This is a genomic window from Streptomyces sp. NPDC006365, from assembly GCF_042870755.1.
Taxonomy (GTDB): Bacteria; Actinomycetota; Actinomycetes; order Streptomycetales; family Streptomycetaceae; genus Streptomyces; species Streptomyces xiangluensis.
The window spans coordinates 57672-114897 of sequence record NZ_JBIAHS010000019.1; the positions used below are offsets into that span (position 1 = coordinate 57672).

Genomic DNA, 57226 nt, shown 5'->3' on the forward strand with positions numbered 1-57226 from the left:
CCACGGAGAACGGCGAGTACGCCGAGCGCACTGAGAACGCCGCGAACGCCGAACTCCCCGTGACACGCTCGTCCTTGATCGGTATCGCGCACGCCCTGCGAACGTCCCGCATCGTGGCGGCAGCCCGGGCAGCCGCCGCTGCGGCCACCCCCGCCGCAGACGACGAAAGAACCCCCATTCGGTGAGCAGCGGCATAGTTTTCTACATCCCCGGCTTCCTTCTCCTGCTGGCCGCCGTGCTGAAGCTCTCGGCCGGAAGGCCGCTGTGGCGTGACCCTCTGGTGGCGTCGACCGGTCTGATCCTGCTGATCGGCTCGCTCGTCTGCATCCTGTCCGCCCCGCCCACCATCCGCTTCGTCAACGACGTCACCGGCGTCGCCAACTTCAGCGCTCCACTGGTGTACGCGGGCCTGACCGCACTGAGCGCGGGCTACCTGGTCCTGATGATCAACTGGGAGGGCGGATCACCGGAGCGGAGGCGGCGTGCCTCCCTGCTCGTGATGGGCGTCTACGGGCTGGTCGTCGCGGGCATCTGGGTCCTGTTCGCCCTGGCCGACGTTCCCGTGGAACGCGCCCGTGACCTCGACACGTACTACGCCAACACGCCCTACATGCGCGAGATGATCGTCCTGTATCTCGTCGCGCACACGGCTGCCACCGTCGCCCTCATGGTCATGAGCGTGCGATGGCTGCGGGAGGTAAGCGGCATGATCCGCCGCGGGCTGACGCTGATCATCGTCGGCCTGTTCTTCGACGGGTGCTATCAGTCCGTGAAGTACGCGGCGATGGCTGCCCGTTGGCTGGGGAGGGACTGGGATGTCCTGTCCACCGTGGTCTCGCCTCCGCTGGTCATGCTGGCCGGCATCACCTGTGCCTGCGGCTTCGCCCTGCCCCGGATCGGGCCTCCGCTGGTGAACAACGCCCGCGCCTGGAGGCGCTACCGGCAGCTGTTGCCCCTGTCTGCGGAACTGCGCACGCTGCGTGCGCCGGCCACGGGGGTCATCCGCTGGTGGGATCCCCCGGTGAGGCGCCTGGCACGCCAGGAGATCTCCATCTGGGACGGCGTCCTCGCCTGCTCGCCCTACCTCGACGACCAGGTGCGGGCGGCGGCGTACGACAGAGCCCTCGCGACTCTCGCCGTCGATCAGGCCGAGGTGGTGGCCGAAGCGGCGATGCTCGCGGCGGCCCGTGTGCAGGCGTTGCGCAAGGGCAGCGCGGGCATGCCATCGAACGTGGGAACGCTGCGGTCGATATCGACACCCCATCAGATGGTGGGCCTCGCACAGGCGTTGGCATCGTCCCCGATCGTGGCGGAAGCCCGACGGCAGTCCACCCAGCGGGCGAACGCCGACCATGGCTGACTTCGGGAGCAGCACGTATCAACAGGTATTGGAGCTACAGAAGGAGTGGCCGACCATGTCTGACAGAACTGCCCCTCGTCGCACCGCAGTTGTGGTCGGAGGGGGAATGACGGGCATGCTCGCCGCCGCCGTACTCGCCGAGCACGCCGACGTCACCATCGTCGAACGCGACCTGTTGCCGGACGGCCCTCAGCCGCGCAAGGGGCTGCCGCAGGCCCGCCATGCCCATTTGTTCTGGTCCGGCGGTGTCAAGGCACTCGAGGAGATCCTGCCGGGCGTCAGCGGTCGACTCGTCGAGCGCGGCGCCCGCAGAGCCCGCGTCATGACCGACCTGGTGTCCCGGGTTCCGTCGGGCCAGTGGTTCCGGCGGTTCACCCATGCCCGGCACAGCTTCCTCGTGGGCACCCGTGACCTGCTCGATGCCGTGATCCGTGCCGACGTGCTGCCGGACCGGCGGATCACCCTGCTGCAACAGGCCGAACTGCTGGGCCTGGAAGGCAGCGCGGACCGTGTGACAGGAGTGCGCATACGCGAGGCGGACTCGGAGCGCACCCTGCCCGCCGACCTGGTCATCGACGCGAGCGGGCGCGCCAGCCGCGCTCCCCACTGGCTGGGGGACCTGGGTCTGCCGCCCGTCCATGAGCGCACGGTCGATGCCGGAATCGGCTACGCCAGCCGGATCTACCGCCCGCCGGCCGGCGCCGTCGACTATCCGATCGTCAACGTCCAGGCCGAGTCCCAAGCCAACCCGGCGCGGGGCGGCGTCATCGTCCCGGTCGAAGGCGGCCGATGGCTGGTGACCCTGTCCGGCAGCCGCGGCGGCCGACCCACCAGCGACAACGACGAGTTCGTGCCCTTCGCCCTGAAGCTGGCCCACCCCATCATCGGCGAACTCCTCACCAGGGCCGAACCCGAGACCGACGTCGTCACCACGCGCAGCACCGCCAACAAGCGCCGTTACTACGAGAAGGCCGCCCGCTGGCCCGATGGCTTCGCCGTCCTCGGTGACGCCGTCGCCGGCTACAACCCCGTCTACGGGCACGGAATGAGCGCGTCGGCCCAGAGCGTCCTCGCTCTGCGCGGCGTCCTGCGCGAGCAGGAACTCACCGCACCCGGCACGGCACGACGCATCCAGAAGGCCGCGGCCCGGCCCGTCGACAACGCGTGGAGCCTGGCCGTGGGCCAGGACGTGTTCCGGCCGGGCGCCAGCGAGCAGCCGCCCACCCGGCTGGAGAAGACCCTCGCCGCCTTCGTCGACAAAGCCGCCGACGCCGGCTCGCGCAATCCCCACGCCATGCAGATCCTGCTGGACGTGATGAGCATGGAAAAGGACCCGACCCGGCTGTTCCGGCCCGACATGCTCGCCCTGGTCTATCTCGGCCGGAAGAAGCCCCGGTTGAGCGGACCTCCGCTGACCGAGAAGGAAGCGGCGGTCGCGACGACGGGGGACTGACGCAGGGCCAGGGACATCCGCACCAGGTCGCGGGGTGCTTCGGCGGACGCGGGTGGCGTGTCGTCCGCTGTCGCCGAGGTGATGACCCTGCCCTCCGGGTCGGCGGCCCTCGCTCGTACCGCCGCCGTCACCATCGCCGCGTCGGCCTCCGCCCGCGCCTGGACGGGATCGGAGCCCGCGGCCACGGCAGCTTCGTAGGCGCCCGCCCGGATCTCCGCGTCGAAGTACGGGTACAGGGCGAGCATGCCGTCATGGATGTCGGACTCCCGCTGGGTCACTTGGAGTTCGGCGGGCGACCACCACGAGATCCGTACGGCACGGTCCTTGGGCGGCGCGAGGGGCCTCAACTCGCGCCACAGCGGCCCGAGTCGGCGATAGGTGGACCAAGTGCTCCAGAGGTCCCCGATGCGCTGGCCGGCCGGCGGAAGGCAGAAGCCGAGCGCGTTGAGCTGCATCCCGGCGGAGGCCATCGCGGGCGCCACGTAGGTGCTCAGGTCGTCCAGGTCCTGGCCGTTCCACCGGGCGACCACCGCGATGAACTTGGTGACGGCGTAGGGCATGTTGAACAGGAAGCCGAGCGCGATCACCAGCAGCCCGGCCCGCAGCCAGCCGCGTACCTGAAGGGCCCAGCGCCAGCACATGACGTCCATCGCGACGCCCGCGACGGTGAGGGACACGAGGTAGAGCACGATCATCTCGCGGATGAACGGCGTGTTGGCGTAGTACGTGTCGAAGTCCCGCAGCCGTTCATCCGGAGCGCCCCCGAGGACGAACAGCACGACGAGCGCCACGATCACCACGCCGTACCCGGTGATCCAGCGGCGGGTGGCCCGCCGGGTCGCCTCCGGCGGACCGCCGCGCCAGTTGATGATCACTACCAGACAGGCGGCGCTGAGGGCGCTCAGCAGACCGTAGACGAGCGGCGCCGAGACGTTCGAGATGCCGGTGAGGCGGTTGACCTCGGCGATCGTCGGCGGGGCGGCGAAGAAGAACACCAGGCCCGACAGGGCGATCAACGTGCACACGGAACGCTGCAGCGGATCGTGCCAGGAGCGCAGCAACGCGGGTGTCTTGATGGCGAGCGCGATCGCCATCGCGAGAGCCGGTATGTAGTAGCCGGAGTCATCCATGGCGCGGCGGCTCAGCCCCGCGGCCCGCGGTACCCGAGGGACGCCCCGATCCGGCCCGCGACCCCGTCCCGTGACACGGGCCAGCGCTGCGCCGAACCGGCAAGCCACGCACGGCACTTGCTGGCCAGCAGCAGCCCGAAGCCCTCCGCGTCCTGCTCGTCCGCGAGGTCGAACCGGGTCCGGGCGGCCACCTTCAGGACCGTCGCCTGCAGATCGGCGTCGTCGGACAGCAGACGGGCGGCGACGGCCGCGCCCTCCACGTGGTGGGCGCAGTGTCCGGCCTTCATGTGCCACAGCTCATGGCCGAGGATCACCAACTGGTGGTCGGGCGCGGTGCGTTCCTCGATGACCACGAGGTCCTGGTCCGCCATGTCGAGCCAGAGCCCACTGGCGGTGCCGGGTGGGAAGGCGGCCATACGGAACTGCACCGGACGGCCGCGGCGTCTGCTCATGGCGCCGCACAGCGCGGCGTAGAGGTCGGCGGGCTCCGCCGGTGCCGGGAGTGAGATCTCGCCGACCAGCTCGCCGCACAGGCGGCGCATGTCCTTTCCGATGCCCACTGTTCTCCCCCGGGTCACGACTCGGGCCGGTTGACGCTCTCCAGGAGCATGTCCAGCCATTCCGCGACCTTGTCCCGGTGCTGATCCGTCGGCAGCTGTGCGGCGCGCCAGGCGATGCCGCGCACGCCGTGGTCCTGGAGCAGCTGCTCGAAGGGGTCGTCCGAGCGCGAGGCCGCCGCCGCGGCTCTCTCACGGTCGGCGAGCTGCTGGAGCAGCTCCTGCTCGGTGCGCTGGAGGGCGCCGGCCAGCGCCTCGGGGTCCTCGGCCGTCAGGAACCCGGCGTGCACTCTGAAGAAGCGCTGAATGGCGTCGCAGTGCTCCATCGTGGGGCGCCGGTCCCCGTTGATCAGCGCTCCCGCCTGCTGGCGTGACATACCCGCGCCGTCGGCGATCTCCTGCTGGGTGTACCGACGGCCGTTCGGCTTCAGGCGTGTACGGCGCAGCAGGTCGAGGCGTTGCAGGAAGCGGGTCTGCAGATCCGGCTCACCGGCGGGCCGGCCGCTCAGCAGCGACTGGACGACGACCTCCGGCACACCGGACGCGACGGACAGCCGCCGGACGTCGAACACCTGGCCGTGCGGCACACCGAGCCGGTCGGAGAGGGCGGCGACACGCGCCACGACGGCCGGCAGCAGACCCGTCGCCGTGGCGCCCGGAACCTCGAAGCCATCCGTCACCGACAGATCTCCCACGTTCTCTCGACCGGCCGTGAGCTGCGCAGTAGACGCGCAGTCCACGATGAACTGCCCGGAGGTTAGCCCCTGCCTCGAACTCGCATCCACCTCTCGCCACAACTGTGGCGCGATTCGTTCGTCAACGGGCGGCAAATGCCACGATAGTTGACGCCACGGAGTCGGGGATAGCAGGATCGCGACGCCGCGTGTAAGGCCGCAATGGCAAGAGGGGTGACCTCCCGATGGAGTACCAGGCAGGAGGGCAGCGGTCGCGGCCGCGACCCGCCCCCGAGAGTCTCAGGGCCCAGGCGTATTTGCAGGACTACACCGCATTCCTCGAGGCCGTTCCCTTTCCGTCCGTCGTCTTCGACCACCGCTGGGACGTCGTCCTCACCAACGACGCGTTCGAGACACTTTTCCGCGGTGTCGGCCCGCATCCCACGGCCATGCCGGGGGACAACTTCCTCCGGTTCGTCCTGTTTCATCCGGACGCGAGCACGGTCCTGGCCGAGCACGAGTCGAGCTGGTGCCTGCCGATGCTGGCCCACTTCGCCGCCGCGATCGAGCGGCACGGGCAGGACCCGGTGCTGCGGTCCATTCTCCGGGAGATCGCCCAGGACCCGATCATGGACGCCGCGTACCGGCACGGACTGCCGCACTGGATCCGCTCGGTGGGTCCCGACGCCCTCGAACACGACGGCGCCGTACGGGCGTTGTGGCACCCGGACCCACGGTGGGGCCGTACCGACTGCCGGATCGTCGGTGAGACCCCCAAGACCCTCAAGGACATGGGCTATACGCGCATGACCCTGGTCCTGCGCGACGCTCGTCGCTCGACGGGCGTGGCACGCACGACGGCGCGGGTGCGGCGCGCGACGAGTCACCTCAGCGTGGTCCCGGCCGCCGAGGCGTAGGCGCTCCGCTGGGGGGCGGTCATGAAACCTGCGGGTCCGTTGTGGCTGGTCGCTTCCCCAAGTTCTCGGCTTCGCTCGAACCCGGGGCCCCCATCGCGGCGGAGACGCAAATCGACACAGCCCCGCGCCCCTGACGGGGCGCGGTACAGCAGCGCACTTCCCCGAAACCGCTCAGGGCCCGCAGGAATCAGTGAGCCGGCGGCGTGTCCGCCTTCACGGCTTGCTTGTCCTGCGCATCCTCCACGTCCTGCGCCCTGCCGCGCTTGGCCGCCTGGATCTGCTCGTACACATGCGTCCTCAGCTCGGCGAAGCGCGGGGCCACCCGGGTGTGCAACTGGTCACGCTCGGCGGGCAGATCGACCTTCAGCTGCTCCTGGACGACGGTCGGGGAGGCGGAGAGGATCAGCACCCGCTCGCCGAGATACACCGCCTCGTCGATGTCGTGGGTCACGAAGAGGATGGTGATGCCCCGCTGTTGCCAGAGCCCGCGCACCAGATCCTCCAGATCGGCGCGCGTCTGGGCGTCCACTGCCGCGAACGGCTCGTCCATGAGCAGCACATCCGGCTCGTACGCCAGCGCGCGGGCGATCGCCACCCGCTGCTGCATACCGCCCGACAGCTGCCACGGGTAGGCGCCCGCGGCGTCGGAGAGGCCGACCGACTCCAGAGAGTCGGCGACCAGCTCACGCCGCCTGGAGGGGGTCAACTTCTTCTGTTTCAGGGGAAGTTCGACGTTGTCCCGGACCCGCATCCAGGGGAAGAGGCTGCGCCCGTACTCCTGGAAGACGAACGCCATCCCGGGCGGCGGCCCGCTCACCGGGCGCCCGTCCAGCACGACTTCGCCCGACGTGGGCGTCATCAGTCCGCCCATGCACTTCAGCAGCGTCGTCTTGCCGCAGCCCGACGGCCCGACGAGACAGACGAGTTCGCCCGCGTCGACGGTGAACGTGAGGTCGCGTACCGCTTCCACACGGCGACCGGAACCCTCGTAGACCTTCTGGAGGCCTCGTACGTCCAGCATGGACTGCCCTTTCGCAAGCGTCACGACGACCGCCGGGAGGTGTCGCGGAGACCGTGGTACCAGCCGAGCGCCTGTCGCTCGGCCAGTCGGAAGAGGACGGACAGGACGAAGCCGAGGAGGCCGAGCAGCAGGATGCCGGTCCACATGTCGGGGATGGCGAAGTTGCGCTGGAACTGGACGATGGTGAAGCCGAGCCCGTTGCTGGCGGCGAACATCTCGCTGATGACCATCAGGATGATGCCGATGGACAGGGCCTGCCGCAGACCCGCGAAGATCTGCGGGCTCGCCGACCGCAGGACCACGTGACGTAGGCGCGCCGGGCCCGTGATGCCGTACGACCGGGCCGTCTCCGTCATCACCGAGTCCACCGCCCGCACGCCCTCGACGGTGTTGAGCAGGATCGGCCACACGCAGCCGCTCGCGATCACCGCGATCTTCATCGTGTCGCCGATACCCGCGAACAGCATGATGACCGGCACGAGCACGGGCGGCGGCACCGCCCGCAGAAACTCCAGGACCGGTTCGCACACGGCCCGTACGCGGCGGTACGAACCGATGACCGTCCCCAGCGCGACACCGACGACGGCCGCCGCCGCGAAACCGGCCAGCAGCCGCAGCAGACTGGCCAGGACGTCGGCGCGCAGCCGCTCGCCCGTCCACACGTCCGGGAACGTGGTGAGGATGGTGCGCAGCGGGGGCCAGTACACGTCAGTGCTGCCGTCGGAGGCGAACCACCAGGCGATCAAGAGCAGCAGGGGCAGCGCGAGGACGAAGAACGCCCGCAGGGCCAGGGTTTTCACACCGCCACCTCCCCGCGCACCGACTGGTGCCAGGCCAGCGCGCGACGCTCAACCCTGCGCGCGCCCACGTTGATCAGCAGCCCGAGCACGCCGGTGACCACCACCAGCGCGTACATCTCCGGCACCGCCTGCGAGCTCTGGGCGACGGCGATGCGCCGGCCCAACCCCGGGGCGCCGATGACCAGTTCGGCGGTCACCGCCAGGATCAGCGCCACTGCCGCGGCCAGGCGGACGCCCGTCATGACGTACGGCAGGGCCGTGGGCCACAGGACATGGCGCACCCGGGCCCAGGTGCCGAGGCCGTAACTGCGGGCCGTCTCGTCGGCGACCGGGTCGACGTCCTGGACGCCGTACAGCGTCTGGATCAGCACCTGCCAGAACGAGGCGTACACCACCAGCAGGAGCACCGACTGCAGCTCCGTGCCGTAGAGCAGCACCGCGAGCGGGATCAGCGCGACCGACGGGATCGGGCGCAGGAACTCGATCGTGGAGGCGGTCGCCTCGCGCAGGTGCGGCGTGACCGCGATCAGTACGCCCGTGAGAATTCCCGCGGTGACCGCGATCGCAAGCCCCAGCGCCCAGCCGGTCAGCGTGTCACCGAGCGCGGTCCAGAAGGCCTGGTCGCCGAGCTCGGTGACCAGCGCGTCGGCGATGCGGGTGACCGGGGGAAAGTAGTCCTCGGAGACGATGCCGATCCGCGGGACCGCCTCGCACACTGCGAGGAAGCCCGCGAATCCGGCCGTGCCCAGCAGGGCGTTCTCGGCTTTCACGGCAGCAGCGCGTCCAGGTCCGGGGACTCCTTCAACTGACCGTTCTGCTTGGCCAGTTCGGCCAGCCTCTCGATGGAGGCGCGGTTCGGCTCGGCCGGCCAGTTGGGGAGGGTCAGCTTCTCCAGCAGCGTCTGGGGGATCTTCGTGTATGTGGCGACGATCTCGCGGACCTCGTCCGGGTGGCTGTCGGCGTACTCCAGGGACTCGGCGGTCGCCTCCTGGAACTTCTTCACCAGTTCCGGGTTCTGCTTGGCGTACTGCTGGGAGGTGAAGTACATGGCCACGGTGAGGTTCGGATCCACGTCGTAGAAGCTCGACGCGATGGACGTGCCTCCTGCTGCCTTGACGGTGGAGAGTGCGGGCTCCGGCGTACAGGCTCCGTCAACCTGTCCGTTCTCGAGCGCGGCGGCCATCTGGTCGAAGGGCATCTCGACGAACTGGAGCTTCGAGGGGTCGCCGCCGTCCTTGCGGACCGACTCCTTGATCGAGGTGTCACAGATGTTGTTGAGCGAGTTGACCGCGACCTTCTTGCCCTCCAACTGCTTGGGGGACTTGATCGGGCTGCCCTTCTTCACCGTGGTGCCCATGAAGTCGGCACCCTCCTCGGCGGTTGAGGCGACGCCGTTCGCCACGACCTTGACGGGCACCTTCTTGGACTGGGCGACCAGCAGGGACGTCGTGTTGCTGAAACCGAACTGGAACTGGTTGTTGAGGACACCCGGCACGATCGCGGCGCCGCCCTGGGCGGGCGTCAGCTCCAGCTTGAGACCGCGCTTGGAGTAGAAGCCCTTCTTCTGGCCCAGGTAGACGGGGGCGACGTCCAGGATGGGAATGATTCCGACCTTGACGGTGGTGGTGCCGTCGGACGCTTTGTCCCCGGCCGAATCTGTGGAGTTGGACGAACCACAGGCCGACGCGGTGACGAACACCGCCGAGACCGTCAGGCCGATGATCAGACGACGCATGACTCCCCCTAATGGGACAGTGCCTGGAGGGCGGGCTGTGCGCAGACCGCACAGTAGTGCTCAGCGGGAACGTAGAACGAGGTTGTGAGGATGGTCAATGCCCATGACGCGCAAGTCGTTGACAGTTGCCGAAGCGTGCTCCTAGCGTGCGCAGAGCGCACCCTCGTGCGTACAGAGCGCACGTCCGTGCGTCCTCGTGGAGGCGACAATGCCCGCTGAAGCCCGCGCACCGCACTTCGTGCAGTCCTTCGAGCGGGGCCTCGCGGTCATCCGCGCCTTCGACGCCGACCATCCGGAACTGACACTGAGCGACGTGGCGCGCTCCTGCGAACTGACGCGCGCCGCCGCCCGCCGCTTCCTGCTCACCCTCGTCGACCTGGGATACGTCCACACGGACGGGCGGATGTTCCGGCTCACCCCGCGCGTCCTGGAACTCGGCTACTCGTACCTGTCCAGCTTCACCCTGCCCGAGATCGCCGAGCCCCATCTGGAACAACTCGTCGCGCAGATACGGGAGTCGTCGTCCCTGTGCGTCCTCGACGGCGACGACATCGTGTACGTGGCGCGCGTGCCCACGCGTCGCATCATGACCGCGACGATCACCGTCGGCACCCGCTTCCCGGCACACGTCACGTCGGTGGGCCGGGTGATCCTCGCGCATCTGCCGGACGAGGAGGTCGACGCCCGGCTGGCCCGCGCCGATCTGCGCCCCCTGACCTCCCGCACGATCGCCTCAGCCGGAGCGCTGCGCGCCGAACTGCGCCGCGTACGCCGTCAGGGGTACGCGATCGTCGACCAGGAACTGGAGGAGGGGCTGCGCTCGGTCGCCGTCCCGGTGCGGGACCGGGACGGCGAGGTGGTTGCGGCGGTCAACGTTCCCGTGCACGCCGCCCGCAACTCGGTCGAGTCCGTACGCCGTGATCTGCTGCCCCCTCTGCTGGCCACGGTCGCCCGGATCGAGGCCGACCTGCGGGTCACCGGTCTCACAGGTCCAGCACGAGGCGCTTCCCGCGACACCGGGACACACAGATGAGCATGGTCTCCCCGGCTTCCCGTTCCTCGTCGGTGAGGACGGAGTCACGGTGGTCAGGGGTGCCCTCGAGGACGTCGGTCTCACACGTGCCGCAGGTTCCCTCCGTGCAGGAGTAGAGCACCTCCACGCCGGCGGCTCGTACGGTGTCGAGCACGGAGACGTCCGCGGGGACAGTCAGGGTGTGGCCAGACCGCTCGAGCACGACCTCGAACTCGGTGTTCTCGCCCGTCTCCTGGGCCTTCGGCTCGAAGCGCTCGACATGCAGCGCCCCCTTCGGCCACACCGCGCACCGTTCCTCGACCGCGTCCAGCAGCGGGCCGGGTCCACAGCAGTAGACGAGCGTGTCCCCGTCCGGGTCGGCGAGAGCCGTGTCGAGGTCCAGCAGTCCCGTCTCGTCCTGCGGAGCGATCCGTACCCTGTCGCCGTACCGCGCCAACTCCTCGGTGAACGCCATGGAGTTGCGGGTACGCCCGCCGTACAGCAGCGTCCACTCGGCCCCCGCTGCCTCGGCCACGGCCAGCATCGGCAGGATCGGGGTGATGCCGATGCCGCCCGCGACGAAGCGGTAGCGGGGGGCGGCCGCCAGGGCGAAGTGGTTGCGCGGGCCGCGCACGCGGACCTTTTCGCCCGCCTCCAACTGCCCGTGTACATAGGCGGATCCGCCGCGCCCATCGGGCTCACGGAGGACCGCGATCCGCCACACGTGCCGGTCGGCCGGGTCGCCGCACAGTGAGTACTGCCGCTCCAGGTCCGGTCCGAGCAGCACATCGATGTGCGCGCCCGGCTCCCAGGCGGGGAGTTCCTCGCCCAGCGGATGGCGGAGGACGAGGGCGAGTACGCCGTCGGCCGCCAAGTCCCGGCGGTCGACGACGAGTTCCGCTTCGTACGCGTTCATGAGCCGTTTCCTTGCGAGCCGTTTCCTTGCGAGGCGTTGCCTCGGGAGGCCTTGCCCTGAGGGGCGTGGCCTTCGGGGTGACCGAGCATCCAGTCCCACATCGCGATCGGGTCCTGGGCGGTCTGCTCGGCGCCGCAGTGGCAGGTGCCGTGCAGGAAGTCGGTGCCCGGGAGCCAGTCGATGCGGTAGATCTCGCCGGTGGGACTGCTCACTGAACCTTCTCCATGGGCTTGTCGCCCTCCTCGACCAGACGGGCGAGGATACGGCGGGCGGCCAGACCGCCGGTGTCGATGTTGATGCTCAACTCCTGGTAGCCGTGGCGCTCGGTACCGAGGGTCTTCTGCAGCAGGTTGAGCGCGGTCACGTCCTGCATCACGACCGTGCGGTTGTTGCCCGCCAGGAACTCGGTGACCTCGTCGTTGTCGATCGCCCAGTCGCGCGAGACCGCCCAGAAGTCGTACACCTTGCCGTCGCCGGACGGCGTGATGCAGTACGTGATCTCGGTGTGGAAGCCGCCCGGGTCACTGCCGTCCGCCTCGGGAAGCACGCCGACCGGGGCGACCCGGCTGTGCAGCAGGTACAGGCACGGCGCGTGGTACTCGATGTCCTGCCAGCGGTTGATACGGCCGGTGATGCCGGTCGACTTGGCGTAGAACGGCGGGCATTCGGCGTCGTCCATGTGCCGGCTCACCCGCACGATGCCCGCACCCTCGTCGACCTCGGTGGTGATCGGCGTCTCGGCGACCTCAGGGGTGCCGATGTATCCGCCGTGCAGATAGGTCTCGTGGGAGAGGTCGAGGAGGTTGTCGATGAGGAGCCCGTAGTCGGCGTCGATCGGTTCCATGCCGCGGACGGTCGTCCAGCCGGGGGAGTCGAGATGCTTCGCCCGCGGGATGATCTGCGGGTCGGCGAGGGCCGGATCGCCGATCCACACCCAGATCAGCGAGTCCTGCTCGACGACCGGGTACGAGGCGACGCGCGCGGTACGCGGCACCCGCTTCTGCCCGGGCACGTACACACAGGTGCCGGTGGTGTCGTACGTGAAGCCGTGGTAGCCGCACACGATCTTGTCGCCGTCGAGCCGGGTCGGGGCCTCGGACAACGGGTAGCGGCGGTGCACACACCGGTCGTGCAGGACGACGGGCGTCCCGTCCTCCTCGGTGCGGTAGAAGACGAGCGGTTCACCGAGGATCGTCCGGCCGAGCAATTCGCGCCCGACCTCCTCGGAGTAGGCGGCGACGTACCACTGGTTCCTGGCGAAAGCGGTCATATGAGGCATGGGCGGTCCCGTCCCTGTCGGCGGGGCGCCGTCGCCCCGCGTGCCGTGGTTGGACCCAGGGTCGTGAGGCTCGCGGTCGCTCGGCAAGGCGGCTTCTGTCAGGCGGAAGTGCTTCCGCAAGCAAGCTGGTCAGAGCCTTGGTTTGGCGGCCGGTGGTCACCAGCGCGGACGAGGGAGCGGCGCACCGCGCCCACGGGTTCGTGCTGACCGGCGATCCGTTCATGGCGGTGGGCGTCGTCAGCACGACGCCCACCGCTCGGTACTCGGACTCAGCTGCACTTACGTCCGGTGTTGATGCACTGGACCGCCTTGTTCATCAGCTTCGCGTCGAAGACGTTGATGAAGTCACCGTGGTCGGTGACCGGCTTGTGCTGCTGTTCGGGGAAGCTGTCCAACGAGAAGAACGGACGGGTCTTGCCGTTGTCCTTGACGCTGGGCGCGTCCACGTCGTACACGAGACGCTGCACCAACTGCGGAACGGCCTTGAAGCCGGTCGGGCAGTTGCCGCCTGCGTCAGCGAAGGCCACGTGCGTACGGTGGTTGGCGCTGTCGATGTTCCGGCCGTCCCAGCAGCTCTGGAACTTGGAGGTGCGCACCACGTCGCTGCCTGACGGGCAGAGGGGGTACTTGTCCTTCAACTGCACCTTGTTCTCGAAGCCGGTGCAGCTCCAGGAGGCGTTGGCGTTGGCCGTGCCGTTGACGAACGCCTTGGCGTCACCGGTGATGATGCGCAGGAACTTGGGCATCGCCACCACCTTGCCGCGGGGGCTGCCCACGAAGTTCAAGGTGGCCTTCTTGGCCGTCAGAATCCGGCCTGTGTTGCCTTCGGCGCCGCCGCCCTGCTTGTCGGCGTCGAATTCCTTGGTGCCGTCCTGCAGGCGCAGCACCGGCCAGTAGTAGGACGACTTGTCGCCCCTGTTCTGGCAACTGGTCCCTGCCTTGGCGAAGTCCTGGTCGCTCGAGAAGGCGTCGTTGTCCTGGTTGCCGACGTAATCGTGCACGTGGTGTGCGCCGTTGGTGACACCGGGCGCGACGATGATGTTGTCACTGTTGTACAGCTTGTTGGCGTTCACCCCGCACTTGCTGACGAAGACACCCTTCGAAGCCTTCGCCGACTTGGCCGGCGTGCGCACATTGGACTTCACCTTGGTGATGTCCACGAAGTCGGCCGCGACGGGGCCGTTGCCGGTCCCTCCGGCATTGGTGTTGTTGCCGCCCTGACCGGCGGTGGGCTGGTTGCCGGAGGCGCGCAGCGTGCAGGCCGCCAAAGCGTCAAGGCCCTGCGGCTTGGCTGCCACACGGCCGATGGCGATGGCGATCCTGTCGATCGTCGCCTTCCGCTTGTCCTTCAGTGGACCCACGATCGCGTTCTGGGCGAAGTTGGGGTCCTGCTGAATCGCCTTCTGGGAGGTGGAAAGGCGCTGGTATGCCTCGGATATCTGCTTGTCGAGGAGTGCCAGTTCCTTGTCGACCTGGGCCTTCGCCTTGGCGGGCACTGAGGTCAACTGCTGGCCGACGTCGGGGCAGTCAATGGTGGAGGTTCCAGCCGCGAGCGCCTGGTTCTGGGTAGAGCCCTTCGACGCGCCGGTTTCGCCGGCCGAGGCGTAGAGGTTGACTGTCACCAGTCCACCGGCCCCTATGGCCAGTGCGGCCGCCGCGCCTACCGCCCGGCGGGCAGTCTTCGATCTTTTTCGCGTGTTGCGTCTCATCGGGCCTCTCAAGGACATCTCCGGAGCCGGCAGGACTTCCGGCATGGGTGGAGCGCGTCCTCAGATACGTATGTGCGCGCCGAATGCTCAGCGAAATCTCAAGTTCGTAGGTTTCTCCATCCGTAAACGGGGCATGAGCGCCCAATCGGCCCGGGTCGACTTCCTGTTGATGGTCGTGACCAGTTCACTGGCTGCCTTCGCCACGCCCGTGGCGAGGCGCCTTCAGCGAACAGCAGACCGTCGCCTACGGCGCACGGGGAAGTTTCGTGTACAAGTCGTCCCGCGGGTTTGGAACCGTGTCCTGTCGAGCTGACAGCGCCCAGCCACTGCCTCGCCCCTCACGCGACCGGCGGCGCACTGCTCTCCCGTACCACCAGTTCCGTAGCCACTTCCACCCGTGTCGTCTCCGGCTGTTCCCCGGCGAGCAGCCGCAGCACCATCCGGGCCGCGAGCGCGGTCATATCGGCCAGCGGGGTGCGGACCGTCGTCAGCCGGGGGGTCACCCAGTCCGCGAACGGCAGGTCGTCGAAGCCGACGACGCTCACGTCGGCCGGGATACGCAGGCCGAGTTCCGCTGCGGCTCGGTACGTGCCCAGGGCCTGATGGTCGCTGCCCGCGAAGATCGCCGTCGGGCGGTCGGGCAACGCCAGGAGTTCCAGGGCGTGTTGGTGAGCGAGACCATGCGTGAAGTCGCCGTAGCGCACCAGCGCCGGGTCGAAGGGGAGTCCGGCCTCCGCCAGTGCCGAGCGGTAGCCGTCGACGCGGGCCCGTGAGGTGAGCCGGCGTTCCGGGCCGCTGATGATCGCGATCCGGCGGTGGCCCAGTTCGACGAGGTGACGGGTGGCGGCGAGGCCGCCGGGCCAGTTGGTCGCGCCCACCCACGGCGTTCCGGGCGAGGGCTCGTCGATCGGCGCCACCAGTGCGTACGGGATGCCGAGCCGGCCCAGCTCCTCGTGCTGCTCCGGCGTCAGTTCGGGAACGACGAGGATCGCGCCGCGCGTGGAGCGGGTGGCCAGCGAGTCGAGCCACTGCCGGGCGCGTCGGGTCCGGCCGTGCGTGGCCGAGACCACCAGCCCCATGTTCGCGTCGTGCAGCACGTCCTCCGCGCCCCGGATCAGCTCCACGGCCCAGGGGCTGTCCAGTTCGTTGATGACGAAGTCGATCAGTCCGCCGGGCGGGGCCGCTGTGGCCGCCGGACGGTTCTTCGCCAGATAGCCGTGCTGCTCGAGCAGGCGTTGCACCTTCGCCCGAGTCTCGGCCGATACATCGGATCTATCGTGCAGGACCTTGGAGACGGTGGACACCGATACACCTGCCAGCTCGGCGATTTCGGCCAGAGTGCGCCGCCTTCTCAAGCCTGATCCTGCCCGAACCGTTGACGTCATCGGATGAATCTCCTACGTTTCCGTCGCGATCACAAGTTGCGAAAACTGTCGCAACCATGGTGCTGGGCGGGAGCCGCTCCGAATATCCCACCTCACGGAGGCAGTTCATGAGAACCGTGCTCAGACAGCTGTCCCTGCTCGCCGCCGTCGCGGTGCTGCTCGTGCTGCCGTCGCCGATGGCTGTCGCGGAGGGGGCCGGACGCGCGTACCACGTCGCTCCCGCGGGCGCCGACACCGCGAGCGGTACCGCGGCGCAGCCGCTGCGTACGATCGGTGCCTGCCTCTCCCGCGTCCGCCCCGGCGACACCTGCCTCGTCCACCGCGGTACCTACCGGGAACAGGTCACACCTCCATCAGGCACCAAGGACGCTCCGATCACCATCGCCGCGTACGGCGACGGCCCGGTGACCGTCGACGGCACCGAGCCCGTCACCGGTTGGCAGGACGCCGGCGGCGGACTGGTCGCCGCCGACACCGATCTTCCGCCCGACCCCGACTTCAACGCGGTGTTCCTGGACAACGAACGGGCCGCCGAAGGCCGTTGGCCCAACTCCGGAGCCGACCCGCTGAACATCACCTGGGCCGAGGCGGACGCCACCTCCACCGACCAGCACATCGACGACACCGACCTGCCCGACGCCGACTGGACCGGCGCGACCGTGCACCTGTGGGCGGGATCCAATCCCTGGGCCCAGCAGACCGGCACCGTCACCACCACCGCACCCGGCAAGCTGGACTTCAAGGGCGGCAACTACCGTTGCCCGCCGCTGTGCATGGGCAACCAGAACTACCGCAACTACTACCTCGTGGGCTCGAAGGCCGCCCTGGACCAGCCGGGGGAGTGGTACTACGACGAGTCCGCGCACCGGCTCTACTTGGTGCCCCCGAAGGGCGGTATGGCCGGGCACAGGGTGACCGCCAAGCACCGGCTCTGGGGCGTCGACCTGAGCGACAGTTCGTACGTCACCGTGCGCGGCCTGAATCTCTTCGGTACCTCCCTGCGAACAGGCAACGTCAGTACGGGAGTTACTGTCGACCGCCTGCGCGCCGCGTACATCTCCGAGTTCTCCACGCTCCCCATGCCGCCCGACAGCGATCTCGCGGTGCCGCCCTTCGAAGGCCATATCGTCGCCTCCCGGATCCTGGACTCGGGCGTGCAGCTCCTCGGCACCGGCAACACCCTCAAGAACAGCGAGATCTCGCAGTCGGCGGGAGACGGAGTCCTGGTGCGGGGCACCGGCAACACCGTGACCAACAACTACATTCACGACGTCGGTTGGATGGGCAGCTACACACCCGGTATCGAGGTCAACGGCAACGGCCACACCATCACGCGCAACACGATCCGCCGCACCGGACGGGCCGCCATCGACACCGCCTGGCAGCTCAACGGCACCGAGTACCACGACAACCGCATCGCCTACAACGACATGTCCGAAGCGATGCGCACCTCCCGCGACGGCTCCCCCTTCTACGTCTGCTGCAGCCTGAACGGCTCCGGCAGCTCCATCGACCACAACACCTCGCACGACGCGGACGGCCAGGTCGGCTTCTACGTCGACAACTACTCCGGCCGCTTCCTGCTGCACCACAACGTCGCCTGGAACACCGGCGCCCGGGGCACCTTCTTCAACGGCCACACCGGCCCGAGCATCGCCAACCGCGACCACAACTCCAGCTATGGCGTGGGTATCGACGGCAACTCGGTGCGGCTGAGCGGCGCGACGGATGCCTCCGGTACGTACATCAGCAACATCATCGGGCCGATGCCGATCAGCGTCAGCCAGACCGGTGACCCGCTGCCGGTGGTCCGTTCCAATCTGATCAGCGACAAACCCGGATACACGGACGCCGTCAACGGCGAGCTGTGGCTGAGGCGGGGCTCGCCCGCCATCGACGCGGGCGAGACGGTCGACGGCGTCACGACCGACGTCCGGGGCGCGGCTCCCGACCAGGGCGCGTACGAGTACGGCGAGCCGATCTGGTCCACGGGCTGCAATCTGCCGGGCTGCCGGCAGAGGGTGCGGCACGGCACCTGGACCGCGACCGCGAGCGACGGCACCGACGCCTCCGCGGTCACCGATGGGGACATCAACACCCGCTGGAAGGCCGCCACTTCACAGGTACCGGGCCAGTACCTGACCGTGGACCTCGGCGAGGCCAAGACCTTCGGCCGCCTCTCGCTCGACGCGGGCCGCGACACCAGCGGTCAGCCGTACGGCTTCTCCGTCTCGGTCAGCCGCGACGGCAAGCACTGGGGTGAGCCGCTCGCACGGGTCTCCGGCCGCTCGTTCACCCAGGACGCCGTTTTCCCGCGCCAGACCACCGCCCGCTACGTCAAGATCACGCTCACCGAGAGCGGACCGGTCCCCTGGGTCGCCAACGACATCCGGCTGTACGGCGACGGACCCGACGCCTCCTCGACGCTGCAGGCCGAACAGGCCACGGCGGTACGAGGGGTGGAGCGCGGCACTGCTGCCACCCGGGTGCTCGGCTCCGGAGACTGGGTGGGCTACCGCGAGGTGAACACCGACGGCGGACAGCTCACCGTGCGCCGCGCGTCCTCCTGCGAGCGGACCTGCTCGCTCGAGCTGCGCCTGGATGCTCCGGACGGTCCGCTCGCCGCAGTGCTGCCCATCGGAGGCACCGGTGACTGGCAGGAACAGTCGGTGCCGTTGAAGCGCAAGGTCACGGGCACGCACGACCTGTACCTCGTGGCACAGGGAGACCGGAAGGTCGTCGCACTGGACTGGCTGACGATCAGACCCTGACCTCCGCGAACGTGGGGCCGGGCGGCGGGATGCGGGGCCCGCCGCCCGGCCCGGCGTGTTCGCAACGTGTACCGCCTCCGACGCCGACAGCTCCTTCCTGCGGCGCTTCGCCGGACGTGTCGAGAACGGGAAGCCGGGGGTGAGCGACCCGGCGCTCGGTGCGCACGGCGGAACGTGATCGGGGGGGCATCGCTCGCTGTCAAGACTCCGTGAACGCGTGAGATGTTGGCGGTCGGCGCCGCTTTCGGCGTTCGGCAGCCTCGGAAAGGCAGCGTGGGACGGAAGTTGTGCCGTACGTGCTCTTGACGCGGGACTCTCCCGCTGCGTAAAAACATGACCGCGCGGTCAGTGACCGCGCGGTCATACAGTTGACCTCCGTCGATACGGGCCCATGGTCTTCAGGAGCTCTCATGGCACGAGTGGTGGGGCGGGGCCCCGGTGCGCCCGCACCGCGCAGCGCGGACGTGGCCCGGCTGGCCGGGGTGTCGCGCAAGACGGTGTCGCGGGTCCTCAACGACGAGCCATACGTCTCCGACGACGTCCGCCGACGCGTCCTCGAAGCCGCCGACGAACTGGGCTACCGACTGAACCACGCGGCCCGGGCGCTCGCCTCGGGGCGGAATCGCTCCATCGGTGTCGTGGCCCTGGGGACAGCCGGGTACGGAACGGCCTCACTCCTCGTGGGTATCGAGAAAGCCGTACGGGACGCCGGTTACGCGTTGCGTGTGGTCAACACGGTGGACGGTGACCCCAAGGGGATCGCCGGCGCCGTGACGTCACTCATGGAACAGGGAGTTGACGGTGTAGTCGTCTCCGAGCCCATCGTGGAAGGAGAGGTCTCCGTACGGGTCGACGTGCCGGTCCTCTTCGTAGGCGCACCGCCGGCCTTCACCGCCGGCCGGACCCTTACCGTGAGCGTCGGTGCCTACGCATTGGCGCGGGCGGCCACCGAGCACCTGCTGGAGCTGGGACACGCGACCGTTCACCACCTCGCCGGTCCCCAAGGGTGGTACGCCACCAAGGATCGTGTCGAGGGCTGGCGGGCGGCGCTGGCCGCACGGGGCGTGCACGAACCACCTGTCGTCGAGGGTGACTGGTCACCCGCCTCCGGGTACGCAGCGGGCCGCGAGCTGGCCTCGGACCCCTCTATGACCGCCGTGTTCGCGGCGGGTGACGAGATGGCCATCGGCCTGATCCACGCTCTTCGGGAAGCCGGGCGCCGTGTGCCGGAGGACGTCAGTGTGGTCGGGTTCGACGGCACTCCGGTCTTCGCCTACGTCACGCCGCCACTGACCACCGTGCGTCAGCCCTTCGACGCCGCGGCACGGGAAGGAATCAGGCTGCTCGTGCACGCCATCGAAAAGCCGGAGACCGAACTGCCTGCGGCGAGCGAGCCACCGGTCGAACTCGTCGTCCGCGGCTCTACCGCACCCCCGCCGTCCCACCAGGGCCAGCCGGCACTGCGTACGACCTGAGCACGCACCGCCTGAGCACGCACCGCCTGAGCACGCACTGTCTGAGCACCTGTCCCGGTCGCGGTCAGGGCGTAGGGACACACGCCCGACCACCACCTCTGTCGTCCGACGGCCCATCCGACCGTGAGGCCCGTACTCGTCGTCGGCTTCACGAAGGGGCCCCTGTCATCCCGGGATCGCGATGCGAACCGAGGGCCAGGGGCCCGGGTGGTCGGCCGCACATCGATACGTCGCTCAGAGCGGCGTGAGGTGCGCTGGCGCGGGTTGCCGGGGGATCAACACCGGTTCGTACGAGGCCGATTGGGGGTTCAGCGCCAGTACGGCGGCGACCGGGTGCTCCTCCTCGGACAGCTCCGCGGCGATCGGGTGTTCCTCCGGCTCCTTCGTGGGCAGCTGCGCGGGCTCCGGAACCGGGCGAGAGAGCGTCACCACGCCCCGGGCCGCGACCGTCGCCCCTGCGAGCGCGAGCAGCAGGCCCGCCGCCCCGCCCCGCAGGCCTTCGCCGAGCAGTGCGAGGCCGATGATCGCGGCGGCCACCGGGTTGGCCAGTGTCACCACCGCGAGGGGTGCGCCGAGGCCGCCCCGGTAGGCGGTCTGCGCCAGCAGCAGCCCGCCCGCCGCGAAGGCCGCGACCAGCAGGGCCACCCCGATCACCTGTGCGCTGAGCAGCGGACCCGAGCGGTCGGTCGCGGCAACCGTCACGGTCTGGGTGAGCGCGGAGGCGACACCCGAGGCGAGGCCGGACGCGGTCGCGTGCCGCAGTCCGGGGCGGGTGCCCGGCCGGGACAGTGCGCCGATCACGGCCGCGGTGATGCCTGCGACGGCGAGGGCTTCCGGCACGCTCAGCACGTCGTCGGGCGCCGGACCGGACGCCGTGACGAGCAGCGCGGCGAGTCCGGCCAGTGTGAGCGCCGTACCGCGCCACTCGACGGCACTGACCCGCCGCCCCGCGACCCGCGCTCCCAACGGCACCGCGGCGACCAGCGTGAGCGCGCCAAGTGGCTGGACCAGGGTGAGCGGACCGTATTTGAGGGCGGCCACGTGCAGCAGCGCGGCGGATCCGTTGAGCGTGACCGACCACCACCACGCGCCGCTGCCGAGGAGGCGCACCACACCGGAGTCGGAGGTCCGGGAGGCCAGCCGCTCCTGGGCCACGGCTGCCGCGGCGTACGCGACGGCGGAGAAGAGGGACAGGACGACGGCGACGAGGGTGGCGTTCATCGGACGGCTCCCACGAGTTCCGGTGCCTTCGCCGCTGCCACGGGCTTCGAGGGGCCGCTCGCGGTCGTCGTCCGGTGCGGCAGACGAACCACCGCGAGTACGCCGCCCAGCAGCGCCGCCGCCACGGCCGCGTCGAGCCAGTAGTGATTGGCCGTACCGACGATCACCAGCAGGGTGAGCAGTGGATGCAGCAGCCACAGCCGGCGCCATCGCGACCGTGTCGCGACGATCAGGCCGATCGCCACCATCAGCGCCCACCCGAAGTGCAGCGACGGCATCGCCGCGAACTGGTTCGACAGCGAGTCCGCCTCCGGCGACGCCCCGTACACCGTCGGCCCGTACACCTGCCCCGTGTCCACCAGGTCCGCCATGCCGAGCATCCGAGGCGGGGCGAGCGGGAACGTGAGGTGCACCACCAGGGCGGCGGCGGTGATCGCGGCCAGGGCACGGCGGGCCCAGACGTAGTGCGTGGGGCGGCGCAGATACAGCCAGACCAGGAAGGCCGCGGTGGCCGGGAAGTGCACGGTCGCGTAATAGGTGTTCGCGAGGTGTACGAGGCTGTCGCCGTGCAGCAGTGCGGACTGTACGGCGCCCTCGCCGGGCAGGTGCAGGGCCCGCTCCAGGTCCCAGACGTGCTGCGCGTTGCGGAAGGCCTCGCCGGTGTGGCCCGTCACCAGCAGCCGGCCGAGCTTGTAGACGAGGAAGAGCCCCGCCACGAGCAGGAGCTCACGGGCGAGGGGCGGCCGCTGTATTGCGGTGGCCCCGTCTCTTGCAGGCTCGTTTCGCGCTGCCATCCCGGCCCCTTTGCTGTCCAAGGCTCATCGATACGCCACAGTACCGATACGACGCCGTACCGATACGCCACTGTACCGAAACGCTTCTGTTTCGGTACAGTGGCGTATCGATGGACCTACGTCACACTGGAAGCAGGCCACGGAAGCAGGCCCCGGGCCCCGGACACGAGCGAGGAGACGAGCCCATGACGCCGCAGGCAGCGGAGGAACCGGAGACGGTCGTCGTCGCGCGCCGCTCCAAGCTCACGCCCGAGCGAGAGCGGGAGTTCTTCGACGCCGCGATCGACCAGATCCGCGAGTGCGGCTATGACGCGCTGAGCATGGAGGGCATCGCCGCCAGCACCAAGTGCAGCAAGTCCACGCTCTACCGGCAGTGGAAGACGAAGCCCCAGTTCGTGGCGGCGGCGCTGCGCGCCAACCACTGTCCGCGGCTCGCGGGCATCGACACCGGCTCACTCGCCGGTGATCTGCGCGCCGCGGCGCGGGCCGCGGGAGAGCGGTCCGACGACGACACCAAGCTGGTGCAGGCGCTGGGGCATGCCGCCATGCAGGACCCGGAACTGCAGTGCGCGCTGCGCGACGCGCTCATCGAACCCGAACGCGCGGCACTCAAGGAGATGCTCCAGCGGGCGGTCGACCGCGGCGAGATCGCCGCCGACCATCCGGCCCTGGAGTTCGTGCCCGCGCAACTGCTCGGCATGATCCGCGTCCGTCCGGTCCTGGAGGGGCGGTACGCGGACGCCGACTATCTCGTCCGTTACGTGGACGCCGCCCTGATCCCCGCCCTCGGACTGCCGGAGGTCACCTGAGGCTCAGGCCGTCGGTTCCGTGGGACGACCGGACGACGGCCTGTTCGCGCCGCACCGTGGGGACGGGGGCGGCGCGCACCCCGGCCGGGTGGGAGGCTTCTTGAGCGGAGAGGCACCCCATCCGGCCGGATCCATGTCAGACCCGTTCCCCGTTGCCGCCACCGCCCGCCGCCTCCTTGATGCCCTTGGTCATCTCGTCGATCACGGAAAGCTTCGGGGCCTTCTCGTTCTCGTCGAAACCGAAGCGGACGATCACGAGCATCTTCGGGTTGGCGGGGGAGGGGAAGGCGAGCGACTCGACATAGCCGTCGTCGCCTTTGCTGGTGACGACCTTCCAGCGGACCGCGTAGCCCTTCTCGCCCGCCACGGTCACCGCCTTGGAGGAAAGTTCGTCGTGCGAGGTGATCTTGCCGTAGGTCGGGCCGCCGTACGATTCCTCGGCGTTCTTGGAGATGTCCTCCTTGGCCGCTGCCTCGGCGGTGGTCGCCTTGATCTCCAGGGCGGCGGCGGGCGCGGAGTTGGCCCCGCCGCGTACGCACTCCTTGGAGGTATCGCCGGGACAGGGGTACGTCCCGGTCGACACCGAGGCGCCACCGACCTTCCCGGACTCGCCGGTCCAGCCGTCGGGCACGGGAAGGCTGATGCCGCTCAGCGCGTCGGTGGCGTAACCCTCCTCGGTCTGCGGCCGTTCGGGCTGCCCCGGAGCCTCGCTCTCGCCGCCGTCCGGTCCGCCCTGACCGCCGCCGTCCTCCCCCTGAGGTCCGGGCCGGGTGGGTGCCGGGCGGGCGTTGCTCGAGCTGTCGCCGCCCGAATCGTCGCCCGCGGTCAGCGCGTACACCCCGCCGCCTATGCCCGCGAGAACCGCCACCGCCGTGGCGATCGCGATGCCCATCCGCAGTCCGCGGCGCGGAGCGGCGGGCGGCACGCCCGGATACGCCCCGGGGAACGCCGCGTACGCCGGCGGCCCCCATCCGGCCGCCGCATCGGCGGGACGGGTCTGGTCCGTCCACGCCTCTCCGTTCCACCATCGCTGTGTGGCGGGGCCGTTACTTGTCTGCCCGGGGTCGGGGTACCAGCCGGGAGGAGTCACGTGGGTCATGGGGACACGGTATGTGGCTCGTGTGAAAACGGGATGAGAGGGTCCGGCCCGAATGCCCGGTATTCCGGCGACACCCCCGGCCATTCCACCGACTCCCGTGAACATCCCGGAAGTTGACGGCCGATTAGGTTCGCCGGGCCAGGTGAGCGGCCCTGTCCGTCGCCTCTCGTCCATGGCTGTCACCCGTGACGGCAACAGGTGGCCCGACCAGGCGCCATGACGGCTCGGGGAGGACTAGGCTCATGGCCTGTACGTCATTTGGGCGACCTCAGGAGGTAGCGGGATGACGGAGGCTCCCCTCTGGGAGCGCGACGCGGAACTCTCCGCGATCGCGGCGGCCGTCGACGCGCTGTGCGGTGGTTCGGGAGCGGGCAGCGTGCTGGTGTTGAGCGGCGAGGCGGGCATCGGGAAGACCGCGCTGCTCACCGAGGCCCGCCGGATGGCGCTGGACCGCCGCTGCACGGTGTGGTCGGCGCGCGGCGGCGAGACCCTGACGTCCGTTCCCTTCAATGTCGTACGGCAGTTGCTGCAGCCCGCGCTCGTATCACTGATGCCGGACGAGGCGCGCGAGTACTTCGGCGACTGGTACGACATCGCCGGACCCGCCCTCGGCATAGCCGAAGCGGGCGACCGCCAGCCCGATCCGCAGTACGTGTGCGACGGACTGGTCGCGGCGGTGCGCAGGCTCGCCCGGCGCGAGTGGCCGCTGGTTCTGCTCGTGGACGACGCGCACTGGGCCGACGAGGAGACCCTGCACTGGCTGGCCGCGTTCACCAACCGCCTCGACGACCTGCCCGTCCTCGTAGTGGTCGCCCGCCGCCCCACGGGAGTCAGCGGCGAGAGCGCCCGCCATCTCGACGCGATCGGCGCCAAGTCCCTGCCGACCGCCGCCCTGCGCGCGCTGACACCGGATGCCACGGCCGGACTCACCCGCGCCACGCTCGGCGAACACGCCGACACCCCGTTCTGCCGCGAGGTGTGGGCGGTCACCGGCGGCAACCCGTACGAGACCGTGGAACTCCTCGCCAAGGTCCAGGACAGCGCTCTGGAACCGGTCGAGGGCTCGGCCGCCGAACTGCGCGGACTCAACCAGTCGGCGCGCGGCAAGGGCCTGGTCGACCGCCTCGAAGGGCTCGGCGTCGATGCCACCCGCTTCGCCTGGGCCGCCGCGATCCTCGGCACCCGGATCACCCTCGACCTCACAGCCGAACTCGCCGGGATGCCACTGGACGAGGCAGAGCGCTGCGCGGGGCTGCTGGGCGCTGCCCGGATCCTCACCGGCGCCGACCGGACGACCGGCGAAGTGGCCGACGGTGAGCTGGAGTTCGTCCATCCCCTGATCGCCGGCGCCGTCTACCGGTCGATCCCGGACGGTCTGCGCACGGCGATGCACGGCGTGGCCGCCTCGGTCGTCACCGCCTCGGGCCTCGGTGCCGCGGCTGCCTCCCGCCATCTCCTGGAAGTGCACCCGGACGACGACCCCGAGCTCGTCGAGCAGATGCGCGAGGCCGCCCGCGAGCACCTCGCCGTCGGCGCCCCCGAGGCGGCCCGCCGCTGTCTCGAGCGTGCCCTGCTCGAACCCCCGCTGCCCGAGGTCCACGCGCGCGTGCTCTACGAGTTGGGCTGCGCCACCCTCCTCACCTCACCGGCCACCACGATCCAGCACCTGCGCGAAGCGCTCACCCTGCACGGTCTCGAGCGCGAACTGCGTGTCGACGCCGTCTGCCGTCTCGCCCAGGCGCTCGTCCACAACGACCAGCTGGAGGAGGCCGTCCGTACGATCGACGAGGAGGTCACCCGGCTGCAGTCGGGCCCCGAGCGGATGCGCCTGCAGGCCGTGCACTACATGTGGGAGGGCCTCCACGCCGGCGAGCAGGACGCGCCCGGCCGCTCCCGCCGTCTCGCCGAGCTCGTCAAGCCGCTCACCGGCCGCGACAACTCCGAGCGCGCCCTGCTCATCCTGCGCGCCTTCGACGCGACGACCCGCGGGGAGAACGCCGAGGAGGTCGTCGAACTGTGCGACCGCGCCCTCGTCAACGGCCGCCTCGCGCCCGGACTCGGCTGGACCGACACCGAGTGGACCTTCGAGCTCCTGATGATGCTCGGCGTCTCGTACACGTTCGCGGACCGCCTCGACCGCGCCGAGAGTCTCTTCGCCGACGCCCGGCGGTCGTACGAGATGGCCGGCTGGAGCGGCGGCCATCTCGCCCTCGCGCACGCCTACGGCGGCTATGTGCACCGCAGACGGGGCCGCCTCCGCGACGCGGAGGACTTCCTGCGCGAGTCACTGCGGCTCGTCGACCGTGTGGGCCGGCGCCTGCCCATGCACTGGTCGGTGGTCTGCATGCTCATCGACACGCTGCTCGCCCGCGGCCACGTCGGCGAGGCCGAGGAGATCGCCGAGCGGTACGCCTTCGAGCCGCCCCACCCGTCCACGAACGTCACTCCCGACACACACTGCGTCCGCGGCCGCCTCCTGATCGCCACCGGCCGCCTCGAAGAGGGCCTGAACGAACTGGAGGTAGCCGCGAAGATGGCCGCCTCCCGCGGCGGCCACAACACCGTGATGGCGCCCTGGGCCGGCGAACTGGCCCGCGCACTCGCAGCCTCGGACCCGAGACGCGCCGCGGAGATATCGGCCGACCTCCGCGCCCAGGCCGAACGCTTCGGCACCGACACGGCCATAGGAGAGGCCCTCCACTGCGCCGCCACCCTGGAAACCGGCAACCGCGCGGTGGACCTCTACGCCCGGGCCGTCACCTACCTGGAAGCATCCCCCTCCGCCTACGAACACGCCCTGGCCCGCGTCGACTACGGCATCGCGTCCCGCTCCGCGTCGGAACTCGACCACGGCCTGACACTGGCCCGGTCTTGCGGCGCGGACGGCTTGGTGACGAGGGCGCGGGAGGCGCTGGAGAGGCTGCGCTGACCGTTTTGCCGACCCGGCCCTCCGGTCCGTCCACCGGGTTGATCGCCCCCGCCGCCCTTACCCATCCCATCCCTGGGGCTTCGCCCCAGGGCCCCACCAGAGGCTGCGCCCCTGGAGCCCGCTCGGGGCTCCGCCCCGGACCCCGTTTCGGGGGTCAGCCCCCGAACCTCCGCTCCTCAAACGCCGGACGGGCTGATTCCAGCCCGTCCGGCGTTTGAGGACGAGGCCGTTCAGGCCGATGGGGGTCCGGGGGCGCAGCCCCCTGCGGGGTCCGGGGCCGGCCCCGGTATGGGACGGGTAGGGGCGGCGGGGGCGAAACCCACCCGGCTCACACCACCCCGTCCTCCTCGGACAGCACCCGCTGCGCCACCGCGAACGCCGAGTTCGCCGCCGGAACCCCGCAGTACACCGCCGTCTGCAAGAGCACCGCGCCGATCTCCTCGGGCGTGAGCCCGTTGCGGCGGGCCGCGCGGACGTGCATGGCCAGTTCGTCGTAGTGGCCGTGGGCGACCAGCGCGGTCAGCGTGATCAGGCTGCGATCGCGGCGCGACAGCGTGTCGTCCGTCCAGATCTCCCCCCACGCGTAACGCGAGATGAAGTCCTGGAACCGGGCCGTGAACGGAGACTGCCGTGCCTGCGCGCGGTCCACGTGCGCGTCACCGAGCACCTGTCGGCGTACCTCCATCCCCCGCTTCGCCCCACCGTCGAAGTGCCCGCGCAAAGCGGTGAGTACGGCCTCCGGCTGCTCGGCGGGGGCCAGGTGCGAGGCGCCCGGGATCTCTGTGAGCGCGGCACCGGGCACGGCGTCGGCGATGTCCCGCAGATGTGCGGGCGGCGTCGCCGGGTCCTCGCGGCCGGCGATGAGCAGAGTCGGCGCGCTGATCCGCGGCAGCCGGTCACGGATGTCGAAGGCCGCGAGCGCGTCACAGCAGGCGGCATACGCATCTGGGTCCGCCGTACGGTGGTCCTCGACGAGCTCCGGAACGGTGAAGCCCTGCGTGAACCAACGCGAGTCGGCGTTTGCCGCAAGCTCGCCCAGCCCCTCCGCGCGGACGAGCGCGGCCCGCTCCTCCCACGGCTTGGACCCGTTGAAGTGGGCCGAGGAGCAGATCACGGCCAGCCGCTCGATCCGCTCCGGGTGGTGCGCCGCGAGCTGCAGCCCCACCGCGCCGCCGAGCGAGACCCCCGCGTACGAGAAGCGGTCGATGCCGAGCGAGTCCGCGAGGGAGAGGACCAGCGAGGCCAGGTCGGCGACGGTCGCGCCGGGCGCGATCAGGTCGGCGGGCGAGCTGCCGTGGCCGGGCAGGTCCCAGCGTACGACCCGGTGGGTGATGGAGAGTTCGGGCGCGACCTTGTCCCACAGGGCCGTCGACGTGCCGAGGGACGGGCCGAGGAGCAGCGGGGGAGCGGTGGCGGATCCCTCGGCGCGGTGGTGTAGCTGCTTACCAGTCAACGTCGCTCCAGAGCACGGTCGGTGAGGGCTCCTGCGGAGCCGGTGTACTGGGTCGGATCGGTGCGGGCCGCGAGGTCGAGTTCCTTCAACTCGGGCTCCCCGGCGAGGAGTTCGACGAGCGGCCGGTCCTCCGCGGTAGCCCGCTCCGCCGCCCGGGTGAGCAGCTCCTTCGCGCGGGCCCGCCCGAGCACCGGCGCGAGTTCGGCGGACAGCCGCTCGGAGACGATCAGGCCGTGCGTGAGGTCCAGATGAGCGCGCATCGCGTCCGCGTGCACCCGAAGGCCTTCGGCCAGCTCGGCCGCATCGCGCGCCGCGCCGCCGGCCAGGCGGAGCAGCTCGCGCAGCGGCTCCCACTCGGCATGCCAGGCGCCGGCGGGGCGTTCGTCCTCGGCTGCCAGGGAGCCGTACAGCGTCGCGGCGAGCTGCGGCGCACGCCTGGCGGCGGCGGCGATCAGCGTGGCGCGCACGGGGTTCGCCTTGTGCGGCATCGCGGAGGAACCGCCGCCGGAGCCCTCGCTCAGCTCGCGGATCTCCGTACGGCTGAGCGTGAGCACGTCCGCCGCCGCCTTGCCGAGGGCGCCCGCCGTGAACGCGAGGGCGCCCGCGAGATCGGCCACCGGAGTACGCAAGGCGTGCCAGGGCAACACCGGTGCGGCGAGGCCGACTTCACGGGCGTACGCCTCGACGAGCGCGCCGGTGTCAGCAGCCCCGTATGCGGTGAAGGCCGCCAACGTGCCCGCTGCACCCCCGAGTTGGGCCGGGAGAGAGTCGCGTGTCGTCTGCAGGCGCTCCCGTGCGTCCAGCACCAGGGACCGCCATCCCGCCGCCTTGAGGCCGAAGGTCGTCGGCACCGCGTGCTGCGTCAGCGTCCGCCCCGGCATGGCGGTGTCCCGGTGCTCCCGAGCGTGCCGGGCCAGCGCACGCTCCGTACGGGTCAGGTCCGCCAGCAGGAGATCAAGGGTCCGCGCGGCCACCAGCATCATCGCCGTGTCCATGATGTCCTGGCTGGTCGCGCCCCGGTGGACATACCGGGCGTACTCCTCATCCACCGCGCCGACCGCCGCGGTCAGATCCGCGACCAGCGGGATCACCGGATTGCCGCCGCCCCGCGCGCGCAGCGCGAGGTCATGGACGTCGAAGCGCGCCGCATCGGCCGTGGCGTCCACCGCCGCGGCGGCCTCCGAAGGCGCGAGGCCGAGTGAGGCCTGCGCGCGGGTGAGCGCCGCCTCTGCGTCCAGCAGCGCCTGGAGAAAGGCGGTGTCGCCGGTCGCGGACGCGGCGGGGGAGCCTGCCCACCCGGGGGCGAGCAGGCCGTCGGTGTCGCCGAGGGTCACGGGAACTCCAGGAAGACCGTTTCGCCTTCGCCCTGAAGGCGGATGTCGAAACGGTACGTGCGCCGCTCGCCGGGTTCTGCGACCAGCGTGGCCCGGCGCCCGTCCGGCAGCGAGTCGAGCAACGGATCGGCACCGTCGGCCAGATACGCCCGCGTGTACAGATGGTGCAGCAGGCCGCGCGCGAACACGCACACGCTGATGTACGGCAGCCCGGCGTTGCCCGGCGGCAGCGTGTAGAGCGCGTAGTGCCCGTCGGCGTCCGTGGCGACCCGCCCGAAACCGGTGAAGTCCGTGCCGTTGCGGCCGAGATAGCCGCCGGTCACCGGGTTGCGGCGCAGCGAACCGGGGGCGCCCTTGAGAGAGCCGTCCGGAGCCGCCTGCCAGAACTCCAGGACGGCGTCCGGGATCGGCTTGCCCTCGCCGTCCAGGACGTACCCGTGCAGCGTGATCTGGTCGGGGTGCCCCTTCGGAGCGACCTGCTCGCCCTCGGGGAAGGGCAGCGCGTACCCGTAGAAGGGGCCGACGGTCTGGGAGGGCGTGGGCAGGACGTGCCCCGTGGTGTTCTCGGTCATGCTCAGCGACCTTCCTCGATCCAGGTGGCGGAGGGACCGTCGAGAACGATGTCCCACTCGTACCCGAGCGAGAACTCGGGCTGCGAAAGGTCGTGTTGGTACTGCGCGACCAGGCGAGCGCGGGCCGACTCGTCGGTCACCGAGCGCAGGATCGGGTCGTACGCGAAGAGCGGGTCGTTCGGGAAGTACATCTGCGTCACCAGCCGCTGCGTGAACGCCGTGCCGAAGACGGAGAAGTGGATGTGCGCGGGGCGCCAGGCGTTGGTGTGATTGCGCCATGGGTACGCGCCCGGCTTGATCGTCCGGAAGAAGTACCTGCCCTGATCATCCGTCAGCGCCCGTCCCACGCCGGTGAAGTTGGGATCGAGCGGCGCCGGGTGCTGGTCCCGCAGATGCGCGTACCTGCCCGAGGCGTTGGCCTGCCACAGCTCGATGAGCTGGCCCCGCACCGGGCGCCCTTCGCGGTCGAGCAGCCGCCCGGAGACGGTGATGCGCTCGCCGAGCGGCTCGCCCTGGTGCTGCACGGTGAGGTCGTTGTCGATCTCGGTGATGTCGGTCGGACCGAACACCGGACCGGACAGCTCGACCGTCTCCGGATCGCCGCCGTTCACCGCGACCAACGGCTGCTTGGGGTACCGCAGTACCGAGCTGCGGTACGGGGTGTAGTCGCGCGGCGGGTGGTGCTGGACCGGGGCGCCGCCGGCGACGGCCTTGTCGTACGCGTTCTGGATGTCGTTGATCTCGACGTCGATGTCCGACTGGGTGAGCGTCATGAGGATTCCGATTCCTGCGGGTCCTGGGAAGGTCTTAGCGTTCGAGGACGAGGGCCAGCCCTTGGCCGACGCCGATACAGAGGGTGGCCACGCCAACTCCCGAGCCCTTGCGGGCGAGTTGGTGGGCGACGCTCCCGGCGAGCCGCGCACCGGAGGCGCCCAGCGGGTGGCCGAGGGCGATCGCACCGCCCTGCGGGTTGAGGACCGCCGGGTCGAACTCGGGCCACTCGGCAACACAGCCGAGGACCTGGGCGGCGAAAGCCTCGTTGAGTTCGAGAGTCGACAGCTCGTCAAATCCCTTGCCGGCCTTGGCGAGTGCGCGATTGACCGCCTCCACGGGGGCGAGCCCGAAGTAGTGCGGGTCGATCGCGGAGACACCGGACGCGGAGACCCGGGCGAGCGGCTCGCGGCCGGTGGCCTTCAGGCCCTCCTCGTCCACGAGCAGCAGAGCCGCGGCCCCGTCGTTGAGCGGGGACGCATTGCCCGCCGTCACTGTGCCGTTGTCCTTGCGGAACGACGGCTTGAGCTTGGCCATGGCGGTCAGGGACGCATCAGGTCGTACGCATTCGTCGGCGCCGAAGACGACGGGGTCGCCCTTGCGCTGTGGGATGGACACGGGAGCGAGCTCGGCGTCGAACAAGCCATCGGCGTGGGCCTGAGCGGCCTTCTGGTGCGAGGCCAGCGCGAACTCGTCCTGCTGCTCCCGGCCGATCTTGTGCTTCTCGGCGATCAACTCCGCGCTCTCGCCCAGCGGGACGGTCCACTGCGGGTCCATCTTCGGGTTGACCATGCGCCAGCCGAGCGTCGTCGAGTACAGCTCGGTGTGCCCGGCCGGGAAGGGTCTGTCGCTCTTCGGCAGCACGTACGGAGCGCGGGTCATCGACTCGACACCGCCGGCCAGGGCGATGGAGGCGTCGCCGAGCGCGATGGCCCGCGCGGCCTGGATGACGGCCTCGAGCCCGGAGGCGCACAGCCGGTTGACGGTCACGCCCGGCACGGACGTGGGCAGGCCCGCGAGGAGTGCGGCCATACGGCCCACGTTGCGGTTCTCCTCGCCCGCGCCGTTCGCGTTGCCGAAGTACACATCCGCGATCCGGGACGGATCCAAGTCGGGCGTACGCGCGAGGAGTTCGCGGATGGCGTGCGCGCCGAGGTCGTCCGGTCGTACGCCTGCCAGTGAGCCGTTGTACCTGCCGAACGGGGTGCGGACGGCATCGACGATATAGACGTCCCTCATACGATCTCCTCCGGTGTGCGAACCTTCGCGGCGGTCTTCGCGACGATCTCCTCGGTCTCGACACCCGGCGCCGTTTCCACCAGGACCAGGCCCTCGTCCGTCACGTCCAGCACGCCCAGATCCGTGATGATCCGGTTGACGCACGCCTTGCCGGTCAGCGGCAGCGCGCAGTCCTGAAGGATCTTCGGCGCGCCGTCCTTCGCGGTGTGCGTCATCACGACGATCACCTTGCGGGCGCCGTGCACCAGATCCATGGCGCCGCCGATTCCGGTGATCAGCTTGCCGGGGATGGCCCAGTTGGCGAGGTCCCCGTTGGCGGACACCTGCATGGCGCCGAGTACGGCGACATCGATATGGCCGCCGCGGATCATCCCGAAGGAGAGGGCGGAGTCGAAGTACGAGGCCCCGGGCAGGACCGTGACGGTTTCCTTGCCGGCGTTGATGAGGTCCGGGTCGACCTGGTCCTCGGTCGGGTACGGGCCGGTGCCGAGGATGCCGTTCTCGGACTCCAGGATCACCTCGACGCCGGGCGGAAGGTAGTTGGGGATCAGCGTCGGCAGTCCGATGCCGAGGTTCACGTACTGGCCGTCCTCCAGCTCGCGCGCGGCGCGGGCGGCCATCTCTTCACGCGTCCAGGCCATCAGGCACTCACCGTCCGCTGCTCGATCTTCTTGTCTGCCGCCTGCTCGGGGGTCAGGGCGATCAACCGCTGGACGAAGATCCCCGGCAGATGCACCGCGTCCGCGTCGATCTCGCCGGGCTCCACGAGCTCCTCGACCTCGGCGATCGTCACCCGGCCCGCCATCGCGGCGAGTGGGTTGAAGTTGCGGGACGACTTGCTGAAGACCAGGTTCCCGTACCGGTCGCCCTTCGCGGCTCGGACGAGGGCGAAGTCGGTGCGGATGCCGTGCTCCAGCACGTACTCCGTGCCGTCGAACTCCCGCACCTCCTTCGGCGGCGAGGCGAGCGCGACGCCGCCCTCACCGTCGTACCGCCAGGGCAGTCCGCCGTCGGCGACCTGGGTTCCGACGCCGGCCGGGGTGTAGAAGGCGGGGATGCCGGCGCCGCCGGCCCGCAGCCGCTCGGCCAGCGTGCCCTGCGGGATCATCTCGACCTCGATCTCACCGGCCAGGTACTGCCGGGCGAACTCCTTGTTCCCCCCGATGTACGACCCGGTGACGCGGGTGATGCGGCCCGCCGCGAGGAGTATCGCGAGCCCCGACTCCATCGCCCCGCAGTTGTTGGAGACCACGCTCAGACCGGAGACCTCACGCTCGTACAGAGCCTGGATCAGCACGTTCGGCACACCGCTCAGCCCGAATCCACCCACCGCGAGCGATGCGCCGTCCGGCACATCGGCCACCGCCTCGGCGGCGGTGGCGACCACCTTGTCCATCCGTGAAGCCCCATCTCTTCGAGCGGTCAGCGCTCTATTACTCAGGGCACTGACTATTTATGCGAGGTTGCCCTCACGCTGCCATCCGTGGGTTCGGTCGTCAAGAGTTCATACGTACTGGCTGGTGAAGCGTGGGTCTCTCCGTGCAGACAATGGTATGTGGCGAGCGGTATTGTTCAGTGCACCGACGAACCCGAGGAGCGCACATGGCGGCGGTGGACCTCACCACCCACCCCGGGCATCTGGCCCGGCGGCTGCAGCAGGCGCACTACCTGCTGTGGAACACGATGGTCTCCGAGGAGATCACCTCGCCGCAGTTCGCGGTGCTGAACGCACTTGTCGCCGAACCGGGGCTGGATCAGCGGAGCGTGGGGGAGCGGGTGGGTCTCGACCGGTCCACGATCGCCGAGGTGATCAGCCGGCTCGGACGCCGGGGCCTGCTCGACAAGGTGCGCGACCCGCAGGACGGGCGGCGCTTTCTGCTTCGCCTCACGGACGAGGGGGCGCGTACGCATCGGAAGCTGGCGCTGCGGACGGCTCGGATGAACCAGGTGTTCCTGGCGCCCTTGTCCGTGGAGGAGCAGGCCGTGTTCTTCGAACTGCTGCAGCGCGTATCGGATGCGGCGGAGGGCCTGCGCAATCCGGGGGAGCCGCTGGGTGCGGTTCGCTAGCTGCGGGTTCGGTGGGGTTGCTCGCGCCGTTCCTCGAGTGAGTGGAGGCGCAGGCTCTTGCTTTTGGGGGCGCGGGGAACTGCGCGACGAGCCCCGACGCACCCGCAGCCGCGACACGCCGTGTCACCCCCCACCCCCCTGGCGGGGGGCCTGGGGCGCAGCCCCAGTTCGGGAAGGGGTGGGTTCGGGGCAAGAAGCCCCCACACGCACCCACGTCACGCCTTCGCGTACACGACCCAGACCTGGCCGCGAGCGAACGGCAGCGGCTCGCCGTCCTGGGTCGTGAACTGGGTGCCGTCCTCGGCCGACGGACGCTTCCAGTCGGCGTCGAAGGCGCGGCCGTCGCGCAGGACCTTCGCCGTGCCCGAGCCCACGGTCTCCGTGTACGGCGTGTTGTTGCCCAGGAAGTCCTTGAACTGGGACTTGCGGATCTTCACGTACTGCACGACCACCGTCGCGGCGGCCATCTGCGGCCCGTCGGTCGTCGCGCTCGGCCTGCCATCCATCGACACCAGCCAGCGGTCCCGGCTCTCGGACCAGGTGAAGGTGAAGCGGGCCGCGGGGAAGCGCACGGTGTGCGAGGTCTCGGCCTTGCCGCCCGCGGGGGGCGCACCGTACTCGAAGCCGGTGGTCAGGGAGTCAGCACCGGGAGCGGACTTCAGCAGCCGCTCGGGGCGCAGATACAGGTTGTGCGGGGCGGGTTTGTCGGTGCCCCGGTAGTACGCCTTCGGGTTCTTCTCCGGCGGCGCCGCGTGCAGTGGGGCCTTGTCGATCAGCGGCAGCAACTTGCCCTGCGCTCCCGAGAAGGCGAGCGTCGGCTCGTCGAACTGGCGCAGTAGCTCCAGGTCGGACTCGCGCGCGCTGCGCACCGGCCCGATCGCCTTCGGGATCTTGGTCGCGTACACCGCCATCAGCCGGCTGAGACCGCCCTCCACCTGCTCGGCGTACACGATGTCCGCGGCGTCGATGCCCGTGTGCGGCCGTGCCCGGCTCGCGTTGTCGATCTTCACGGCGAGTACGGAACCGGCGCCCGGAGTGCCGTCGCCGGGCGCGCGGCCGTCGTCGGTCTCTTCCGGTGTGCAGCCCGCCATGACGGAGCCTGCCAATAGGGCGGCCAGGAGCGCTGCCACAGGTCGGGTGCGCCTCGTGCGGCCCCTCAGCCCCGTCCGTCTCGTACCTTCGGTGTCCACTGTGCCCCGTTTCGCCGCTTTTCTGATTTGGGATTCAATCAGGTCCTACCCAATCGGCCAAGGTCGAAGGCGGTTCACTCGGCCGTGCAGGTAACGGCGATCAGGGGAGGGCGGGCGGTCTTGCCAGTCGTACGGCTCAGTTCTACAGCCCCAGGATCTCCGCGAGGTTGTAGCGCACCGGCTCCTCCAGCTGGGCGTACGTGCAGCTCTCGGGTGTCCGGTCGGGGCGCCAGCGGCGGAAGCGGGCCGTGTGCCTGAAGCGCTGACCGTTCTCCATGTGGTCGTACGCCACCTCGCACACCCGCTCCGGCCTGACCGGTACCCAGGACAGGTCCTTCTTGCCCGACCAGCGGCTGGGCGCACCGGGCAGCCGTGCCGTTTCGTGCGCCGCCTCCTCCGCCCACGCCGCCCATGGATGCCCCACAGCCGACTCCATACGCAGCGGCTCCAGCTCCCCGACCAGCTCCTCGCGACGCTTCATCGAGAACGCGGCGCTCACCCCCACGTGCTGCAGGGCGCCTTGGGCGTCGTACAGCCCGAGCAGCAGCGAACCCACGACGGGCCCGCTCTTGTGGAGCCGGTAGCCCGCGACGATCACGTCCGCCGTGCGCTCGTGCTTGACCTTGAACATCAGGCGTTCGTCCTGCCGGTAGCGCAGTGTGAGCGGCTTGGCGATCACCCCGTCGAGGCCCGCGCCTTCGTACTGCTCGAACCACCGCTGCGCCACCTCGATGTCGGTGGTTGCCGGCGCCACATGGACGGGAGCCGTGACGTTGGCCAACGCCCTCTCCAGCAGCTCCCGTCGGTCGCCCAGGGATACGTCCACCAGCGACTCTTCGGCGAGCGCGAGAAGATCGAAGGCCACGAACGAGGCCGGCGTCCGCTCGGCGAGCAGCCGCACCCGTGACTCTGCCGGGTGGATCCGCTCCGTGAGCGCGTCGAAATCCAGCCGTCCCTCCCGCGCGATCACGATCTCCCCGTCCAGCACGCACCGCTCGGGCACCCGCTCCCGGACCGCCTCCACCAGTTCGGGAAAGTACCTGGTCAGTGGTTTACCGGTACGGCTGCCGAACTCCACCTCGTCCCCGTCGCGGAACACGATCGCCCGGAACCCGTCCCACTTCGCCTCGTAGTGCATGCCGGGTGGAATCGCCGCCACCGGCTTGGCGAGCATCGGCTTCACGGGTGGCATCACAGGGAGATCCATGCTTTGACTCTAGGAGCCGTCCTGGGCGCCCGCTCGTTGAGTGCCGGGCCCGTAAAGTCCAGGTCAGGGGAGTGGTGCCGAGAAGTCGGACGTGAGCGAGGGCTGATCCGGCGCGGCGGGCCCCGGCCCTGCTCTCGGGTCCGAGCAGTACCGGGGCCCGCCGCGTGCTCAGGAAATCCGGTGGACAAGCTGGCTGGTCAGTTCGTATCGCGCGCCGACTATGACCAGGTCACCCGTGGCCACCTTGGCGGCGAGATCGGGCTCCGCCGCGAGCCGGGAGCGGACGAGTCCGACGTTGGCATCGATCGTCGCGTCGATGCGGGCGTCGCCCTCCTTGCTGTGGTCGATGGCCGGGCTGATCTGATCGGCCAGGTACTGGATGTGGGCGGGCAGTTCCTCGCCGGACTCGTCCGCCTGGACCGCCGCCTTCACAGCGCCGCACGACTGGTGCCCGAGCACCATGACCAGCGGTATGCCCAGTTCGAGCACCCCGTACGCGACGCTGCCGAGCACGGCCTCGTCCAGGACCTCACCCGCCGAGCGCACCGTCATCAGGTCGCCGAGGCCCTGGTCGAAAACCAGCTCCGGCGGTACGCGGGAGTCGATGCATCCGAGCACGACTGCGAAGGGGTGCTGACCCGACGTCAGCGCCAGCCGGACGGTCGGCGACTCGTCGGGGTGTCGTTCGCGGTACGTGCGCCAGCGGAGGTTGCCCGCCGCCAGTTCCCGCAGGGCTTCCTGCGCGGTGGTCGGCCGGCGGCGCGTGCTGCCGGTGGGAGTGGTGGCGGCGGAGGACGGGGCCCCGGCGGCGGAGGGGGCGCCGGCGGCGAGGCCGACACCGAGGACAGCGGTGCCCGTCAGCGCGGCGCGGAGCAGAGAGCGCCGGGCGGGAGTGACCCTGTCGGCGGATGCGGTCGACGCGAGGCCGACAGCTCTGTGGGGTGGGATGTCAGATTTCACAGGGAGGAACGTATGTCTGAATCTGGCCGAAGATCGTTCACGTGACCGGTTCTTGACGCCCCATGGACGAACCTTGGGTCAATCCATCCCGGATCCTTGTCGGGCCTTGTGACAACCAAGGAGATCGCTTCCAGCCATGTAGTCCTGCGGGACCGTCCGCGCGCCGTGGAGCCCGAGTAACGGATGGCTGCCGTCGCCGTCCGTCAAAGCGTGTCGATCTCGTCCGTCGTGCGCCCCAGACAGGTGACCGGCCCGGGGTCCGGCACCTCGATCTCGTGGAAGCCCAGACGGTCGTAGAAGGCCCTGGCCGGAGTGTTGGCCGTCGCCATGGTCAGATGGACGGCCTGCACGCCACTGCCCCGCAGAGCCCGCAGGAAGCTCCGCATCAGTGCACGTCCGTGGCCGCGGCCCTGCCACTCGGGGAGCAGGTCGATGTGCAGATGAGCCGGATACGCGGCGAGTTCCGGGACGACCATCCGCTCGGGGTGGTGCAACAGCCGAACCATCGCCTCGTCGGGTGTGCTCTGCGGGCCAATGGGTTCCGGAAAGCGGTCCGCGACCAAGGGCAGCCACTGCGTGCGGAAGGCTTCGGCGAACCGGGGAGTGTCCGCGGTGCCGAGGACGTAGCCGACCGCCTGTCCCTGCCCGTTGTCCAGCACGAAGGCCAGCTCCGGCTCCAGATGGACATACGGAGCCGCGAAGATCGTCGGAAAGATCGCGGGATTCGCGTAGACAGGCCGACTGTCCTGGCCGTTGTGCGCGGTGCGGACGCAGATGTCGTCGAGGGACTCTCGGTCCTCGGGGCGGTATGGGCGCACTGTGGGAATCGGAGTCACCGCAGCATCCTTCCTCGTCCGGAGCGCTCCGACAGTCGTCCGCCCGCATGCGAGGCAAGCCCGGCACGCCTACCGTGGCTCGCATGGGTGAAGCGGTGGAGCTGGAGGTGGGCGGGCGGACCGTGCGGTTGTCCAGCCCGGGGAAGGTCTTCTTCCCGGAGCGTGGCCTGACGAAGCTCGATGTCGCCCAGTACTACGTCGCTGTCGGCCCCGGCATCCTGCGTGCCCTGCGCAACCGGCCCACCACCCTGGAGCGCTACCCGGAGGGCGTGACCGGCGAGTCGTTCTTCCAGAAGCGGGCGCCCAAGAACATGCCCGAGTGGATCCCGACCGCCCACATCACCTTTCCCAGCGGCCGCAGCGCAGATGAGATGTGCCCCACCGAGGTCGGCGCCGTCGTGTGGGCCGCGCAGTTCGGCACGCTCACCTTTCACCCGTGGCCGGTGCGCCGCGACGATGTCGACCATCCCGACGAACTCCGTCTCGACCTCGACCCGCAGCCCGGCACGGAGTACGCCGACGCCGTCCGCGCCGCCCACGAACTCCGCGCCGTACTCCACGAGTTCGGCGGACTGCGCGGCTGGCCCAAGACCTCCGGCGGCCGGGGACTGCACGTCTTCGTGCCCATCGAGCCGCGCTGGACCTTCGCCCAGGTACGCCGCGCCGCGATCGCCGCCGGACGCGAACTGGAGCGGCGGATGCCCGACCACGTGACCATTGCCTGGTGGAAGGAGGAGCGCGGCGCGAAGATCTTCGTCGACTACAACCAGACGGCTCGCGACCGCACCATCGCCTCCGCCTATTCCGTACGCCCCCGTCCGCAGGCCCCCGTGTCCGCGCCCCTGCGCTGGGAGGAGGTGGGTGTCGCCGTGCCCCGGGACTTCGACGTCACGACCATGCCCGCGCGCTTCGCCGAACTCGGCGACGTGCACGCGGACATGGACGATCACGCCTTCTCCCTCGAGGCCCTGCTGGAACTGGCCCGCCGCGACGAACACGACCACGGTCTCGCGGACCTGCCGTACCCGCCCGAGTATCCGAAGATGCCGGGGGAACCCAAGCGGGTACAGCCGAGCCGCGCGAAGAAGCCACGCCCTGCCGAAGGGCCTACAACTCCTTGATCCTGATGTCCCGGTACGAGATCACATCCGTCGTGCCGTGCACCTGGAGCCCGATGTAGCCGGAGGCGAACCGTCGCCCGTCCGTGCCCGGGTCGTCCGAGCGGGGCGGGGTGAAGTCCTGGCCGCCGATGTTGTCGAACTCGTTGATCAGCACGCCGTTGCGGTACACCGAGTAGTGCTGGTCGACCACACGGATCTCGTAGTCGTTCCAGGTGCCCTTCTGGGTGACGCCCGCTCCGGCCAGGCCCACGCGGTCGAAGCCGTAGACCGAGCCGGACTTGTACATGTCGCCGTCCGGGCGGTCGTTGATCTGCAGCTCGTGCCCGTACTTGATGGCGACCCACTCCGGACGCGACTCCTCCGGGTGGTCATGGACCCACGGGAAGCGGGCGAACACACCCGCGTTGGCGTTGCCGGTGCCCGGCGCGTCGTCACGCCACTGGAGCTTCAGCGAGAAGTCGCCGTACTTGCGCTCCGGGAACCACAGCATGCCCATGCCCGCCACCGTGGTGCTGCTGGTCATCGAACCGTCCGCGTTCACCGCGAACCTGCCGCCGCCGACCTGCTGCCACTTCGAGAACGACTCCTCGGAGCCGTCGAAGATCGTGCGGTAGCCCTCGGTCTGGCCCGGCTTGCCGATGCCCGACTGCTTGGCGGCCTTGTTGATCAGGTTGTACTCGCGCTGGACGATGACGCCTTCCTTGAGGAGTCCGTCCAGGACGGTCTTCACGTGCTTCAGGAACAGCGCGTGGGACGTCCACTCCTTCTCGTCCTCGATCAACTCGTTGATGCGGCACCGGCTGTTGGTGACCCGGTTCGGCACACCGGTGTCCACCGTGCCGACGATGACGGTCAGCCTCTCGTCGTACTCGGCGCAGGCGGGCGCCGGCACCCCGCCGCCCGAAGCGACCGTGAAGCTCACGGTCCGGGCGTCGGAGGTGTTGCCCGCCTTGTCGCTCGCCCGGTACGCCACCCTGTGCGCGCCCGCGCGATCGACCACGACGGGTGCGGTGTACGCGAGATACGGTCCGCCGTCCAGCGAGTACTCGATGGTGGCGACCCCGGAACCATGGTGCTCGTCCGTGGCCGTCACCGTCACTTTGGCGCTGTTGATGTAGGCCCCGGAGGAGTTCTTCGTGCCCTCGACACTCACGCCGGTCACCGGAGGAGTCTTGTCCTCGGCGGGCGGCGCGACCACCGTGAACGAGACGGACTTCTCCGCGGCCACGTTGCCCGCCTTGTCCGTGGCCCGGTACCGCACCTTGTGCGTGCCCACCTCGTGGACCATCACCGGAGCCGTGTACGGCTGCCAGGCACCGGAGTCACCGAGCGCGTACTCGATGGTGTTGACGCCGGAACCGGTGTCGGAGGCCGTCACGGTGACGGTCGCCATGGACAGGTACGCACCCTCCGGGTTCTGCTCACCGGTCACCGAAGCCGACGTCTCCGGAGCCGTCGTGTCGTCCGTCGACGGCGGCGCCACCGTGAACTCCTCCGCCTTCTCGGCGGCCACGTTCCCGGCCTTGTCGACCGCTCTGTAGCGGACCTTGTGGTCGCCCACCTGGTCGATCACCAGGGGTGTGGTGTACGGCCGCCAGGCGCCCGCGTCACCGATCGCGTACTCGATCCGGTCCACGCCCGAGCCGTCGTCCGTCGCGCTCAACGCCACGGTCGCCGAGCCCACGTAGGCGCCGTCCGCGTTCTGCGTACCGGTCACGTCCGCCTTGGTCTCCGGCGCGGTCGTGTCCTCGCCGCCGCCCTCCGTGACCACGAGGATGCCCTGCATCTGCCCGTGGCCCGGGATGGTGCAGTAGTAGCGGTACCGGCCGGGCGTCAGTGTCACCTCGGCCGTGTACTTGCCGCCCTGGTCGTCGTTCGGACTGGCCAGGATGTTGAGCGGGACGTCGTTGTTGTACTCCGGGTCGGACACGTCGAAGGTCAACGTGTGTGGCATACCTGTGGTGTTGCCGGTCGCCACACTGTTCTCGAAGATGATCGTCGTCGTGCCCGCGACCGCGGTGGCGGGCGCCGACGTGTACTTGGTGATGTCGTTGCCGGCCGTCCACGTAAGCGTTTGCGCGGCAGCGTCGGCGGCTGCCGAAGGGGCGCCGGCTCCGTCGGTCTGCCCCGAAGCCGACGTTGACGTCAGCCCCAGCACCATCAGCAGCGACGCCAGAAGCGCCGTCCACAGGCGTGCGGTTCTTCGCCGTCGTATGTGTACGCCCGTCACAGTGCCTCCCTGGCCAGTTGATCGGCGGCCGGCGTCGGAGCGCCGCCCTTGTAAGTGACCTGCCACAGCGCCGACTTGGCGTCCGAGGTGAAGAAGCCGCGGCCGTAGTCGAGGGCGTACAGCGTGCCGTCGGGACCGAACTTCCAATCCATGAGGTTCTTGATGCCGTCATTGCCCACGGGGATGATCTTCTTCAGGGACTCGGCGTGCACCGGAATCCCGCCCTGGCCCGCCGTCTTGGGGTCGAGCATCACCGCGTGCCGCGGCTGGTCGCCGTCGTAGAAGTCGCCGACGAACCACTTGCCGTCCCAGTACGACGGCCACGCCCCCGCACCTGCGGACGCCGCGTCATAGCGGTATACGGGTCCGTTCATCGCCGCCTGACCGCCGCCCTTCAGCCACGGCAGCAGGAACTTCTGCTCCTCCGCCTTGTACGACGGGATGCCGTTCGCGTCGCGCGGGAAGTCGGGCCCGCCGCCCTGAGGGGAGTACCAGATGGTGTTCCCGGTGACCGGCGGCAGGTTGACGAGACCGTCGTTGTTCGGCGACTCGTTCTTCGGGGCGTCGCAGTCGTACCAGCCCAGCGGCTTTGTCGGGTCCGGCAGATTGCGGTCGCGATAGGGCTGCTTGTTGCCCATGCAGTACGGCCAGCCGTGATTGCCCGGCTTGGTGATCGCGGCGAACGTGTCGTACTTCGCCGGGCCCCAAGTGGTCGACGGCGCCGAGGCGTCCGGGCCGACCCAGCCCGCGTACAGCGTGTCCGTCTTCTTGTCGACGGAGATGCGCGCGGGGTTCCTGACGCCCATCACATAGATCTCGCCGCGCGTCTTGCCGCCGCCCTCATCGGTCTCCTTGCCGGTGAAGAGATTCCCCTGGGGCAGGGTGTAGGTGCCGTCCGGCTCCGGGTGGATGCGCAGGATCTTGCCGTTGAGGTTGTTGGTGTTGCCCGACGTGCGGCGTGCATCCGCGAAGGAGACGCCCTTGTAGTTGGGCTGCGGGTTGTTGCCGGAGTAACCCTCGCTGAACTGGCTGGAGTTGTTGTCGCCCGTCGCGATGTACAGGTTGCCCTTGGAGTCCCACGCCATGCCGCCGCCCGCGTGGCAGCAGCTGTGGATCTGTACCGGCCACTTCAGCAGGACCTTCTCGCTGCTCAGGTCCAGCTTGTTCGTGGCCTGGTCGAGTGTGAAGCGGGAGACGCGCCGCTCGGCCATCCGTGTGTCGCGGTTGATCTGGGAGTGGGGCGTGTAGTGCAGATACACCCAGCCGTTCTGCTGGAACGCCGGGTCCAGCTCGATACCGAGCAGCCCCTCCTCGACCTTGATCAGCTCGCCGCCGCCGCCCTTGTTGCCGAAGACCGTGAGCGCGCCGGCCAGGGTGACCTTCTTGGTCTTCGGGTCGTAGACGTGGATCTCGCCCTTGCCCTTGCCGATATCGGGGTTGTTCCAGTCCGTGACGACGGGCTGCGAGGAGTCCGCGCCACCGCGGCCGATGTAGAACACCCGGCCGTCGGGCGCGGTGACCAGGCCGTGCGGCTCACCGATCTGGTCGTTCTGGCCCGCCTGGTTGGGCTGGGTCAGCCGCTCCGCCTTGTAGTTGGCGTTGATCGCCGCCTTGCAGTCGGCCCGCACGAGACGTGTCGTCCACAGCAACGCCCCGCGCAGGTGCGCACGGAAGTCCGTTTCGTCGTACGAGGCGACCGTGCCGCCCATGCCCGTGTAGAAGGAGCGTCCGCCGTCGTAGTCGCGGCACCAGGACACCGGGTGGTCGGCGCCGTTCTTGCTGTCGCCCGGCTGGTACGTCGACTCGCGCACCCGCGCCACGGTGTGCACGTCGCCGGAGGGGTTCTTGACCCAGTTCAGCCATGCGTCGGGGCGCTTCCACTGAAGCGGCAGATCCTTCGTGGCCGGGTGCTGCCGGTCGCCCACCTCAACGGTCGCCCGCTGTACGGCAGTTGGGCTCGACGCGGCCGGGCGGGCGCCTACCAGGCCGGTGAACCAGTCCGAGTACGGTTCGGCGCGGGCCGCGTCATGGACGCCGAGGAAGCCGCCGCCCGCCTCCATGTACGCCTCAAGACCGGCCTCCTGCTCCGCGTCGAGGACGTCGCCGCCGCCGGTCAGGAAGACGACCGCGTTGAAGCGGCCGAGCTTCGTCTCGTCGGTGAACAGGGAGGCGTCGTCCGTGGCCGTCACCTTGAAACGCTGGTTCGCCGGTCCGGTCAGCCCGATCTCCTCGATCGCCTCGATCCCGGCATTGACGACGGGCGACTCGTCCCCGCCCGCTGCGGAGCCGTGGAAGAGCAGCACCCGTACGTTGGCACCGCCTGGCGGCGACTTGATCGACATCGTTGTCAGCGGCGGGTCGGGGGCTTGGCGCGCACTCGCGGGACCGCCCGAGAGCAGCCCCGCGGTCACGAACCCGGCGGTCAGGACGGCCGCCCAGGCTCGTCTCATCACCCGTCTCTTTGTGGTCAACTCTCTTAAGTGCATGGGTTCTTGATGCGACGCGAACCGCATGGGGTCATCCACTCCTCGTCGGTCACAGCAACGGCGCCAAGGAAGCTAGACCTCTTTGCCCGGCTCGCCAATAGGTACGACCGGAATGGCACGAACTTTGTCCTGAGTGTGGAAAAACGAACGTGGTGCCGCTACCGTCTCAGCGGTTCATCTCCGTAAATTCCGTACCAGGGTGGGGAGTTCGGCATGGACAGACGCGGCTTCAACAGGCGCGTGCTGCTGGGCGGTGCGGCCGTCGCGACATCGTTGTCTCTGGCCCCTGAGTCCGTCAGCGCCGCGGAGCCGGCGAAAACCGCTCCGGCCGGCGGCGAGGTCAAGCGCATCAAGCTGTACGCCGAGAAGCTCGCCGACGGCCAGATGGGCTACGGCTACGAGAAGGGCAAGGCGTCGATCCCCGGCCCGCTCATCGAACTCAACGAGGGCGACACCCTGCACATCGAGTTCGAGAACACCATGGACGTGGCAGTGAGTCTGCACGTCCACGGCCTCGACTACGAGATCACCAGCGACGGCACGAAGCAGAACAAGAGCGATGTCGAGCCGGGCGGGACGCGTACGTACACCTGGCGCACCCACGCACCCGGCCGCCGCAAGGACGGCACCTGGCGCGCGGGCAGCGCCGGCTACTGGCACTACCACGACCACGTCGTCGGCACGGAACATGGCACGGGCGGCATCCGCAAAGGGCTGTACGGTCCGGTGATCGTCCGTCGCAAGGGCGACGTCCTCCCGGACGCGACCCACACGATCGTCTTCAACGACATGCTGATCAACAACAAGCCGGCGCACAGTGGCCCCAACTTCGAGGCGACGGTGGGCGATCGCGTCGAGTTCGTGGTGATCACGCACGGCGAGTACTACCACACCTTCCATATGCACGGTCATCGCTGGGCCGACAACCGCACGGGGATGCTGACCGGCCCCGACGACCCGAGCCAGGTGCTGGACAACAAGATCACGGGACCTGCCGACTCGTTCGGGTTTCAGGTGATCGCGGGGGAGGGCGTCGGGGCGGGGGCGTGGATGTACCACTGCCATGTCCAGAGCCACTCGGACATGGGCATGGTGGGGTTGTTCCTGGTGAAGAAGGCGGACGGGACGATTCCGGGGTACGAACCGCATGAGCACTGAGCACGCTGCCGGCGGTGCAAGATCACGAACTGCGATGGACTGTCAGTGATCGTCCAACTCAACGAACTGGCTCACCCATGCCCTGAACCGATCGTCAGACTTCTTTCGCCCGGTCCAGAGCGCGTGCAGGTCCTCCGGTGGTTCAAGGCCGAAATTCTGGTTCAACCAGGTGAGGAACTCATGGTGGCCATCGCTGTGTTCCTCAACGTCTCCAGAGGCAAGAAACCCGAAGTCAGCGAAAGGCTCGCTGTCGATGGCCAGAAGCTGGAACAGCTCCATCAGGTTTCGCGCGATCACATAGAGATGCCCTTCATCGCCGACCAAGACGACAGGCAGAGTGGCAAGGTCGGTCCGATCGTCGCACCGCCACAGCGCGTAGTCGGAGCCGGAGCCGTTCGCCTGCGCGAAGGGGATGAACCGGCTCAGGAACTCCGGATGCTCCGACCAGGTATGGAGGCCAGCGTCTGCGCCGTACTCGCGCAGCTCGAAACCCTCCGAGTAGTACACCGGACCGATCCGGTCCTCGAACTCCTTGAGCAGGTTCAGCTCCGGGATTGGCGAGTACGCCTCGCTCATGTGGCCTCCTTGCTGGGCCGGGACGCCTGGCGCGGTTGCGGACGTCTCGCACTGCCAGGTGACGCAATCTACGCCGGGGACAATTGAGCAGTGCCGCCAACAATCGTGCGCTCTCCACTGCCACTACCAGCGACGACAAGCCACTAGTCTTCCCCAGGCGGGGCTGCTCGCGTTGTGGCGGCGCCACCAGGTCTGGCTGGGGCGAGGACGGCACGATCCACCACACCCGCGAAGCAGTCCAAGGCGCCTTCGGTACATGGCGCACCTGGCAGCAGGCCGGCACCGAACCGTCAGCCACCGACCCCACCGCCTTCCCCTACACCACCACTGCAGGCTCCACCTGGGCCTACATCTATCGCACCGACTCAGGCGAAGTCCGACTCCGCCAAGTCCCGCCCGGCACCTGAGGGGCGGGGCCAGCGAACACCACCAGCCTGTACGACACAACGGCCAGGTGGCGGACCTGGTGAGACCCGGGGGGCGACGCCGCGAAGGTGTCGTCCCACGGGGAGCCGCATGAGCATTGAGGACACGGCGGGTGTTGAGTGGAACAGTCGACTCCGGTGAGTCAGGCTGGTTGCCATGCGGTCACTCTTCCGCTCATTCGGCCCCTCAGGAGCGGGCGGTCACAGCCGGGTGCTCTTCAGGCTCGGGCAGTGTCTGCCGTTCGTGATCGTACTGTTCGCGCTGGGTATCGAGCTCTCACCCGCACACGATGTGATCACCGGTCCCATCCTCGCCGCGATACCGGCACTGGCGGCGCTGACGTTGGGCCCGAAAGGCACTCTTTCGGCGGCGCTGGGAGCTTTCTCCGTCACCGTGATCACGGCCACCCTCCACCAGAGCTGGGGTGGCCAGGCCTACAGCAACCTCCTGTCCCTCATCGTGGTGTCAGTGGCCAGTGTCACGATGAGTAGTGCCGTACGTGCGCGCAGGCAGAGTGAGCTGGACCAGGTTCGCCGGATCGCCGAGGCGGCACAACGAGTCCTGCTGAGACGGGTGCCGGCCCGGCTGGGCCCGGTCCGGATGGCCAGCTTGTACCACGCGGCAGAGGCGGGGGCGCAGATCGGCGGCGATCTCTACGCCGTGTCGCAGACCCGGTACGGGGTCCGGATGATCGTGGGTGACGTCCGCGGCAAGGGGCTGCCCGCCGTGCGCTTGGCCGCGGTCGTACTGGGGGCGTTCCGCGAGGCCGTGCACTACGAGGGCGAACTGGTGGAGGTGGTGAACCACTGCGCCGCCGCGCTGGAACGGGAGTGCGCCGTGCCGAGTGTGATCGATCCGACCGCCGCGGAACATGAGACCGAGGATTTCGTCACCGCGGTCGTGGTCGAGGTGTCCGACAGCTTCGTGGTCCAGGTGATCAACCGCGGCCACCCGCCGCCACTGCTGCTGCGCCGCGGCAAGGTCGAGACCTTGATGCCCACCTCGCCGCTGCCGCCCCTGGGGCTGGAGGAATTCATCACCGTTCCTCCTGCCAAGGCGGAGAGATATCCGTTCACGCCCGGTGACCGTCTGCTGCTGCACACCGACGGCGTGATCGAAGCGCGCAGCCCCGACGACGGCTTCTTCGCCCTGCCCGAGGCCATGGAAGCGGCGCATACGTGCGGCACGCCGGAGTTCCTGGAGCGATTGCACCAGGGGTTGATCCGCCACACCGGGGGCTATCTGGCAGACGATGCGGCGATGCTCCTCGTGGAACGGCTCGACGTCGACGGATCCCCCTGAGAACCGACGGGTGGACGGGCGGCGACCCGGACGCGTCAGGACACCAGTCCGTCCAGTTCCTCGCCGATCACCTCACGCAGGGCGTCGTGCCGAGGACCCAGCGCATACCGCTCGTCGCTCCACCACTCTCGCGGATACAGCCACACGGGCCTCCGCACGACATCGCTCGGCTCCCAGTCGAACCTCGGCCACACCACTGGTGAAGGGGCAGTATTCCGAAGCTGCGCTATTCCACGCCAACATGGCCTCTGGGCCTGACGGGCAGACAAGTGCGTCAAAATACGTGCTTTCAATGAGTACGGCCAGACAGCCTGGTCCTCCTCGTGGGCTTGCGGGACTGCCCGCCAAAGAGACCGCTTCTTATGGTGCGATCGTTCGTCGAACCGAGCATGACGGATCTGGTTGAGTGGCTGATGCCGGACGCGCCATATGGCGATTGGTCAAGCAAAAGGACGCTTGCTCCAGATACAACCCGGGGGGAGGTTGGCGAGGTTTGATCTTCACTGGCCGCCGACTGGCGCACCTGGCCGCGCCCGCTGCGGGTGGGCGCGTCCTGTCGACGGGCTCGGGGCTACCTGCGGCTGGCCGAACCGCTCATGAAACATTGGGTCAGCTCGTGCAAAGACGCAGGCGTTTGGTAGGGGGCTGGTGCGGCGGGAAAACAGCGGCGCCGGTGGACTCTTCACCGCGTACCTCGCCGCTCTGCGTGCCGGCCCACAAGGGCAAGCAGAACCTGATGAGGCTCCTTGACCAGTACGGCCTGTGATCCTGAGGTTCCCGACTTGTATTGGCCGTAGCGGAGCGCGGTCGGGTTGGCTGCCTGGAGGACGACCGCGCGTGGCAGGTGACCAGTCGCCGGCGCCGCCGCCATGGGACCGTCCATCCGCGCGTCAGCGCCCGCACCCGGGGCCCGAACTCCTCACCCGTCTTGGCCAGTTGGCCCTCGCTCGCCGCCCGATCCCACAGCTTGAGGATCAGGTCCCCGTCCTCGCTGCCGGTCGTGGGGCGGGACCCGTGCCGGGAGGCGTTCTCCCTGAACACCGGCTCGAAGCCCCCGGGCGCGGCCCGGTACGTCTGCGGGTCCTGCCCCGGCTCGTACGATGCCTTCGTCCCGTAGCTGTCGCGGTGTCCGTCGGCTGCGTTGCCTACGGCGTGGCCGGTCGAGTGGCCCGCGGCGTGGGCGGGCAGCGCGCCGGAGAGGAGTGCGCACAGGGCGAGGGTGAGGGCCGGGGGGAAAGGCGTTTCATGGCTCGTCGCTTCATGGGAGGGCCGTCTCGTTTCGTCGGGCGGGAGAGGCCGTGTCCGGAGTCGAGGCCTCTGGGCGGGGCTCGAACGATCCGCCGCATCGTTCCGCCGTGGGCCAACAGGGGGTGACCACGGCGTGGCGCGTTTCCGACCGGTGGTCCATGGGGCCCATGGGCTGGTCACGGGCGGGTGCACTCCTCCTGAGCGGCGTATTCCGGTCAGGAGAGTGTCACGATGCTGCAGCCCACTGGCAGCAAGCTGACACCGATGTCTCCCCTTGTGCGGCTTCCGTACTGGCATCGTCGAAATGGCCGGAAGCGATCCGGTGAGGAGTTCCGTCCAAGGGGGAAATCATGACCAGGAGCCCGCTGTGTAAGAAGTCGTCCGTCCCCGCGCGTGTTGCCACCGCGCTGGGGTTCGCCATCGTCGCTTTGTCCCTGTCGGCCGGGGTCGCGGCGGCGTCCGCCGTCGAGGCATCCCCGGCGCGGCACCAGGAGGCCGTTCCGGCCGACGCGGCCCAGGCTCTCTGCGAGCGGTTGACCGAGGTCGTGGCCGGCACTCCCGTCGCGGAGGCCGTCGTCCCGGTCTGCAAACTGGTCAACGGCTGGGACTAGGCAGACGCCATGCGGTTTCGCATCCTCGGGCCGCTGAGCATCACGGACGGCTCCGACGCCGCCGTACTCCAGCCCTCCAAACCGACCGTCCTGCTGGCCGTGCTTCTGCTGCACGCCAACACCGTCGTCTCCGTCGAGTACCTGCAACGGGCCATCTGGGGTGAGGAACAGCCGGTCACGGCCAGGGCCGCGCTCCAGACCTGCGTTCTGCGGCTGCGGCAGCTCTTCACCCGGCACGGGGTGATCGAGACCCCCGTCGAGGCGGTGCCCGGCGGATACCGGATCACCGCCGGACCGCGAGCCCTGGACCTGATCGGATTCCGCAACGGGGTGGCCCGGGCCCGGGAATCGGCCCATACCCCGGAGGCCGAACTCCACCTTCTGAAGGAGGCGTTGTCGCTGTGGCAGGGCCCGCTGCTGGCCAACGTCCGCTCCGACGTCCTCCACCGCGACGAGGTGCCCCGGCTCGCGGAGGAACGGCTGAGGACCGTCGAACGCGTCTGTGACCTGCAGTTGCGGCTCGGGCGCTGCGGCGAGGCGCTCGTCGAACTGTGGGGCATGACCCGGGAGCACCCCGGGCACGAGCGGTTCCGCGAGCAGCTCATCGAGGCTCTCTACCGCACGGGCCGGCAGGCCGAGGCACTGGCCGAGTACCGGCGCGTCAAGGAGTACCTGCAGGACGAGCTGGGAGTGGACCCCTCCCCGGCGCTCCAGAAACTCGAACTGACCATCCTGCGGGGCGAGGACCTGGGCCCCGCGGCCGAGGCACAGCGTCCGGCCACATGGGCGCCCGGACCTGAGCAGTGGGCGGGCGCCCCACCCCCGGGGCCCTCGCTGGTGATCCCCGTACCGGGTGTGCCGTCCTTCACCGGCCGGGCGGCCGAGGTCACCGCCATGGTGGCCCGGCTCACCGCGGGCGAGAACAGCGGCGGCGAACCCGTGACCGTGCTGGTGTCCGGAGCCCCGGGCATCGGCAAGTCGGCCCTCGCCCACCATGTCGCCCACCTGGTTCGGGACAGCTTCCCGGCTGGCCGACTGCTGGTGCGGATGGTCCACCCGGACGGGGTGCCGCGCAGTCCGTCCGAGGCGGCGGAGGAGGTGGCGGCGGCCCTGGGCGGCCGTCGGCCGGGCGACCGGGCGCTCCTCGTCCTCGACGACGTGGTGAACGCCGACCAGGTGAGACCGCTCCTGCCGACCGGGCCGGGCGGCGCCGCCATCGTCACCAGCCGGATGGGTCTCGCGGGTCTGATCGCCACCCACGGCGGCTGGGTGCACCGGCTCTCCACCTTCGACGAGGAGGACGCGTACCAACTGCTGCTCGCCGTGCTGGGTGCCGAGCGCGTGGAGGCCGAGCCGAAGGCGGCCCGTCGGCTCGCGGCGGCCTGCGGCCACTATCCGCTCGCTCTGCGGATCATGGCCGCCCGGCTGCTGACCCGCCCCGGACTGCGGTTGTCCGACGGTGTCGGCTGGCTGGCCGACGACCCGCTCGCCCGGCTGTCGCTGGCCGACTCCCCCCGGATGTCCGTCGAGCACGTACTCGGCGGGGCGCTCGACCGGCTCGATCCCAGGCTGGCCGACGCCTTCGTACGGATCGGACGGCTGCCGCTGAAGGCGCTGCGCGCGCAGGACTGCGTACCGGCGCTCGGGATGGCGGCCCCCGAGGCCGAGGGTGTCCTGGAACAGCTCGCCGACGCCGGATTTCTGGAGGAAGGGCCGCCCGGCCCGTACCGGGTGCACGACCTGCTCCGCGTGTATGCACGCGGACACGCCCCGAACGAACTCGACCGGACAGAGCTCCGGACGGCAGACCGGACAGAAAAGGTGTGATCCTCCATGGCTGAAGAAGTGACCGAGGAGTTCGACTCGCTCGCCAGCACCCGGCCCCGCATCCGCCGGGACGTGCTCTTCACCGAGACCCCGGGCGGGGTCCTCTTCCACAACGCAGACGGCGGCTTCCATCTCACGGGCCGCACCGCCTACCGCTTCGCCTCCCTCCTGGTCCCGCACCTCGCCGGGCACCACCGGCTCGGCGACATTTGCCAGGGCTTCGGCACGGCACAGCGGGCCATGGCGGCCGAACTGGTCAAGACACTGTACGAGCGGGGGTTCGCCCGCGACATACCGGAGACCGAAGCCGGCGACTCGGACGCCCTCGGCACGGACGTCGAGCGGCGGTTCGGCGCGCAGATCGCCTACGTCGACCACTACGTCGACGGCGCCCCCGGGCGGTTCGGGCGCTTCCGGAACACCCGGGTCGCGGTACTCGGCGGCGACGACGTCGCCCGCTGGTGCGCGCTGAGCCTGGTCCGCAACGGCTGTGCACGCATCGGTGTCACGGCCGGCTTCCCCGACGTCGAGGCCGAGGCCGAGGAGTCGACTGGGGACGGCTGCGCGACACGGCTCGACCGGATCGGCGCGGACACGGGCTGGGACGGCCTCGACGAGTACGACGTGGTCGTCGTCTCCGGCGCGGATGCCGCCGCCCGCGCCCAGCGGCTCCTTGCCGACGGAGTGCCTGAGGGCAAGACGCTGATCCCCGCCTGGACCTTTGGCGGACGGGCCGTCACCGGCCCACTGTCCACCGCCGCTTCGACCGGCTGCCTGTGCTGCGCGATGCTGCGGCTCGGCGGGAACGTCGACCCGGGTGCGGCCGCCGACCTGTGGAGCGGGATCGCGGCCGGCGCCGCCGCCCTCTCTCCGGGCGCCGGCGGCCCGCTCTTGGGCCCGGTCGCCGCGATGTCGGGCAACCTCCTCGGCTACGAGATCTTCCGGATCGTGACGGGCGCGCTGCCCGCCGAGACGGACCATCAGGTACTCGTCCAGGACCTGGAGTCGCTGGACGTCATGGCCGAGCCGGTCCAGCCCCACCCGCGCTGCCGCCGCTGCGCCTCCCTCACCGACGAACCGGTGGCGGAGCTGCCCGACGGGCTCTCGCTGCCGGTCACGCCGACCGTGGACACGGCCCGCGAGGCGGAGGCCTTGGTCGACGAGCTGAACCGGGTCAGCACCGCGCTGGTCCGCCCGTACACCGGTGTCTTCAGCCGGTACGACGACGAGGGCCTGACCCAGACCCCGCTGAAGATCAGCCGTGTCGAGGTGGCGCTCGGCCATGGTGTACGGCGCAGGATCGCCGCCTTCGACGTGCACCATCTCGCGGGCGCGCGGACCCGGGCGCTGTACGCGGCGGCCGAGGCGTACGTCGAGCACGTGGTGCCGCTTGTGCCCACGGAGACCCGCGCGAGTGCGGCCGCGGCCGTCGGCCCCGATGTCCTGACGACGGGCACCGGCACGGGTCGCACCGAGGAGGACGTCACCGCCTGGATCACCGCGACCTCCCTGCTCACCAAGGAGCCAGTGCGCGTGCCCGCGGCTGCCGTGCGTCCCTTCGGCGCCTACAACCGCGACCGACTGCACCAGGCGACCTCGGCGGGCACGGGTGCCGGCGGTTCGGCGGAGGAGGCGGCCGGACGAGGGCTGCTGTCGGCGCTCGCCCACGACGCGCTGTCGCGCGCGGTCCGCGGTGCTGCGGAGACCGGCACGGTGACCGCCGACGCGGACCCGGAGCTGGTCTTCCTGCTCAAGTCCGCGGTCAACCTGGACATCGAGGCGGAGCTCGTCGACCTCGGCGAGGGCGCCCGCTCCTCGGCCCAGGTGGTGCTGGCCCGGGAGAGCGGCGGGCAGTGGGCGGTCGGCGCGGGCCTGTCCCGCCGGGCAGCGGCCTGCGCGGCGCTGCGCGACCTGCTGGGGCGGATCCAACTCGCCGAGGAGGACGCCACCGAGGCCGTCGACACCGGTGACCCGCTGCTCGGGGACCTCGCGCCCGGCACGATCGCGGTGACCGGCGGGCCCGTCCCCGCGGACGGCGACGCCACCACGTTCGACGCGGTGCTGGACCGGCTGCGCGGCGCGGGCCGGGACGTCCTGTACGTGCCCACCACGCCGGCCGACCTTCCCGCGGGCGGCATCACCACGGCCCGGATCCTGCTCACCACCGGAACCACGGGCGGCAGCGATGCCCGCTGAGACCACCGCCCCGCTGGAGCGCTCCTGCCGGGACCTGGCGGAGCGGCTCCACCGTGGCCTCGCCGCCCACGGCACGGTGGCATCGCTCGACGTCGCACCCCTGGGCGTCCGCGACGCCTTCGGCGACGAGGCGCCGGACGCCGAGCCCGGATCCGTACCCGTGCGGTTCTACGGACGGCACGCCGTCGTCGGTCCGTTTCCCGCCCCTGACGGGGAGCGGCCCGGCCGCCCCTGCGCCCGCTGTCTCGCGCGGCGCTGGCAGGCGGTGCGGTCCATCGCGCTGCGGGAGGCGCTCGAACTCGGCTCCGGCACCCGGGCCGCGGGCGAGTCGCCGTACCTCACCCCCTTCACCGCGGCCGCGCTGGCCGGGCTGATCGCCGCCCGGATCGACGGAAAGCAGCCGCGCACCGGAACGTTCCCAGCGATCCACCTCGTGGACCTGGCCTCCCTGATGGTGCGTCACTACCCGCTGGTGCCCGACCCGGAGTGCCCGCGCTGCGGCCGTAGCGAGGAGGACACCGCCGAAGCCGCGGTCCTCACCCTCCGCCCCGCGCCCAAGCACAGGCCGGGCACCTTCCGGGTCCGCGACATCAGCGCCTACGAGCTGCCCGTCGAGCCGTACGCCAACCCGGTGTGCGGATCCCTCGGCCCCTCCGTCATCCACGACGTGTCGTCCCTGTCCACCTCCGCGACCATCGGCTGCTTCTCCATGCGGTCGGGGGAGTACCTCCGCGAGACCTTCTGGGGCGGCCACGCCGACACCTTCGGGCAGAGCGAGCGGATCGGCGTACTGGAGGGCCTGGAGCGGTACGCCGGCATGCGGGCCCGGGCCAGGGCCGCCGGCGTCCGGGACTCCCTGACCGGACTGCGGGCGCGGGGCGAACACGCCCTCGACGCCCGGGAGTGCGGGCTGTACTTGCCGGAGTTCCACCGCGCCAACCCGCGCGTCGCCCCCTTCACCCCCGACCGTGAGATCCCCTGGGTGTGGGGGTACTCCCTGCGCGACAGCACGCCGATCCTGGTCCCCGAGGTGCTGACGTACTATCACGCGCCGGGCCTGGAGAACCGCTTCGTGCAGGAGAGCTCCAACGGCTGTGCCTCCGGCGGCTGTCTGGAGGAGGCCGTCTACTGGGGCCTGATGGAGGTCATCGAACGCGACGCCTTCCTGCTCACCTGGTACGGGCAGGCCGCGCTCCCCGAGATCGACCCGCGCACCAGCGCCAGGCCCTCCACCCGGCACATGGTCGACCGGCTGGAGATGTACGGCTACGAGGCCCGCTTCTTCGACACCCGGATCTCCTTCCCCATCCCCGTCGTCACGGGTGTCGCCGTACGCCCCGACGGCGGCCTCGGCCGGATGTGCTTCGGCGCGGGCGCGGGACTCGACCCGGAGTCCGCGCTGGCCGGCGCGCTCTGCGAGATCGGCACCGACGCCGTCAACCTCCAGGGCCGCACCGAACGCGACGAGGCACGGCTGCGCGCCATGGCCACCGATTTCGACAGGGTCGAGGCGCTGCACGACCACCCGCTCGCGTACGGCATCCCGGAGATGGGCGACCACGCCCACTTCCTGATCGGGGAACCGGGCGCCCGCCCGCCCAAGCACTCGATGACCGAGCTGTACGGGAACGGCTCGCTGCCGCCCGTCTCCGACGACCTCCGCGACGACCTGAGGAGCTGCGTCGAGGCGGTCACGGACGCCGGGTTCGACGTGATCGTGGTCGACCAGACCATGCCGGAACAACGGGATCTGGGCCTGACGACGGTCGGTGTCATTGTGCCCGGCCTGCTACCGATCGACTTCGGCTGGACGCGGCAGCGCGCGCTCGGGATGCCCCGCCTGCGCACGGCACTGCGCGAGGCCGGACTGCGCGACCGCGACCTGACACCCACTGACTTCAACCCGGCGCCCCATCCCTTCCCGTAACGGGGCGGCGGGCCTCCTTTCGGTGAACACGAAGCGGGGGCCGCGCGAAGTCAACTGCGGTTCACCAGCGCCCCAAAGGGGCGTGGGGAACTGCGCGACCAGCCACAACGAACCCGCAGCCAAATATCGCCCCACTCAGCGGAGCGCCCCGTACCCGACCGACCGAGCGAACGACCACGAACGTGACCAAGGAGTTCACCATGGGGTACGCCCATGACTACGCCGCTGCCATCCTGCAGCGCGGCCGGGTCCCGATGCCGCCGGCCGACTTCGTACCGAACTGGACCGACAGCCCGCGCAAGACCAAGTTCTACCCCGGCACGGACAGCGTGCCGCTGCCCGACGGCGCCTGTCCTGCCGAGGCGACCCTCGACCGCGGACTGAGTGAAGTCCCGGACGAGGACGGGCAGTTCGACCTCGGCACGCTCTCCGGGATGCTGCGCGACTCGTACGGGCTCGTCGGGCGCCGGCTCGGCGTGCAGGCCAACACCGATCTGAGCGCGCTGCCCTCCTACCCGCTCGCCAACTGGTCGCGCGGCACGGCCTCCGGCGGCGGCCTCTACCCCGTCAGCGTCTACTGGGTCTCCGGGCCGAGCGGGCCGCTGACGCCCGGAGTCCACCACTACTCGACCCGGCACCACGCCATGCGGCGGCTGCTGACCGGGGACGTCTCCGGTGAGGTGCGCGCCGCCCTCGGCGAGGGCGCGCCCGGCGAGCCGACCGACCAGTACTTGGTGCTCGGCATCAAGTACTGGCAGAACGCCTTCAAGTACAACAGCTTCTCCTTCCACGCCGTGAGCATGGACATCGGCACCGTCGTGGGGACCTGGCGGATGTGGGCCCGGGCGCGCGGCCTGGGCATCGAACCGGCGCTGTGGTTCGACGAGGAGCGGCTCGCGCGGCTGCTCGGGGTGCGCACGGAAGAGGAGGGCATCTTCTCGGTCGTCCCGCTGAACTGGCAGGGGAACGCGCCGAGTCGGCGGGGCACGTCGTCCGCCGACTCGCCGGTGAACGCCCCCGCCTCCGCCTCCGTCGCCGCCTCGGTCTCCGTACGGCACCGGGACGTCGAGCGGTCCCGTACCGTCCTCACCTTCGACGCCGTACGGAAGATGCAGGCCGCCACATCGAGGCACGCGACCGCACGGCCCGCTCCCGGCGCGCTCGCCCCGGCCGCGGCCCCGCCCGCCGACCCGGCGCGTGCGCAGGTCCCGCTGCCCGTCGCCCGGCCGCTGGACACCGACGTACGCGGCGCACTGCGTCGGCGCCGCAGCAGCTTCGGGCGGTTCGACGCACAGCGTCCGGTCACCGGCGACCAGCTCGCCGCCTGCCTGGCCGCCGCGACGGCCGGGGCCCGGCTCGGCGGCGACACCGGGGACGTCCGCCTGGCCAAGCTGTACGCCTTCGTCAACCACATCGAGGGACTCGCCCCCGGCTCGTACGAGT

Annotated in this window: 48 protein-coding genes (2 of these 48 only partly in view); 18 read left to right on the forward strand and 30 right to left on the reverse strand. The window is 70.0% G+C overall.

Annotation, left to right across the window (positions count from 1 at the left end; genetic code table 11):
* The 3 genes in view from ACFYO0_RS36640 to ACFYO0_RS36650 are tightly spaced (at most 55 nt apart) and all read left to right on the forward strand, a layout consistent with a single transcriptional unit that may run on beyond the window.
* A protein-coding gene (locus ACFYO0_RS36640; RefSeq protein WP_388684979.1) for an MAB_1171c family putative transporter crosses the window boundary here: on the forward strand, positions 1-185 show its 3' portion. 1066 nt of this gene lie to the left of the window's left edge; the window shows 185 of its 1251 coding nt (coding positions 1067-1251); its start codon lies off the left edge, out of view; the stop codon is at positions 183-185.
* Positions 182-1360 carry a DUF6545 domain-containing protein gene (locus tag ACFYO0_RS36645; protein ID WP_388684982.1) on the forward strand — a complete coding sequence of 393 codons (1179 nt, stop codon included), beginning with the start codon at positions 182-184 and terminating at the stop codon, positions 1358-1360. Before ACFYO0_RS36640 ends, ACFYO0_RS36645 begins: the two co-directional genes overlap by 4 nt.
* A gap of 55 nt (positions 1361-1415) precedes the next feature.
* A complete protein-coding gene (locus tag ACFYO0_RS36650) occupies positions 1416-2813 on the forward strand; it encodes an FAD-dependent oxidoreductase (protein ID WP_388684984.1) in 1398 nt (465 codons plus the stop codon).
* Here the strand turns inward: ACFYO0_RS36650 and ACFYO0_RS36655 are convergent.
* From ACFYO0_RS36655 to ACFYO0_RS36665, 3 genes are read right to left on the reverse strand one after another with little or no spacing between them, the layout of a single operon-like run.
* Complete coding sequence (locus ACFYO0_RS36655; protein WP_388684985.1) at positions 2732-3943, reverse strand: MAB_1171c family putative transporter; 1212 nt, start codon at positions 3941-3943, stop codon at positions 2732-2734. The two genes, ACFYO0_RS36650 and ACFYO0_RS36655, sit on opposite strands and share 82 nt — an antisense overlap.
* A gap of 11 nt (positions 3944-3954) precedes the next feature.
* On the reverse strand, positions 3955-4485 hold the full coding sequence (locus ACFYO0_RS36660) for a toxin-antitoxin system, toxin component (RefSeq protein ID WP_388685257.1): 531 nt from the start codon (positions 4483-4485) through the stop codon (positions 3955-3957).
* A 32-nt stretch (positions 4486-4517) separates the two neighbouring features.
* Positions 4518-5180 (reverse strand): helix-turn-helix domain-containing protein, encoded by a 663-nt coding sequence (locus ACFYO0_RS36665; RefSeq protein ID WP_388684987.1) that lies wholly within the window; start codon positions 5178-5180, stop codon positions 4518-4520.
* A 239-nt stretch (positions 5181-5419) separates the two neighbouring features.
* Between ACFYO0_RS36665 and ACFYO0_RS36670 the strand changes: the two genes are divergently transcribed.
* Positions 5420-6091, forward strand: a complete 672-nt coding sequence (locus tag ACFYO0_RS36670) for a hypothetical protein (protein ID WP_388684990.1) — start codon at positions 5420-5422, stop codon at positions 6089-6091.
* Between the two features lie 187 nt (positions 6092-6278).
* On the opposite strand, the gene ACFYO0_RS36675 is transcribed toward ACFYO0_RS36670, so the two are convergent.
* The 4 genes from ACFYO0_RS36675 to ACFYO0_RS36690 are packed head-to-tail and all read right to left on the reverse strand — an operon-like array spanning position 6279 to position 9647.
* The gene (locus ACFYO0_RS36675; protein WP_388684993.1) at positions 6279-7112 is read right to left on the reverse strand and encodes an ABC transporter ATP-binding protein; all 834 of its coding nucleotides are present in this window, start codon (positions 7110-7112) and stop codon (positions 6279-6281) included.
* Between the two features lie 20 nt (positions 7113-7132).
* Positions 7133-7912 carry an ABC transporter permease gene (locus ACFYO0_RS36680; protein ID WP_388684995.1) on the reverse strand — a complete coding sequence of 260 codons (780 nt, stop codon included), beginning with the start codon at positions 7910-7912 and terminating at the stop codon, positions 7133-7135.
* Positions 7909-8682, reverse strand: a complete 774-nt coding sequence (locus ACFYO0_RS36685) for an ABC transporter permease (protein ID WP_388684998.1) — start codon at positions 8680-8682, stop codon at positions 7909-7911. Before ACFYO0_RS36685 ends, ACFYO0_RS36680 begins: the two co-directional genes overlap by 4 nt.
* Positions 8679-9647: an ABC transporter substrate-binding protein gene (locus ACFYO0_RS36690; protein ID WP_388685001.1), complete on the reverse strand. Its 969-nt coding sequence runs from the start codon at positions 9645-9647 to the stop codon at positions 8679-8681. Before ACFYO0_RS36690 ends, ACFYO0_RS36685 begins: the two co-directional genes overlap by 4 nt.
* A gap of 208 nt (positions 9648-9855) precedes the next feature.
* Between ACFYO0_RS36690 and ACFYO0_RS36695 the strand changes: the two genes are divergently transcribed.
* Positions 9856-10680, forward strand: coding sequence for an IclR family transcriptional regulator C-terminal domain-containing protein (locus ACFYO0_RS36695; protein WP_388685004.1), 825 nt, complete (start codon positions 9856-9858; stop codon positions 10678-10680).
* Here the strand turns inward: ACFYO0_RS36695 and ACFYO0_RS36700 are convergent.
* From ACFYO0_RS36700 to ACFYO0_RS36720, 5 genes are all read right to left on the reverse strand, one after another.
* On the reverse strand, positions 10631-11575 hold the full coding sequence (locus tag ACFYO0_RS36700) for a PDR/VanB family oxidoreductase (protein ID WP_388685005.1): 945 nt from the start codon (positions 11573-11575) through the stop codon (positions 10631-10633). The two genes, ACFYO0_RS36695 and ACFYO0_RS36700, sit on opposite strands and share 50 nt — an antisense overlap.
* Entirely contained in the window at positions 11572-11787 is a 216-nt protein-coding gene (locus ACFYO0_RS36705; protein ID WP_388685008.1) for a hypothetical protein, read from the reverse strand. The genes ACFYO0_RS36700 and ACFYO0_RS36705 overlap by 4 nt, the downstream gene beginning before the upstream one ends.
* Positions 11784-12854, reverse strand: coding sequence for a Rieske 2Fe-2S domain-containing protein (locus ACFYO0_RS36710; protein WP_388685010.1), 1071 nt, complete (start codon positions 12852-12854; stop codon positions 11784-11786). The genes ACFYO0_RS36705 and ACFYO0_RS36710 overlap by 4 nt, the downstream gene beginning before the upstream one ends.
* Positions 12855-13123: 269 nt before the next feature.
* Entirely contained in the window at positions 13124-14563 is a 1440-nt protein-coding gene (locus ACFYO0_RS36715; protein ID WP_388685259.1) for a DUF1996 domain-containing protein, read from the reverse strand.
* Between the two features lie 338 nt (positions 14564-14901).
* Positions 14902-15948, reverse strand: a complete 1047-nt coding sequence (locus ACFYO0_RS36720) for a LacI family DNA-binding transcriptional regulator (RefSeq protein WP_388685013.1) — start codon at positions 15946-15948, stop codon at positions 14902-14904.
* Between the two features lie 107 nt (positions 15949-16055).
* Between ACFYO0_RS36720 and ACFYO0_RS36725 the strand changes: the two genes are divergently transcribed.
* Together ACFYO0_RS36725 and ACFYO0_RS36730 are read left to right on the forward strand one after the other, a co-directional pair.
* Positions 16056-18719 carry a discoidin domain-containing protein gene (locus tag ACFYO0_RS36725; RefSeq protein ID WP_388685016.1) on the forward strand — a complete coding sequence of 888 codons (2664 nt, stop codon included), beginning with the start codon at positions 16056-16058 and terminating at the stop codon, positions 18717-18719.
* Positions 18720-19129: 410 nt separating this feature from the next.
* Entirely contained in the window at positions 19130-20194 is a 1065-nt protein-coding gene (locus ACFYO0_RS36730) for a LacI family DNA-binding transcriptional regulator (RefSeq protein WP_388685018.1), read from the forward strand.
* Between the two features lie 234 nt (positions 20195-20428).
* Here the strand turns inward: ACFYO0_RS36730 and ACFYO0_RS36735 are convergent, their stop codons facing one another.
* The gene (locus ACFYO0_RS36735; RefSeq protein WP_388685021.1) at positions 20429-21415 is read right to left on the reverse strand and encodes a DMT family transporter; all 987 of its coding nucleotides are present in this window, start codon (positions 21413-21415) and stop codon (positions 20429-20431) included.
* On the reverse strand, positions 21412-22209 hold the full coding sequence (locus ACFYO0_RS36740) for a phosphatase PAP2 family protein (protein ID WP_388685023.1): 798 nt from the start codon (positions 22207-22209) through the stop codon (positions 21412-21414). Before ACFYO0_RS36740 ends, ACFYO0_RS36735 begins: the two co-directional genes overlap by 4 nt.
* Positions 22210-22394: 185 nt before the next feature.
* On the opposite strand from ACFYO0_RS36740, the gene ACFYO0_RS36745 reads away from it, so the two are divergent.
* Positions 22395-23018, forward strand: coding sequence for a TetR/AcrR family transcriptional regulator (locus ACFYO0_RS36745; protein ID WP_388685025.1), 624 nt, complete (start codon positions 22395-22397; stop codon positions 23016-23018).
* A 136-nt stretch (positions 23019-23154) separates the two neighbouring features.
* Here ACFYO0_RS36745 and ACFYO0_RS36750 read toward each other — a convergent pair whose 3' ends face one another.
* A complete protein-coding gene (locus ACFYO0_RS36750) occupies positions 23155-24117 on the reverse strand; it encodes a DUF2510 domain-containing protein (RefSeq protein ID WP_388685028.1) in 963 nt (320 codons plus the stop codon).
* A gap of 283 nt (positions 24118-24400) precedes the next feature.
* On the opposite strand from ACFYO0_RS36750, the gene ACFYO0_RS36755 reads away from it, so the two are divergent.
* Entirely contained in the window at positions 24401-27046 is a 2646-nt protein-coding gene (locus tag ACFYO0_RS36755; protein ID WP_388685030.1) for an ATP-binding protein, read from the forward strand.
* A 328-nt stretch (positions 27047-27374) separates the two neighbouring features.
* On the opposite strand, the gene pcaD is transcribed toward ACFYO0_RS36755, so the two are convergent.
* From pcaD to ACFYO0_RS36790, 7 genes are read right to left on the reverse strand one after another with little or no spacing between them, the layout of a single operon-like run.
* Positions 27375-28499 carry a 3-oxoadipate enol-lactonase gene (pcaD, locus tag ACFYO0_RS36760; protein WP_388685033.1) on the reverse strand — a complete coding sequence of 375 codons (1125 nt, stop codon included), beginning with the start codon at positions 28497-28499 and terminating at the stop codon, positions 27375-27377.
* On the reverse strand, positions 28496-29833 hold the full coding sequence (gene pcaB, locus ACFYO0_RS36765; protein WP_388685036.1) for a 3-carboxy-cis,cis-muconate cycloisomerase: 1338 nt from the start codon (positions 29831-29833) through the stop codon (positions 28496-28498). Before pcaB ends, pcaD begins: the two co-directional genes overlap by 4 nt.
* The gene (gene pcaG / locus ACFYO0_RS36770) at positions 29830-30405 is read right to left on the reverse strand and encodes a protocatechuate 3,4-dioxygenase subunit alpha (RefSeq protein WP_388685039.1); all 576 of its coding nucleotides are present in this window, start codon (positions 30403-30405) and stop codon (positions 29830-29832) included. Before pcaG ends, pcaB begins: the two co-directional genes overlap by 4 nt.
* Positions 30406-30407: 2 nt before the next feature.
* Complete coding sequence (gene pcaH / locus ACFYO0_RS36775) at positions 30408-31178, reverse strand: protocatechuate 3,4-dioxygenase subunit beta (protein WP_388685041.1); 771 nt, start codon at positions 31176-31178, stop codon at positions 30408-30410.
* 34 nt (positions 31179-31212) lie between these two features.
* Positions 31213-32415: a thiolase family protein gene (locus ACFYO0_RS36780; RefSeq protein ID WP_388685044.1), complete on the reverse strand. Its 1203-nt coding sequence runs from the start codon at positions 32413-32415 to the stop codon at positions 31213-31215.
* Positions 32412-33056: a CoA transferase subunit B gene (locus tag ACFYO0_RS36785; protein ID WP_388685046.1), complete on the reverse strand. Its 645-nt coding sequence runs from the start codon at positions 33054-33056 to the stop codon at positions 32412-32414. The genes ACFYO0_RS36780 and ACFYO0_RS36785 overlap by 4 nt, the downstream gene beginning before the upstream one ends.
* Entirely contained in the window at positions 33056-33811 is a 756-nt protein-coding gene (locus ACFYO0_RS36790) for a CoA transferase subunit A (protein ID WP_388685048.1), read from the reverse strand. Before ACFYO0_RS36790 ends, ACFYO0_RS36785 begins: the two co-directional genes overlap by 1 nt.
* A gap of 206 nt (positions 33812-34017) precedes the next feature.
* On the opposite strand from ACFYO0_RS36790, the gene ACFYO0_RS36795 reads away from it, so the two are divergent.
* Positions 34018-34482 carry a MarR family winged helix-turn-helix transcriptional regulator gene (locus tag ACFYO0_RS36795; RefSeq protein ID WP_388685050.1) on the forward strand — a complete coding sequence of 155 codons (465 nt, stop codon included), beginning with the start codon at positions 34018-34020 and terminating at the stop codon, positions 34480-34482.
* Positions 34483-34697: 215 nt separating this feature from the next.
* Here the strand turns inward: ACFYO0_RS36795 and ACFYO0_RS36800 are convergent, their stop codons facing one another.
* The 4 genes from ACFYO0_RS36800 to ACFYO0_RS36815 all read right to left on the reverse strand — a co-directional run bounded on the left by ACFYO0_RS36800 (position 34698) and on the right by ACFYO0_RS36815 (position 38675).
* Entirely contained in the window at positions 34698-35612 is a 915-nt protein-coding gene (locus ACFYO0_RS36800; RefSeq protein WP_388685052.1) for a DUF3048 domain-containing protein, read from the reverse strand.
* Positions 35613-35814: 202 nt separating this feature from the next.
* Positions 35815-36879 carry an ATP-dependent DNA ligase gene (locus ACFYO0_RS36805; protein WP_388685054.1) on the reverse strand — a complete coding sequence of 355 codons (1065 nt, stop codon included), beginning with the start codon at positions 36877-36879 and terminating at the stop codon, positions 35815-35817.
* Positions 36880-37047: 168 nt separating this feature from the next.
* A complete protein-coding gene (locus tag ACFYO0_RS36810) occupies positions 37048-37839 on the reverse strand; it encodes a carbonic anhydrase (protein ID WP_388685057.1) in 792 nt (263 codons plus the stop codon).
* A 203-nt stretch (positions 37840-38042) separates the two neighbouring features.
* Complete coding sequence (locus tag ACFYO0_RS36815) at positions 38043-38675, reverse strand: GNAT family N-acetyltransferase (protein WP_388685060.1); 633 nt, start codon at positions 38673-38675, stop codon at positions 38043-38045.
* Positions 38676-38758: 83 nt separating this feature from the next.
* Between ACFYO0_RS36815 and ligD the strand changes: the two genes are divergently transcribed.
* Positions 38759-39796: a non-homologous end-joining DNA ligase gene (gene ligD, locus ACFYO0_RS36820; RefSeq protein ID WP_388685062.1), complete on the forward strand. Its 1038-nt coding sequence runs from the start codon at positions 38759-38761 to the stop codon at positions 39794-39796.
* Here ligD and ACFYO0_RS36825 read toward each other — a convergent pair.
* Positions 39783-41987, reverse strand: a complete 2205-nt coding sequence (locus tag ACFYO0_RS36825) for an OmpL47-type beta-barrel domain-containing protein (RefSeq protein WP_388685261.1) — start codon at positions 41985-41987, stop codon at positions 39783-39785. The genes ligD and ACFYO0_RS36825 overlap by 14 nt on opposite strands.
* Before the next feature lie 35 nt (positions 41988-42022).
* Positions 42023-44512, reverse strand: a complete 2490-nt coding sequence (locus ACFYO0_RS36830) for a ThuA domain-containing protein (protein ID WP_388685064.1) — start codon at positions 44510-44512, stop codon at positions 42023-42025.
* 213 nt (positions 44513-44725) lie between these two features.
* Between ACFYO0_RS36830 and ACFYO0_RS36835 the strand changes: the two genes are divergently transcribed.
* Positions 44726-45670: a multicopper oxidase domain-containing protein gene (locus tag ACFYO0_RS36835; RefSeq protein ID WP_386341789.1), complete on the forward strand. Its 945-nt coding sequence runs from the start codon at positions 44726-44728 to the stop codon at positions 45668-45670.
* A gap of 42 nt (positions 45671-45712) precedes the next feature.
* Here the strand turns inward: ACFYO0_RS36835 and ACFYO0_RS36840 are convergent, their stop codons facing one another.
* On the reverse strand, positions 45713-46246 hold the full coding sequence (locus tag ACFYO0_RS36840; protein WP_388685067.1) for a hypothetical protein: 534 nt from the start codon (positions 46244-46246) through the stop codon (positions 45713-45715).
* A 582-nt stretch (positions 46247-46828) separates the two neighbouring features.
* On the opposite strand from ACFYO0_RS36840, the gene ACFYO0_RS36845 reads away from it, so the two are divergent.
* Positions 46829-47974: a PP2C family protein-serine/threonine phosphatase gene (locus ACFYO0_RS36845; RefSeq protein WP_388685070.1), complete on the forward strand. Its 1146-nt coding sequence runs from the start codon at positions 46829-46831 to the stop codon at positions 47972-47974.
* A gap of 35 nt (positions 47975-48009) precedes the next feature.
* On the opposite strand, the gene ACFYO0_RS36850 is transcribed toward ACFYO0_RS36845, so the two are convergent.
* Positions 48010-48132, reverse strand: coding sequence for a hypothetical protein (locus ACFYO0_RS36850; RefSeq protein WP_388685073.1), 123 nt, complete (start codon positions 48130-48132; stop codon positions 48010-48012).
* A 1440-nt stretch (positions 48133-49572) separates the two neighbouring features.
* Here ACFYO0_RS36850 and ACFYO0_RS36855 point away from each other — a divergent pair.
* The 5 genes from ACFYO0_RS36855 to ACFYO0_RS36875 all read left to right on the forward strand — a co-directional run.
* On the forward strand, positions 49573-49833 hold the full coding sequence (locus ACFYO0_RS36855; protein ID WP_388685076.1) for a hypothetical protein: 261 nt from the start codon (positions 49573-49575) through the stop codon (positions 49831-49833).
* A gap of 9 nt (positions 49834-49842) precedes the next feature.
* Positions 49843-51660: a BTAD domain-containing putative transcriptional regulator gene (locus ACFYO0_RS36860; protein ID WP_388685078.1), complete on the forward strand. Its 1818-nt coding sequence runs from the start codon at positions 49843-49845 to the stop codon at positions 51658-51660.
* A 6-nt stretch (positions 51661-51666) separates the two neighbouring features.
* Positions 51667-53856 (forward strand): TOMM precursor leader peptide-binding protein, encoded by a 2190-nt coding sequence (locus ACFYO0_RS36865; RefSeq protein WP_388685080.1) that lies wholly within the window; start codon positions 51667-51669, stop codon positions 53854-53856.
* A complete protein-coding gene (locus ACFYO0_RS36870) occupies positions 53846-55783 on the forward strand; it encodes a TOMM precursor leader peptide-binding protein (RefSeq protein ID WP_388685083.1) in 1938 nt (645 codons plus the stop codon). The genes ACFYO0_RS36865 and ACFYO0_RS36870 overlap by 11 nt, the downstream gene beginning before the upstream one ends.
* 200 nt (positions 55784-55983) lie before the next feature.
* On the forward strand, positions 55984-57226 hold the 5' portion of the coding sequence (locus ACFYO0_RS36875; protein ID WP_388685086.1) for a nitroreductase family protein. It continues 380 nt past the right edge of the window; 1243 of the gene's 1623 nt are visible here — the first part of the coding sequence; its start codon is at positions 55984-55986; its stop codon lies beyond the right edge, outside the window.

Coding starts and splice junctions, on each gene's coding strand:
- pcaG (WP_388685039.1), bottom strand. CDS start 30,405: ATGACCGAGAACACCACGGGGCACGTCCTGCCCACGCCCTCCCAGACC.
- ACFYO0_RS36740 (WP_388685023.1), bottom strand. CDS start 22,209: ATGGCAGCGCGAAACGAGCCTGCAAGAGACGGGGCCACCGCAATACAG.
- ACFYO0_RS36835 (WP_386341789.1), top strand. CDS start 44,726: ATGGACAGACGCGGCTTCAACAGGCGCGTGCTGCTGGGCGGTGCGGCC.
- ACFYO0_RS36695 (WP_388685004.1), top strand. CDS start 9,856: ATGCCCGCTGAAGCCCGCGCACCGCACTTCGTGCAGTCCTTCGAGCGG.
- pcaH (WP_388685041.1), bottom strand. CDS start 31,178: ATGACGCTCACCCAGTCGGACATCGACGTCGAGATCAACGACATCCAG.
- ACFYO0_RS36670 (WP_388684990.1), top strand. CDS start 5,420: ATGGAGTACCAGGCAGGAGGGCAGCGGTCGCGGCCGCGACCCGCCCCC.
- ACFYO0_RS36720 (WP_388685013.1), bottom strand. CDS start 15,948: ATGACGTCAACGGTTCGGGCAGGATCAGGCTTGAGAAGGCGGCGCACT.
- ligD (WP_388685062.1), top strand. CDS start 38,759: ATGGGTGAAGCGGTGGAGCTGGAGGTGGGCGGGCGGACCGTGCGGTTG.
- ACFYO0_RS36855 (WP_388685076.1), top strand. CDS start 49,573: ATGACCAGGAGCCCGCTGTGTAAGAAGTCGTCCGTCCCCGCGCGTGTT.
- ACFYO0_RS36755 (WP_388685030.1), top strand. CDS start 24,401: ATGACGGAGGCTCCCCTCTGGGAGCGCGACGCGGAACTCTCCGCGATC.
- ACFYO0_RS36660 (WP_388685257.1), bottom strand. CDS start 4,485: ATGCGCCGCCTGTGCGGCGAGCTGGTCGGCGAGATCTCACTCCCGGCA.
- ACFYO0_RS36870 (WP_388685083.1), top strand. CDS start 53,846: ATGCCCGCTGAGACCACCGCCCCGCTGGAGCGCTCCTGCCGGGACCTG.
- ACFYO0_RS36730 (WP_388685018.1), top strand. CDS start 19,130: ATGGCACGAGTGGTGGGGCGGGGCCCCGGTGCGCCCGCACCGCGCAGC.
- ACFYO0_RS36745 (WP_388685025.1), top strand. CDS start 22,395: ATGACGCCGCAGGCAGCGGAGGAACCGGAGACGGTCGTCGTCGCGCGC.
- ACFYO0_RS36865 (WP_388685080.1), top strand. CDS start 51,667: ATGGCTGAAGAAGTGACCGAGGAGTTCGACTCGCTCGCCAGCACCCGG.
- ACFYO0_RS36675 (WP_388684993.1), bottom strand. CDS start 7,112: ATGCTGGACGTACGAGGCCTCCAGAAGGTCTACGAGGGTTCCGGTCGC.
- ACFYO0_RS36840 (WP_388685067.1), bottom strand. CDS start 46,246: ATGAGCGAGGCGTACTCGCCAATCCCGGAGCTGAACCTGCTCAAGGAG.
- ACFYO0_RS36845 (WP_388685070.1), top strand. CDS start 46,829: ATGCGGTCACTCTTCCGCTCATTCGGCCCCTCAGGAGCGGGCGGTCAC.
- ACFYO0_RS36690 (WP_388685001.1), bottom strand. CDS start 9,647: ATGCGTCGTCTGATCATCGGCCTGACGGTCTCGGCGGTGTTCGTCACC.
- ACFYO0_RS36805 (WP_388685054.1), bottom strand. CDS start 36,879: ATGGATCTCCCTGTGATGCCACCCGTGAAGCCGATGCTCGCCAAGCCG.
- ACFYO0_RS36715 (WP_388685259.1), bottom strand. CDS start 14,563: ATGAGACGCAACACGCGAAAAAGATCGAAGACTGCCCGCCGGGCGGTA.
- ACFYO0_RS36710 (WP_388685010.1), bottom strand. CDS start 12,854: ATGCCTCATATGACCGCTTTCGCCAGGAACCAGTGGTACGTCGCCGCC.
- ACFYO0_RS36790 (WP_388685048.1), bottom strand. CDS start 33,811: ATGGACAAGGTGGTCGCCACCGCCGCCGAGGCGGTGGCCGATGTGCCG.
- ACFYO0_RS36700 (WP_388685005.1), bottom strand. CDS start 11,575: ATGAACGCGTACGAAGCGGAACTCGTCGTCGACCGCCGGGACTTGGCG.
- ACFYO0_RS36785 (WP_388685046.1), bottom strand. CDS start 33,056: ATGGCCTGGACGCGTGAAGAGATGGCCGCCCGCGCCGCGCGCGAGCTG.
- ACFYO0_RS36655 (WP_388684985.1), bottom strand. CDS start 3,943: ATGGATGACTCCGGCTACTACATACCGGCTCTCGCGATGGCGATCGCG.
- ACFYO0_RS36750 (WP_388685028.1), bottom strand. CDS start 24,117: ATGACCCACGTGACTCCTCCCGGCTGGTACCCCGACCCCGGGCAGACA.
- ACFYO0_RS36830 (WP_388685064.1), bottom strand. CDS start 44,512: ATGCACTTAAGAGAGTTGACCACAAAGAGACGGGTGATGAGACGAGCC.
- ACFYO0_RS36860 (WP_388685078.1), top strand. CDS start 49,843: ATGCGGTTTCGCATCCTCGGGCCGCTGAGCATCACGGACGGCTCCGAC.
- ACFYO0_RS36650 (WP_388684984.1), top strand. CDS start 1,416: ATGTCTGACAGAACTGCCCCTCGTCGCACCGCAGTTGTGGTCGGAGGG.
- ACFYO0_RS36795 (WP_388685050.1), top strand. CDS start 34,018: ATGGCGGCGGTGGACCTCACCACCCACCCCGGGCATCTGGCCCGGCGG.
- ACFYO0_RS36735 (WP_388685021.1), bottom strand. CDS start 21,415: ATGAACGCCACCCTCGTCGCCGTCGTCCTGTCCCTCTTCTCCGCCGTC.
- ACFYO0_RS36725 (WP_388685016.1), top strand. CDS start 16,056: ATGAGAACCGTGCTCAGACAGCTGTCCCTGCTCGCCGCCGTCGCGGTG.
- ACFYO0_RS36780 (WP_388685044.1), bottom strand. CDS start 32,415: ATGAGGGACGTCTATATCGTCGATGCCGTCCGCACCCCGTTCGGCAGG.